At 44.1% G+C, this 57671-nt stretch carries 34 protein-coding genes (2 of these 34 cut by a window edge); 12 read left to right on the top strand and 22 right to left on the bottom strand.

Going from position 1 to position 57671, the window contains the following annotated elements; translation table 11 throughout:
• The 11 genes from EPX21_RS02380 to EPX21_RS02330 all read right to left on the bottom strand — a co-directional run.
• On the bottom strand, positions 1-2971 hold the 5' portion of the coding sequence (locus EPX21_RS02380) for a DUF4450 domain-containing protein (RefSeq protein WP_134088079.1). It extends 425 nt beyond the left edge of the window; 2971 of the gene's 3396 nt are visible here — the first part of the coding sequence; it begins with the start codon at positions 2969-2971; its stop codon lies off the left edge, out of view.
• 249 nt (positions 2972-3220) lie between these two features.
• Positions 3221-4675, bottom strand: coding sequence for a glycoside hydrolase family 28 protein (locus tag EPX21_RS02375; protein ID WP_134088078.1), 1455 nt, complete (start codon positions 4673-4675; stop codon positions 3221-3223).
• 115 nt (positions 4676-4790) lie between these two features.
• Positions 4791-5876 carry a glycoside hydrolase family protein gene (locus EPX21_RS02370; RefSeq protein ID WP_134088077.1) on the bottom strand — a complete coding sequence of 362 codons (1086 nt, stop codon included), beginning with the start codon at positions 5874-5876 and terminating at the stop codon, positions 4791-4793.
• On the bottom strand, positions 5863-7134 hold the full coding sequence (locus tag EPX21_RS02365; protein ID WP_134088076.1) for an oligogalacturonate lyase family protein: 1272 nt from the start codon (positions 7132-7134) through the stop codon (positions 5863-5865). Before EPX21_RS02365 ends, EPX21_RS02370 begins: the two co-directional genes overlap by 14 nt.
• Positions 7135-7309: 175 nt before the next feature.
• Positions 7310-8818, bottom strand: a complete 1509-nt coding sequence (locus tag EPX21_RS02360) for a RagB/SusD family nutrient uptake outer membrane protein (protein WP_240768487.1) — start codon at positions 8816-8818, stop codon at positions 7310-7312.
• Between the two features lie 53 nt (positions 8819-8871).
• Entirely contained in the window at positions 8872-12117 is a 3246-nt protein-coding gene (locus EPX21_RS02355) for a TonB-dependent receptor (protein ID WP_134088075.1), read from the bottom strand.
• Positions 12118-12586: 469 nt separating this feature from the next.
• Complete coding sequence (locus tag EPX21_RS02350; RefSeq protein WP_240768486.1) at positions 12587-15451, bottom strand: glycoside hydrolase family 2 TIM barrel-domain containing protein; 2865 nt, start codon at positions 15449-15451, stop codon at positions 12587-12589.
• Positions 15452-15547: 96 nt separating this feature from the next.
• A complete protein-coding gene (locus tag EPX21_RS02345; protein ID WP_134088074.1) occupies positions 15548-17326 on the bottom strand; it encodes an alpha-L-rhamnosidase C-terminal domain-containing protein in 1779 nt (592 codons plus the stop codon).
• A 174-nt stretch (positions 17327-17500) separates the two neighbouring features.
• Positions 17501-18847, bottom strand: coding sequence for a glycoside hydrolase family 28 protein (locus tag EPX21_RS02340; RefSeq protein WP_134088073.1), 1347 nt, complete (start codon positions 18845-18847; stop codon positions 17501-17503).
• A gap of 205 nt (positions 18848-19052) precedes the next feature.
• Positions 19053-20933: a RagB/SusD family nutrient uptake outer membrane protein gene (locus EPX21_RS02335; RefSeq protein WP_134088072.1), complete on the bottom strand. Its 1881-nt coding sequence runs from the start codon at positions 20931-20933 to the stop codon at positions 19053-19055.
• A 12-nt stretch (positions 20934-20945) separates the two neighbouring features.
• Positions 20946-24134 carry a TonB-dependent receptor gene (locus EPX21_RS02330; protein ID WP_134088071.1) on the bottom strand — a complete coding sequence of 1063 codons (3189 nt, stop codon included), beginning with the start codon at positions 24132-24134 and terminating at the stop codon, positions 20946-20948.
• A gap of 435 nt (positions 24135-24569) precedes the next feature.
• Here EPX21_RS02330 and EPX21_RS02325 point away from each other — a divergent pair, with 435 nt between their 5' ends.
• The 4 genes from EPX21_RS02325 to EPX21_RS02315 all read left to right on the top strand — a co-directional run bounded on the left by EPX21_RS02325 (position 24570) and on the right by EPX21_RS02315 (position 32575).
• Positions 24570-27386, top strand: coding sequence for a glycosyl hydrolase (locus EPX21_RS02325; RefSeq protein WP_240768485.1), 2817 nt, complete (start codon positions 24570-24572; stop codon positions 27384-27386).
• Between the two features lie 455 nt (positions 27387-27841).
• On the top strand, positions 27842-30775 hold the full coding sequence (locus EPX21_RS02320; RefSeq protein ID WP_206105983.1) for a SusC/RagA family TonB-linked outer membrane protein: 2934 nt from the start codon (positions 27842-27844) through the stop codon (positions 30773-30775).
• 150 nt (positions 30776-30925) lie between these two features.
• On the top strand, positions 30926-31075 hold the full coding sequence (locus EPX21_RS22880) for a hypothetical protein (protein ID WP_206105982.1): 150 nt from the start codon (positions 30926-30928) through the stop codon (positions 31073-31075).
• 18 nt (positions 31076-31093) lie between these two features.
• Positions 31094-32575, top strand: coding sequence for a SusD/RagB family nutrient-binding outer membrane lipoprotein (locus EPX21_RS02315; protein WP_134088070.1), 1482 nt, complete (start codon positions 31094-31096; stop codon positions 32573-32575).
• Between the two features lie 205 nt (positions 32576-32780).
• On the opposite strand, the gene EPX21_RS02310 is transcribed toward EPX21_RS02315, so the two are convergent.
• On the bottom strand, positions 32781-35075 hold the full coding sequence (locus EPX21_RS02310) for a GH92 family glycosyl hydrolase (protein WP_240768483.1): 2295 nt from the start codon (positions 35073-35075) through the stop codon (positions 32781-32783).
• Between the two features lie 372 nt (positions 35076-35447).
• Here EPX21_RS02310 and EPX21_RS02305 point away from each other — a divergent pair, with 372 nt between their 5' ends.
• Positions 35448-35660 carry a hypothetical protein gene (locus EPX21_RS02305; protein ID WP_134088068.1) on the top strand — a complete coding sequence of 71 codons (213 nt, stop codon included), beginning with the start codon at positions 35448-35450 and terminating at the stop codon, positions 35658-35660.
• A gap of 77 nt (positions 35661-35737) precedes the next feature.
• On the opposite strand, the gene EPX21_RS02300 is transcribed toward EPX21_RS02305, so the two are convergent.
• The 4 genes from EPX21_RS02300 to rhaT form a co-directional block, all read right to left on the bottom strand.
• Positions 35738-37120: an FGGY-family carbohydrate kinase gene (locus EPX21_RS02300; protein WP_134088067.1), complete on the bottom strand. Its 1383-nt coding sequence runs from the start codon at positions 37118-37120 to the stop codon at positions 35738-35740.
• A 119-nt stretch (positions 37121-37239) separates the two neighbouring features.
• Positions 37240-38514, bottom strand: coding sequence for a sugar isomerase (locus EPX21_RS02295; RefSeq protein ID WP_134088066.1), 1275 nt, complete (start codon positions 38512-38514; stop codon positions 37240-37242).
• A 90-nt stretch (positions 38515-38604) separates the two neighbouring features.
• Positions 38605-40731 carry a bifunctional aldolase/short-chain dehydrogenase gene (locus EPX21_RS02290; RefSeq protein ID WP_134088065.1) on the bottom strand — a complete coding sequence of 709 codons (2127 nt, stop codon included), beginning with the start codon at positions 40729-40731 and terminating at the stop codon, positions 38605-38607.
• A gap of 76 nt (positions 40732-40807) precedes the next feature.
• Complete coding sequence (gene rhaT, locus EPX21_RS02285) at positions 40808-41884, bottom strand: L-rhamnose/proton symporter RhaT (RefSeq protein WP_134088064.1); 1077 nt, start codon at positions 41882-41884, stop codon at positions 40808-40810.
• Between the two features lie 313 nt (positions 41885-42197).
• Here rhaT and EPX21_RS02280 point away from each other — a divergent pair, with 313 nt between their 5' ends.
• Entirely contained in the window at positions 42198-42650 is a 453-nt protein-coding gene (locus tag EPX21_RS02280; RefSeq protein ID WP_134088063.1) for a GNAT family N-acetyltransferase, read from the top strand.
• A 66-nt stretch (positions 42651-42716) separates the two neighbouring features.
• On the opposite strand, the gene EPX21_RS02275 is transcribed toward EPX21_RS02280, so the two are convergent.
• The 3 genes from EPX21_RS02275 to EPX21_RS02265 form a co-directional block, all read right to left on the bottom strand.
• Complete coding sequence (locus tag EPX21_RS02275; RefSeq protein WP_134088062.1) at positions 42717-44765, bottom strand: pitrilysin family protein; 2049 nt, start codon at positions 44763-44765, stop codon at positions 42717-42719.
• Positions 44766-44823: 58 nt separating this feature from the next.
• On the bottom strand, positions 44824-46161 hold the full coding sequence (locus EPX21_RS02270) for a pitrilysin family protein (RefSeq protein WP_206105981.1): 1338 nt from the start codon (positions 46159-46161) through the stop codon (positions 44824-44826).
• Positions 46162-46394: 233 nt separating this feature from the next.
• Positions 46395-48851 carry an outer membrane beta-barrel family protein gene (locus tag EPX21_RS02265; protein ID WP_240768482.1) on the bottom strand — a complete coding sequence of 819 codons (2457 nt, stop codon included), beginning with the start codon at positions 48849-48851 and terminating at the stop codon, positions 46395-46397.
• A gap of 462 nt (positions 48852-49313) precedes the next feature.
• On the opposite strand from EPX21_RS02265, the gene EPX21_RS02260 reads away from it, so the two are divergent.
• Positions 49314-49844, top strand: coding sequence for a hypothetical protein (locus EPX21_RS02260; protein ID WP_134088060.1), 531 nt, complete (start codon positions 49314-49316; stop codon positions 49842-49844).
• A gap of 327 nt (positions 49845-50171) precedes the next feature.
• Here the strand turns inward: EPX21_RS02260 and EPX21_RS22575 are convergent, their stop codons facing one another.
• Entirely contained in the window at positions 50172-50327 is a 156-nt protein-coding gene (locus EPX21_RS22575; RefSeq protein WP_166670662.1) for a hypothetical protein, read from the bottom strand.
• Positions 50328-50492: 165 nt separating this feature from the next.
• On the opposite strand from EPX21_RS22575, the gene EPX21_RS02250 reads away from it, so the two are divergent.
• Both EPX21_RS02250 and EPX21_RS02245 read left to right on the top strand, forming a co-directional pair.
• Entirely contained in the window at positions 50493-51023 is a 531-nt protein-coding gene (locus EPX21_RS02250; RefSeq protein ID WP_134088059.1) for a YceI family protein, read from the top strand.
• A 3-nt stretch (positions 51024-51026) separates the two neighbouring features.
• A complete protein-coding gene (locus EPX21_RS02245; RefSeq protein ID WP_134088058.1) occupies positions 51027-51581 on the top strand; it encodes an acyl-CoA thioesterase in 555 nt (184 codons plus the stop codon).
• A gap of 29 nt (positions 51582-51610) precedes the next feature.
• On the opposite strand, the gene EPX21_RS02240 is transcribed toward EPX21_RS02245, so the two are convergent.
• Both EPX21_RS02240 and EPX21_RS02235 read right to left on the bottom strand, forming a co-directional pair.
• Positions 51611-52636: an isoaspartyl peptidase/L-asparaginase family protein gene (locus EPX21_RS02240; protein WP_240768480.1), complete on the bottom strand. Its 1026-nt coding sequence runs from the start codon at positions 52634-52636 to the stop codon at positions 51611-51613.
• A gap of 222 nt (positions 52637-52858) precedes the next feature.
• Positions 52859-53386, bottom strand: coding sequence for a DinB family protein (locus EPX21_RS02235; protein WP_134088056.1), 528 nt, complete (start codon positions 53384-53386; stop codon positions 52859-52861).
• A gap of 439 nt (positions 53387-53825) precedes the next feature.
• Here EPX21_RS02235 and EPX21_RS02230 point away from each other — a divergent pair, with 439 nt between their 5' ends.
• The 3 genes in view from EPX21_RS02230 to EPX21_RS02220 are tightly spaced (at most 20 nt apart) and all read left to right on the top strand, a layout consistent with a single transcriptional unit that may run on beyond the window.
• Complete coding sequence (locus EPX21_RS02230; RefSeq protein WP_134088055.1) at positions 53826-54995, top strand: Pycsar system effector family protein; 1170 nt, start codon at positions 53826-53828, stop codon at positions 54993-54995.
• 8 nt (positions 54996-55003) lie between these two features.
• Complete coding sequence (gene ppk1, locus EPX21_RS02225; RefSeq protein WP_134088054.1) at positions 55004-57049, top strand: polyphosphate kinase 1; 2046 nt, start codon at positions 55004-55006, stop codon at positions 57047-57049.
• Positions 57050-57069: 20 nt separating this feature from the next.
• Positions 57070-57671 carry the 5' portion of an SdiA-regulated domain-containing protein gene (locus tag EPX21_RS02220; RefSeq protein ID WP_134088053.1) on the top strand. 250 nt of this gene lie beyond the right edge of the window, so only the first 602 of its 852 coding nucleotides appear in the window; it begins with the start codon at positions 57070-57072; the stop codon falls past the right edge of the window.

The following is a 57671-nucleotide window of genomic DNA, read 5'->3' as shown; positions in this document are numbered from 1 at the left end:
ATGCAAAGGTTTTCTTTGTTGGATAGTTATCCCATTGCGACGTAAGCATGATGTCATTCCCATCAGCCGACACCTTTATAGGTACGTCATTCGGCAACAGTATATGACCTTGCGCCTTCGCCAGCCGTTTAATTCCCTGATCATCTAAAACGGGCTCAATCAATGGATAGCACCAGTTACCGACACCCTGCCAAGGGAGTTGTAAGGTTGGCGCGCCCGGTCGCGGGCTCAGGTAACGTTGTTTAAACAGCTCCGTTACTTTTCCATTGAATTCTTTGCTCAGATTTAACATCTCGAATCTACCCTTTGCCTTGTCTACTTTTTCCGGAGGACTCTTACGGCGATAGGCATCTTTAATACGCACATTCACGGGCACCCACCACTGTGCATTCTCTTGCCTAAGCTTTACAAAGAACATCGACTTACCGATCCGTCTCAATGAAAACGTTCCTTTCTCATTTGAAAAATCCGCCAACACCTGTTGAGGATCATATACATCCACAATCTGCGCTTCGGAGATATGCAAATTTAGTTCTTCGCCTAAAGCGACGCTGTCTTGATAGCTTAGTTCAACAATCTCTTTATCAGCCCATTCAATTTCGATTTGGTAGCTTGCCGCCTTCGGCACCAATACCTGAAGTGTCGGTCGCTCGAGTGATTCTTCCACCCAATTCCAAGTAAGTTCCTTTCCATTCACCTTTACATGGCGCACTGCTGCTTTCCTCGCGCGCAATAACAGCTTAAGATGCATATTTCTTGGAAATCTTGGGGTAATCTCGTAGTGGTCAAGCCATCCAGAGCGCTCAAATGAAAAGCTCACATCAGGAATATCCAAATTTGCTTTGTCCCAAGCGGAGGGTAAGCCGGGCCGTATGGTTAATGTATCAGCTAATGCATCGGGTAAAATGCCGAATAGGCCCTCCGTCAATGTTCGTGCCGCGATGCCGATCGGATCAGCAAAATCGCGGTATAGCTCTCCCCTTTGCGCGTCGTAGAAAGACAATTGCTGAAAATTGCCCGGACTGGCACCTAGGTACATGCTTTCTACCAGGTTGCTCTTCCAAAGCTGGAAGGCCTCTTCCGGTTTGCCGCCCTGCCAATAAGCAAGTGCTGTTTGGAGATTTTCGGCGAGTGCCACATTGTTGATCGACCAAGTATAGGGTTGCCAATTGGTGGTAGACAACGTATAAAGTCCCTGCTCGGGCAAGCCCTGTGCCCGCACAGGGATATGCGGAATATGCTGATCGATATAATTCAAGCCCTGATATTTCTGAAATGGCGTAGCAATCCGCGTATCGAGCGCATGATAGATCGTCCACAGACCCGGTTGCTCATGTCTTAGTCCCTCACCCAGAAGATCCTTATACTCGGCATACCAGCCTTTGTCATTCATCCACAAGTGCTGATTTACCGCTTCCTTGATTTTGATTGCCTCCTGCTTATAAGGCCTTGGATCTTCACCAACAATGGTTGCGAGCTGCGCCGCCATATCAAAGCCTCGATAATTATAAGCAGAGGTATGGGTTACACCACCTCCGCTATATTGCAAGGCATCACTGGCCCAAATAGCGCAATAAGCGTCGTACAGTCCGTCGCCATCTTGATCAAAATTCCTTTTTTCCCACGCTAGATGTCTTTTAACAGCAGGCCAGCTTTCTTTTACAAAGGCGGTATCGCCCGTGTATTGGAAATGACTATACAACTGATCAAAAAACACCAGGTTCATATCATAGTGATGCGGCTTTGTATTATCGTTTGGATTTCTTGAAATATATCCACTGGAAAACACAGCCGTTCCCATCTTCTCGAGCTGCCTTGCCAAATGTCGTGAGGTATCCGGTACCACAGGCCCTGTCGCTGGCTCCAACACCTGCGAGCCAAGGTAAGCGGTAAAATGCAACTTAGCTCGATCATGCCATCCAAGGGGATTGGCCACATAAGCCCCTCTCCAGGCATTTAGACGCATGCGCCAAGCCACGGCACCGTGTAGATATGTCGGCGATTCCCAGATAGCATCTGCTGCGATTGCCAAAGCGCCACCCAAGGTATTGATATAAGGGTCGGGAGTTCTGAGCTTCACGCGCTCCGTTAAGCTTTTCCGTCTTTCTTCCGCTCGCTGAAAAATTACTTCCAATGGCGTCTGATTTTTCTCTCTTTGGATTGAAATATAAATAAGAGGTTGATCTTTTAGCACATACTTTGCGCTGAGCAGCGGGCTATCACTGGGCGAACTCGTCCATAATCCCGGCAACTCATTCAACTTACCTGCATCCAACACTTTCAAGGAAGGTTTGCCGGAAAAAGCACCAAATAATTCCTGCTTTTGTTCCTTCTTGTTTAAAAAACTCAAATGGAATGTTCTGCCGTGCACATTAAAAACATTCGTTACGCAGTTTTCGGGCAATAAATAAAAGCTCGACTCCGGATCGGCTCCGATATCACCGGCACGACTAAAATTTTGCCCACTAGCTCCTCCATAGACAGCCCATAGTTTGGTTGAACGGGTTATATTTTTTCCTTTCACACGAAGAATCAAACCTTCGCTTTCTGCTTGGGCCAAAATTTGTACCGTCAACTCCCCATCGCCCAACAGAACGTCTTTAATCCGGTAAATCATTGTTCCCGGACGATAGCGTGTTTCGATATGATCAGCATCAATAAGCCTTTTATAGTTCGTTCCATCTGTCAGTACAAACTGTAAATTGCCCCCCATGCCGGGTAAGTATAGAGCAAATTCAGGCAAGTCGCCGGCTTCCACGCGAAAAGCGGTATTGGTGCCATATAGTGCGCGATTAAATCGCCGCTTTCCCTGCACAAGGACAAAATCTTCCCCTTCGGGTTTATAATGTATAGCTCGCTCTATGCCATGCCATAGGTGCTTATTTTCATTTCGTTGCGCGTAAGATAAATTGCTTGATAAGCTTAGGCTTATCGCGGTCACTAAGAACAGCAAATGTATTTTTTTAATCATAACTAATTATTTACTTTCTTTCTCCGCGAAAGAAAGTAACAAAGAAAGCTCTCGGCTTAAAACGTTCTTTGAATGTATCTACCATTACTTAGCTTTTGCCACCCGAACCTTTTGAGGCCGATCTTTATTTATATGAAAGTTAATTCCTTCGACTATTCCATATGTGTTAACAAACAACAAAATATCAAATAAAAATTCAAACACTAATTCTATATATGGCCGCCTACACGCTAAACCAACAACCAATAACTATTCACCTCCTTTTGGAGCCTCCATCACCTTTCCGTTGATCTTCACGTCATCAAATACGAGATTCTTAACATGATCGATTTTAAAGGGCTCTTTAATTCCGTTTATGTCGCAATTAATCATTCGCAGATTTGTCACTGGTGATTCTTTATAAGCCGCGACCATTAAAGCATATTGTCCTCCCTTTTCCACCTTTAGGTTTTCCACCCAGATATTTCGAATGGTAGGAATGTGATTGCCCGGCTTCTCATAAAACATATTACACTTAACCGCAGCCTCTTTGAACGTACCTACCTTTACATTTTTCATAAAGACATTTTCGATGATCCCTCCACGACTTGAACTCGTCTTTATCCGCAATACGCGATCCAGGTTAGGGCTATCCATCTCGCAGTTAACGGCATAAATATTTCTTGCTCCTCCCGCTATTTCGCTGCCAATTACCACGCCGCCATGACCATCTTTCATAACGCAATTTTCGATAATATGATTTTCGGCCGGGCGACCGATATTGCGACCATCTTCGTCTCTCCCGGATTTGATGGCAATGCAATCATCCCCGGTATCAAAATAACAATCGCGAATCCATACATTTTTACAGGCCTCGGGATCACAACCGTCGTTATTGGGGCCATGACTAATGACTTTTACCTTTTCGATCAATACATTTTCACATAGTACCGGATTAAGATTCCACATCGGCGAATTGATTAGCTTCACATCCGCAATCCACACATTCTTACAATGGTAAGGTTGCACAAAATTAGGCCGTAAATAATGTTTATCGCCGAAGATTCGCTTTTTCGGATCAACTTCTTCATGCATCATTTCATGCAAGGCATTGCGCGCCGGGGTTTGCTTACCAAGCTCTTCCCGCCATCCGTATTTTTTAGCTCCGCACCACCACCACCAATAGTCGTTATTAGCATTTCCATCCAGTATCCCGTTACCGGTAATGGCAATATTCTCCTCGCCATAGGCGTATATAAAAGCGGCGTAGTTCATGCATTCCATACCCTCCCAACGCGTAAAAACAATGGGGTAATCCGAGCTGTCGCGGCTAAACAAAATGGTAGCGCTGTCAGCCAGATGGAGATTTACATTACTTTTTAGATAGATACCCCCTGTAAGAAATTTTCCATAAGGAACGACAACCCGTCCGCCGCCACTTTTATGACAAGCCTCAATCGCTTTTTTGAAGGCTTCGGTATTTTTTGTCTGTCCGTCACCCACTGCACCAAAATCAGTGATCAGGAAATCCCTTTTCGGAAACGTCGGCGCCTTGATTTGAAGCTTAAGCACTTTCATCTCCTGCTCGGGCTGGCTAGTGGAGGTCCATGCCCCTTGTTGTGAATAGCCTTGAACGTGCCATAGTAACATAAAAAGGCAGGGAATCGCCTTTAAAAACGAAACGTTTTTAAGAAAAAAATACGAGGTGTGTCGCTTGTTATACATTGATTAATCGTTTAGTAGAACGCATTGAATTTCGCTAACCTGAGATCTTGTTATAGTTGAATGCACCGTGGGCTTACAGGTTACAGTAATTTTCACCATAAAAAACCTGTTGTTTTCATCTCTCGCATTTAAAAATAAAAGCACTGGATGTCTGATACTTTCCGCCTTGCGAGGCTCCAAAAAGCCATGCAGGCTCATCATGTTCGAGCAAAAGCATCGGGCGCTCTAAACGTCCATACCTTTTCAGGTGTGAGGGAGCTGGCCCTTCTTGCACGTAATAGCTAAGTGGATGAAAAGCAATTTGCGGTTCTGACCAATGCAGTCCGTCGGCCGAGTCCATGATAAGTCCTACCTCATGATTGAAAACGCCCATATCGCGTGCGATCATTTTGAACCGATCTCCCTCACGCCAGACAAAAGCGTCTTCGAATTGCCGATTAGCACCCCTGTCAGAAAAATCAATTACCGGGTTATGTTCATATTTCTCATAGGGACCTGCTGGCGTATCGGCGAATGCCACTCCATATTTTCGGTTACCTCGGATTGGCCCTGTTGTCGTCTCATAGTCGCGCGTATTCCACGATTTATAGTAAATCCAATTTCTGCCATCCTTTCCGCTCACCCAAGCCGGATTGGTGGTACAATGATCATCCCAGGCACCCTCAGTTCCGGGCAGGAGAATGGGTTCGTCGGTACGTGTCCACGGACCCTGAAGAGAAGATGCCGTAGCCAAACCAATACGTTTGGTGTTCGTTTTTCCGTTTGAATTTCCCATATAGAAGAGGCAATAGGTGTCGCCTATCTTTTTGATCAAGGGATTGTGGCAGGTTGTGCCGTCCCAAAAGCCAGTCCCGCGCGGAGCTATCACCGTCCCCAATACCTCAAAAGGCTTATCTGGCGCCTCCGCCACTGCATGTGCAATTTCCGAGCCTTTAATCCATCCACTCATACCTAAGTCCGCCTTCCATCGCGAAAAGAAGACGTGTATTTTCCCATCTGCACCTGCAATAGGGCAATTGCACCAGACATAGTAACCGGGCAGTTCCAAGGCCCTGCCAATGGGCACCAACTTTTTGCAAAAATCAGATTCTTGAATACCATTTTCTAGCGATGCGCAAAATCCCTGAGATCCTTGAAAGCGTAGCGCTACCAAGGACATCGCTACCGAATGAATAAATTTCTTTCTACTAACCGCCGTCATTTCCTTCTTTTTTTATTTCCACAGCGTATACGCCCTCGAAACCCTCAAAATTGGCCCTAAAGATAATCCATTTCCCGTCTGGAGAATAATGTACATTCGGTTCCAACTTATAATTATGGTGTTTCATATTAACCAATTTTTCCGCTTCGAAGCGATCGCCCTTTGGCTTGAATAGATAGATATACTTGCCGTCCGGCGCTTTCGCAACAGCCGACGGTTCTCCACCGTCTCCGGCAAAAGTTTCATTATTTCGGGACGAGGTGTAATGGACAGACCATTCATTCCGCTCTAGTTGATATTTTATCTCTTTTCCGGTTTGCAGGTCGGTCCCGCTAACGAAGAATGTCTGTCCACGGGGCAATTGGAGGTCGTACCATATATATTTACCGTCTTTACTGAACCATTCGTGCCCCGCAATTTCCATATCCATGCTGCGTTTATGAATAAGCGTGGGGGTTTCTTTTGTTTTGACGTTAATCGTCCATATCCGATCGACCTTATGCCACGGCCCTTCGTGACAGAACATTAATAAATTTGGGTCTGTCGGAGAAAATTGAACGTGATTCAACCAAGCACTATCGGTAAACACCTTTTGCAATTGCCTCGTTTTGATGTCGATGGTAAATAATGTTCTCGGTAATCTCGCTTCGTAAATGCGATTGAAATACTGGCTCTTCTCTGGATATTGCTTCGAAATTTCCTTCTCTTTCTCTGTGGCGTAAGCGCCACCCAACAACGTAGCATCTGCGTTAATAGTAGTAATGGACGCTTTAAAATCAACGGGAAAAACAAAAATCAATTCCTTTTTACCTGTTTTCACTTCAACGCTAAACACGCTATCTTGGCACTGATAATAAACTTTTCCGGTCTTTGGATGCACGATTTCGCCTTGGATTTTTCCGGATTCTTGCGTTAACTGACGAACTTTCAAGTTTTCTAAATTAACTGCGTAAAGCTGCTTATCTTTTACATTGAGGTTATAGATTTCCTGCGCTTTATTCTTTAGTTCGCCGGCATAACTTTCTTTCTGCTGCTCATTACTTCCATAAAAGACCATCTCATTTCCTACAAAGGGATTGTTATGAAAATAGAAGCTAAGATTAATACCGGGCCTCCGCACTAAACGTATCACCCGGTGATGCGTTACATCGTCAATCCATTCATCCGGCATTTTCTTTCCACCGGTTTCGAGCAGTGGCTGCGCAGGAAGGATCGCTACCTGCAGCAAAGAAAAGAAAATCAATAAAAGCTGTTTCATATGTTAGTTTTTAGCCATTAGCTTTCAGTTCAAACAGGCTGTAAGCGATAAGCTTTAGGGTGTAAGGTTAGCTTGTGCTACTGCCTCTGCCACTAATTTTAACAAAAGTCTCGCAACCCGCAGCTCATAGCTGAAATTCTATTACTCCTTACACCTTAAGCCTTTACCTTACACCTTAATACCCCCCATTCTGCGTATATACGCCTGGTTTTGCGTCTAACTCAGCCTGTGGGATGGGATAAAGTGTATAATTCAACTGGAAGGGATCAATGCGTGACTGCACATCTTCATTTTCTATCCAACTCGTCATTACCGACTCTACCAAGCCGCTTCTTATTAAGTCGTGCCACCTTGACCCTTCTGCAGCGAATTCCTTTCTTCTTTCCTCCATTAAACCGGCGAGATCGACTTGACTGGTGGGCGCTAAACCGGCACGCGCGCGTACACGATTAACCACCTGATCCACTTCTTGCTGAGAGCCAGACGCACCATGTAGGGTGCACTCTGCGCGCAACATCAACACATCGGTGAAACGCCATACGATAAAATTGATAGGCCAATCCACGCGATTATTCGGAACGCGGGACAAGTCAATGTATTTTTTAAAGAACGAACGATGTTCCGCTGCCCCATTAAACACATAACCCGTCTGGATAGAAAAACTTTTTCGAATATCTTCGGGCTCATAAGAATTCAGCAAATCGTTTGAAACAGGCCTGATGGTCAGCCCTCCTTGATTCGGGTGCCCATTGGTATTGAACCAAGTATCGGGCGCCAATAACCAAGGAAAGGTAGCCCCCGCAACTGGGTTCTGTCCGGTAAGATATTGTACGTCGAAAACAACTTCCTCATTTTCTTCGTTGTCGTATGAAAAAATGGACGCATAGGCATTATTCCCTTCTAAAAACTGGTATTCGCCAGAGTTGATAACCTCGTCTAATAGGGACGCCGCTTCCTGCCAATCGTTGCCAGCCAAGCCCGTGCCGTTTACTCCTAAGTTAGGGCCTGAACGCGTCATATACACCAAGGCCAGGAGTGTTTGCGCTGCAGCGTTCGTAGCGCGGCCTCGGTCGACACCGGCGTATTCACTTCTCGCTGGAAGCAAAGGAATGGCCGCTTGAAGATCTGCAATAATAAAATCGTAGATCGCGGCAATGTCACTTTGCGGAACAGCCGCAGCTTCACTAGCCGTGATAACGCGATCGACGAGCGGCACTCTTCCGAACCAACGCAAGAGATCAAAATAGAAAAAAGCACGTAAGAAACGGGCTTCCCCCTGTAACCGGCCACGTAGGTTCTCGTCTGTTACTATATTTCCATTCTTCTCTAATTGCTCCAGTAACACATTGGCCCGGTTGATCCCATTGTAGTTGGCCAACCAAGCCTCCGCGACATAGGGATTCGCCGCCAAATTACGCTGAAAGCCATTGATTCCCTCCCAATCGCGCACGCCACCGTCTGATACAGCATATAGGTTGTCCGAACGCGTTTCCGACAAGTTTAGCTGACGATCGGGATACTCCCGTAAGGCCGCATATATTGCATTTGCTCCCTGGATAAAGTCGTTAGGGATTGCATAAAAAGTTTCGGTTGTGGGGTCGGAAATCGGCTGTTGATCGAGTTCCTTTTCGCAGCCGGTTAATAGTCCAAGCACCAAGAGCACTAAAAAAATCTTATTCATCATCTGTCTATTTTCTAAATGATTATCACTTTACACTGTCACCGTCAAGTCGGCCATTAAAACGTCACATTCAATCCAAAAATCAATGACTTAGGAATAGGCAAACCGCCATAATCGCCCGCCTCCGGGAATTGGGTGCTACCGCTTAAGTTGGTATTGGTTGCCTCCGGGTTAAAGCCGCCATCGTATTTATCACGGCCAAAGAAATTTTCGGCCGTAACAAATATCCGCGCTCCTTGAAACGTAGTCTTTGGAATGACCCGTCCCAGATCGTAGCCTAATGTAATATTTCGTACGCGGATGTAATCCGAGGGGTAATACCAATCAGTGTTCTTAATCCGCCCGAATGTGCCAGTGGCCTTTCCCACTTCACCCGCGCCGGGATCTTCCGGTGAACGCCAGCGATCGCGCCAGCTACCTATAACATTATCGACAATGCCAGTACCCGTTCTATTCACCGCCCTGCCGAATAAGGAGTAAATACCGCCTCCCCATTGCCCTTGAACCAACACACTCAGATCAAAGCCTTTATAACGGAAAGTGTTGGTAATACCCCAGGTATATTTCGGATTTGGCTGCCCTACAATGACCCGATCGTTCTCATTAATGATTCCATCGTCATTTGCATCAAAGTATTTGGGATCGCCCGCCGTTTGGTTTCCGTACAAAGCCGCCCCGTTGTCAATGTCGGCCTGCGATAGAATTCCTTCTTGCCTAACCACATAAATGCTGTACATTGGATCGCCCACCCGAAGAATACTATGTGAAATATCAAAAGACGAGGGTATTAAGATTTGAGACTGCCCATTTGGTAATGAGATCAATTTATTGCTATTGTGACTTAGGTTGACGGAAGTACTCCACTGAAAGGCATCGGCAACACCTGTTATATTTTGGCTGTTGACTTCGAATTCCCAACCTCTATTCCGCACACTTCCGGCATTGTCCAACGAAGAGGCGAACCCGGTAATCTGGGATATGGGTACATTCAAGAGCAGCCCTGTACTTTTACGGTCGTAATAATCAATGGTGGCCGTAATACGATTGCTAAGGAAACCGAGGTCCATCCCGACGTCAAAAGTGTTTGATTTTTCCCAAGTCAGATCGGGGTTCACAATACCATTCGGCGCCAAGCCCGTAACGAGCTGTCCGCCCAAAGAATACGCATAGTTACCGAGAACCGACAAGCTGCTATAATCGCCGATGTTGTAATTACCCGATTTACCCCAGCTGGCACGTAGCTTGAGATCGCTCAAAGTTTCTTTGATTCCCTCCATAAAGTTTTCCTGTGAGACGCGCCATCCCACCGATGCCGAGGGGAACCACCCCCATTTGGTATTCGCCCCAAAACGGGATGAGCCATCACGCCTTGCCGACACACTCATTAAGTATTTATCTTGATAGCTATATTGTAAACGGCCGAAGTAGGACAGCAACACATTCTTTGTCTCGCTTGTGCTACCAGTGACGCCAAGAGCGTAATTTAAGGTTGTAATGGTACTACTTCCGTAGCCATTCTGCGATGACATCGTTGCGTCGTCCAATTTGTCGGAGTTATAAGAAAAGCCCAAGAGCGCTGAAATATTATGATCGTTAGCGATCATCTTATTATAATTCAATGTATTTTCGTTGACCAGTGTTTGTCTGCGAAAAGTACTATAGGTTCCCGAAGTACGTTTTGTGAGATCCGACTGCCTATTAGGTAAACTACCGGTAATCGTAAAGGGGATATAACGTTTAAAAGTATTATCCACATGATCCAAGTTAAGGGTGGTTTTAAAATTCAGTCCATCAATAATCTCATACTGCCCGAACAAAGATCCAACGGTACGAAAACGTTTAGTTTCCGCCAAGGTTTGCTCTAATTTTCCTACCGGACTATTAGCGGAAGTACTCCAACGATATTGCGGGTTATCGCCGGTATTCGGGTATAAGCCAGCACTAGCTTCTTGCACAGGCGTAAAGGACACCAACTGATGTAAAATATTATCCTTTCCTTCGACGCCCGGATCATTATTGATGGAATAAGTGGGGGTCAGGTTTATTCCGAAAGTAAGTTTATCATTCGCTTTCACCTCTACGTTTGCCCGTGCGGCATAAGACGTAAAATCCTGTTCTTTCACCATCCCTTGCTGCCCATTGTAATTACCCGAAACGTAATATTTAACCGCATCGGTACCACCACTAGCTGATAACTGGTAATTCTGTACCAAGCCCTTCCGGAACGTCTCATCTTGCCAGTCGATAATGTTCAGTCCGGGATAGCCGGGTTGTAACCAGCGGTCGTCAATCATATAATTTGTATTCACTTGATCCGCCGTCAGTCCCAGTATTTGCCTTCTTTCTTCAGAGCTTTGGTCGGCCGTTCTACCCGGACCAGAGGTTACCCAGGCATAGTCAATCATTTCAATAGCCCTATCAATCCACTCCGGGCCGCTTAACATATCGAGCTTTTTACTTCGTTCGTTATACCCCACATAGGTATTCAGGTTAATGGACGGTTTTCCTGACTTTCCTTTCTTTGTGGTAATAATAACCACCCCGTTAGCTGCTCGCGAACCGTATATTGCCGCCGATGATGCATCCTTTAACACCTGAATGGATTCAATATCGTTTGGGTTGATATTGTCGAGTGGATTACCAGTGGAATAGCCGCCATTTTGGTTAGGTGTAGCGCCGGATAAGGGAAATCCATCCAATACGTACAGCGGTTCGTTTCCCGCAGATATAGAGCCCACGCCACGAACCTGTACACTCAGCCCTTGTCCTGGATTTCCTGTTGTTTGTTTGACCCTCACGCCGGCCATTTGCCCAACTAAAGCCTGATCTACGCGAACAAGCGGCCGTTCTGTCAACTTTTCGGTATTCATTGTTGTCACCGCGCCGGTTATGTTGCCCCGCTTCTGTTGTCCATATCCTACCACGACTACTTCATCTAAGCCTTGGCTATCCTGATCCAAAGTGACATTTACAACAGGGCCGGTAATAGTTACCTCTTTCGGTTTATGCCCTACGAATGAAAAGATCAAGATTTCATTTTTTGTGGCCTGGATGACAAAGTTCCCATTGGCGTCGGTACTCGTGCCGCCCTGTTTTCCCTTCACAAGTACTGATACCCCTGGCAGGGCTTGTCCGTCCTGCGCACTTACTACTTTTCCCTTTATCGTTTCCTGCGCCTGTAAGTACAGAGGAAAGGTAAACAACAACATCAGGCAAAAGAAAAGCAACCTTATCTCTCTCTCGGTTACAAGTGGGGATACCTGTTTTTTCCGTGTCCGGTTTCTTTCTGATTCTTGGTTCATATTAAACTTGGTTAAATTGTGCATTTACTTAGGAAGCCGATAAAAACTTCTTTAGTAAGCCTGTTCGTTGTGTATCTGCGTTTTTAATGTGAGTTATTTACTCGTTGGTTAGCATAAAGGCCTGTTTGGCTTTCTTCGCCAATACAATATTAAAGAGCACATGAAATGCCTGCATCCTGTAGTGTCCTGTATAAGAAATGAAATAGCCTATAAAAAGCGCTTATAGGAACAGAAAAGGCGTTTTTTAAGATCTGAAATAATCTGCGCAATCGTTTCCGAAACCTGTAAAGAAAGAGTTACAGAAGCTGTTGAGTAGGGAGTAGTTAATAGGAAGCAGGGAAATAGTTAAATAGTGATGAGTTATGAGAGATGAATTGCACAGACAAGCTTTTTTACTTTTGAATTTTTACTTTATCAAATGGTTCCCTTGTTCACTAAAGCGTAAAGCCTTACAGCCTACGCTGCTACATCAATCTGTCAACACATTTACTTTTGGCATCTCAAATTGCTTGTTTTCTCCTTTTACTTTTGGCGTTCCGAAATAGAAATAGACTTTTCTTTCGACAAGTTTTCCGTCGAGGTGGTTCAACTCACTTTGTGGCCCCAGCCTCTTTGTATCGGTAGTCATATTCAGTGCGAGCTTTGTGCCTATCGGAGGTATTGCATCTAAAAAAGAGACATTACCGACAGGCAAATCGGGGTGTGGTTTTATACCTGTCAATCCATAGAAGTCAAATAAGCGCACATAAAGGTCCTCTGACGGAAAAGACAGATAGAATTTACCCTCCACCGTATTCATTTCCATCCAAGTGACATCGGCATAATAGCCTTTGAACTCGGGAAAAATCCAAGGGAAACTCCCTGTTTGCGTATTGTTGTTCCGATTTTTCCAAACGTTATAGGTAGTGCCCTGCGGTCGATTTTTCCAAACGCGGTAAGGCCCTTTGCCTAGCCACTTAACCCCTAAAACATAATTCTCGGGATAAGAGAAGCTGACACCCGCAAACTGTTGGTCGCCGGATAAAGCATAAGCATAGTCCATTTCGAGCCATCCCGTTTTATCCATTTTCCATTTGATATATTTTAGATCGCCTTCATAACTTGCTTCCACCACTGCGGTATCTTGGCTGCTGTAATAGTTCACTGCAACAGGCCTTGCTTCGCCACTCACCAAAATCGGCCCATCTTTAAATGAAAGATCTTTGCTGTATGCATTGGCCAGCCGCGCCAGTCGCCCTGTTTGCTTATTGATTCCCACCGTTATGCCGTTCGCTGTCATTTCGATTAGACTGTCCTGCTCTTTCAGCTCAACCGTTTTACCGATCGGCTCGTCAAAACGACGAATAGCCAACTCTCTATTCGGCTTCACTTTATATACCCAGCGATAAATTTCGTTTCCTTCGGGATCAAAGGCGGTCAGGGCCAAAGCATCCTGATCAGACCAATTTACAGGTAATTTGAGGCGCAAAGTTCCTTTTTTCAATGGTGCAATATTCGGAAAGGCTCCTGTTCCGCTCGCTACCGGTATAAAACCTGCTCCTTCCTGTAAAGGCGTGTCGAAATTTAAAAGCTGCCACTCAAACGTACATCGATTCAAATTGGTAAAGTGAAAGCGGTTTTCCAAAGGGATATGACCATCAAAGTTTACAGGAAGCTTTTCGAACTGCACTTTGATTGGAGAATAAATCTCTCGAATGGCGTTGACGCTGCCCTCATGCTCACGATGGGGCCCAACTAAACCATCAGGGGCATTCACGCCGTTCACATCAATGATATTACCTTCATCAGTACGGACCAAACCTTCATCTACCAATGCCCAAAGAAAACCACCCGCTCCTTTTTTTGCATTCCAATGCAGCTCCCAGATATCCGCTAAACCAGCGGCGCCGCCACCGTCATCTTGTGCATGGAGAAATTCAGTGGGCATATAAATATTGGTATCTGCTAATATGTTTTGCGTACTATAAAAATCCTCATAATGATTGCAATCGATTCCGTTGAAGGCGTTGCCAGGCCGGTGATGAGCATGAATAACCGGTCGTTTAGACAAGTCATATTGATGAAACACGGAGTCCAGATCAAAATTGTGTCCACCCTCATTTCCATTACTCCAGAAAATAATCGAAGGATGATTCAAGTCGCGGACTACCATTTCCTTTACCAGTTTGGAGCCGACTGGCGTAGCATATGCTTTTTGCCAACCGGCTAATTCATCAAGTACATAGAGACCGAGCGAGTCACATATATCCAAAAAAGACTGATCCGGAGGGTAATGCGAACAACGGACGGCGTTCATATTCATATACTTCATCAGCTTCACATCCGCTAGATCAATATCGGCATTCACGGATCGTCCCGTTTCGGGCCACCAAACATGTCGGTTGACGCCTTTCATTTTTATTTTAGTACCGTTCAGGTAAATACCATCCTGCTTACGTATTTCAATGGTGCGAAAACCGAATTTCTGTTGCATAACGTACAGCAAAGCACCATCCCTATAAAGTGATGCTTTCAAGGTATAGCGGTTAGGCGTCTCGGCCGTCCATAAGGCAGGCTTGCTCACCTTGGTGTTAAACGATAAAATGGAATCTTTTCCGTCAAGCACACCATCTAGGGTCCCTACCCTTTTATTTTCTTTGTCGATAATTTCCCCTTTAAGTGTTAGCCCTTCCGAAGCGCCCCCGATATGGGCTTGCATATGAAAGGAGCCGTCGGCTTTGGCGTCGATGGCCACATAGTCAATAAAAGACGGAGGCACAATCTCCAAATAAACGGGACGAAAAATTCCGCCGAGAATCCAGTAGTCGGCCAACCGTTCGGCGTTGTTAACAGAGGGATCGGCAGACATTTTACTAACCGTTACCTCTAGTTGATTGTCCTTTCCGTAGCGGAGTTTGTCGCTTATATCATACCGAAAGCGATAAAAAGCCCCCTGATGGATCGGACCGGCAGATTGGCCATTTATTTTTACCTCGGCATCTGTCATTACGCCTTCAAATACAATAAAAACTTTTTTTCCCTTCCATTGGTCATTGACTGAAAAAGTATGTCGATACACCCCTTTCTCATCATGAAAGCGAAAATTTTTTCCATAGGTGACATAATCCCTACCATAATTATAATCCCCATACCCCTGTTGTTCCCAATGAGCAGGAACGGCGATTTTCCCCCATTTACCACTCTTCCGTCCACCTGAACACCAAAAGTCCCACTCCACGGTATGTTCATTATCTGTACCGGATAGATACTGAACCTGTTTTTCTATTTCCTGGGAAAAAGCAGTATACAGCCCTAAGGTCATGAAAGCAAAGAGTAAGAAGATTTTATGTGACATAGACAAGCTCCGGCATTTATTTATATGCATTGGTTATATCCGTTAAAAATAAAAGAATGGGATTAAAAGACTGTCCTGAAGCGTCCTGCTAATAGCTTATTTAATGACCTTAACGCCTTTCGGTGCTTTTACCGTTGATTCGATCGTCCCATTAGCCCGCTTACTATGCCTAATTGCCACCAGCCCATAAGGTGTAGGAAAAGCACCTTCTACCCATTGCAAATCCCCCAAATGTGGCTCGATTTTAATAACCTTACAACCAGCTTCCAAAATCTTCACACCAAGTATATGTTCACTCATCCAAGCGGTAGGTCCGGATGCCCAACCATGACACAGGCTATGCCGAAACCCGGGATAGCAATAGGCTCCGAAATCACCGTGTATATCCTTTTTACCTGGTACCGGTACCTCGTCAATACGAGTGGCATTCTTTGTCCAATCCAAATTAAAATCCTCCCAAAAGGTGGTAGCCCCCATATCCAACATACCGCCCCAATATTGGCGAATGATATCGATGGCTTGTTGAAATTGTCCGGCTTTAGCTTGCGCCTGTAACATATAATAACCATAGAAGGTAGAGAAATCTTTAGCTCCACCAACTGAAACCACTTCATTACAGGCTTTTTCCGGATCAATAAGCCCGGCAATTGCCATTAAGGAGGCTGCTTGCTTCAAATGGTGATGATCTTTTACATATTTATTCATGCGCACCAAACAAGCTTCCGCTTTCTTTGCTGCAGCCGGTTGCTTTAAAATTTCACATAATCTGATGGCATCTTGCATCGCCCAAACGATGAGCGCTCTGTATCCAGCCTCTACCCCTTCCTTATTGGGAGTCGACGGCCAGTCTAAAAAGCGTTCTGCGGCCAACTCTTCCTTACCGTTAGCATCAACTTTACTGTCAATTAAATCAATCAAACCCATAATATAGGTTTGGTGCTTCCTCAGAAAATCAATATTGCCGCTGTATCTATACCAATCGCGTTGAATAATCAGGTACCACAAAGAGTAAGCGCTCATCCCGTTCATCCATTGGGGTAAGGGATATTGTTGGCAAGCCAAATCCAGTGTTTTTGGTACCACATCATTGTCACCGAACACTCGAGCAATGGTAGATACTTCCGGATGCATATCACCGAGCCATATCAAACGATCCCGTTTAATACCATCCCACAAATATTCCTGCATGTTCAGGTGTACGGTATAAGCCCCGGTCAACCAGATTTTATTTAGGCGGTCGTCATTACTTTTAAATGACCCTAAATAAGGTATATCACGGTATCGCAAAATTGCTCTTGCCTCTTTAACATGGATGGTTGTATTTTTCTGTAAAAGATCGATACGAACAAAGCGGAATCCGGTATTGCCAATTTCAATTAATCCGTCTCTGGGTATTTCCATCGTAATATCGCGTTTTGCGTGGTCGTCCGTAGCATATCCGACACCCCATTCGTAATTTCGGGTTTGACTATTGCACTCTCCTACCGATTCGCCAAAGCGAATGCGTACCAAAGATGGTTCGCGACGTGTAGAGCCTCCCAATACAAGCTGTAAACCACCGTGTATTTCCTTCCCATAATCTAATAAGATGGATGCCGTTTCATTTTCGGTACTCACCATTTCACACATATTTTTTTTACCGAGTTCGGTCTGGCTATTACCGGGCTTTAATAGCTCTTCTTCGCGACTTACCAAGGTACCGTCTCCCGCATATTTCCATAGCACGCGTTGCGGTGATATAAATACACGCGCTAACTCGTCTTTCTGCGCATCTTCTTTGTCTATTGAATCAAATACAGGCGGTAGCTGTGCATATAAGACATGAGAGACACAAGTCCATAAACATAATTGGATCGCGACAGGGAATGATTTCATACTGGTTACTTTGGCTCTAATTGGTTTTGCTGTATATGACTTAAAACAAACATACACATATTATTTATTCGATCGCAACCTGCGCCGTCCTGACTCAGGGGTTTCGCTTTAAAAAAAGGAACGTTTTCTTTAGTCACTTTTTTCCTCAAAAAGTGACTAAAGAAAACGTTCCTTTTATTTCACCACTTTTTTATCATTTACAATGATATTTTTCAATTGTAAATCTTTGATGAAATCAAATGTAACATTCGCTTTGTTTGGTGTCGAAATATTTAAGTTTTCCAATGTAAAATCGGAAAGCGTGTACTGCGCAGAAGGTTTAATATGTAGAAAACGATCACAGCTTACCTGACAGTTGCGCATGGTCAAATAGCTCACGGAAGATTTCGGTTCGGGTTGTCCTTTTAAGTCAAAAAACTGTGTCCATGCATCTATGGAAAGAAAATTGCGTGCGGTTCCGCTAACATCCTCTACCAATATATTCTTATGCTTTTGCGGTGTGTCGGGGCGCATTTTCAATCGGAGCACGTACGAGGTGTTCTTTACCACGCAACGCCTCATAATAATATTGTCACTATAAACCGATTCGCTACCCAATGTAAGAGACGGACAGTTTTCAATCGTATTGTCTTCAATGATGATATTACGGTTAGCTCCATTATTGGGATCTTTGTCGGCCATTGGCCCTTTACCACCTTTTAAACAGATGCCATCATCATTCACTGATATATAGCAGTTTTTTATTAGCACATTCTGACATACATCCAAGTCGATGCCATCCGAACTTGGCGCCCGGACCTCACTTCCGTTGTTTGAACCTGCAAGGATGCGCACACCAAGAATCTTCAGGTTTTCACATTTATAATAATGTGAAGTCCAGAATGGCGAGTTAAGCAACTGCACGCCTGACACCTCCACGTTTTTACTATTCGATATGTACAATAGCCTTGGACGCTGTTCGTCCATATTCGTACATTTAGGATTCCATTCGCGACGAAGCCAGAATGCTTTCCAGTAGCGCAATCCATTACCGTTAATCGTCCCCTTTCCCGAAATGGTAAAACCATTCAGTCCATCGGCATTGATAAAGGCAGCGAAATATTTCAGCGACTGTCCCTCAATACGGGTAGTCAGCACCTTGAAATCCGAAATATCATCGCTGCATTTAAGCGTTGCTCCTTCGCTTAGATACAAATGTGTTTTGGGCTTAAAAAATAGCGATCCGCTGAGGAAAACGCCTTTCGGAACAACAATAACACCTCCGCCGTTTTCAGATGCTTTGTCTATAATTGCCTGGATCGCTTTAGTTTGTACAATTGTGCTATCAGCCTTTACCCCCTGATCGGTGATAATATATTTCATTCCCAATGCATTACTTCTAATCGTACTGGTGTCGGCGAACCAAGCAGGAATGGTTGTTCCATCGGGGAAATTTTGTGCATAGGCATTCCCTACATTTTTGAAGACAGGGAGATAGAAGAGTAACACGACAACGAAAATGGTGGCTTTTTTGTATTGCATTTTTTCTAATTTCTATAAATTGGTTCTTGGTTATATATAATTGATATTCGTTCAAATGAAAGGATTTCCTCTATTAAAGGCAACCTGTACCGTCCTGTATGATACAAATTTTGTATAACAGAACATGACAGTAATCCGCTTTAAAAACGAAGCTGCCTATGACAGCTTCGTTAAACCAACATAAACCAAAACAATTTTCTTCCTGTTACCATCCTGGGTTCTGCATCGCCTGTTTTTCTTCCGAAGTGAGGGAAGCATCGTTCCGTTGCACTGCATCCAGAAAACTCTGTGGAATGGGGCGGAGCAAATGCTTTTCGCGTACGTTTGGTGCCGCTTCGAGATTAAATTGTTGGTTCCGCTCCACTAAGGTCATGGTGCGCGATAAGTCCTCCCATCGATGGAACTCTCCGAGTAACTCACGCGCGCGCTCATTTAATATGAAATGAACAAAGCACTGAGCCATTGAGTTGGCCGTTGGCGGATACATTTCGGCAGTAGCCTGTGGCGTTCCCGGTGTAAAGGCGGCTTCCGTAACTAGCATATCATTTTTTGTAGAGCTTATGGTGCCGGCCGCCACGTCTTCTGCGCGATAGTACACAGGTGTTCGATCTTCCCCTTCGTTAAATCCTGCCCGCTGCCGCAATATATTGATGTATCTTAGCGCTGAGCCATAATCACCTTTACGTCCGTATGCTTCGGCTACAATCAAATACGTTTCGCCTATGCGGGCTATAATACCATCGCGCGTACCCAATTGACTGGAGACCGTTGTTCTAAATGGATCAATATATTTTGACAAGGATAAGTATTGACTGATTGTCCAGTTGGATTTAATCTCTCCATTATCTTGATAATAACGAACAAAGAGCGTAGGTGCCGACCTATTGATTGTCTCCGCAGTAAAACGCGTATCATTTCTGTCATTAACGATATAAACGACGGCGGTATCGCCGACATTAAATTTAGGCTGACCTACCAGATCCGAGCTGGGAGCGTTATCTCCGGCCCACACCGGAAGCGTATTCGCGTTATTCGCGATATAAGAAAATTTGAAACTCTTGTAAAAGCGCGAATCGATCTTTCTGTTAAAAACATCGAGTGCATAATCGGTCGGTCTTAGCCGTTGAAACTCCCGTCCGTTTGCTATATCCCTCACCATGCCCGGCAGTGTTTGATAAATCGAGAGAAAATAAAGGTGTGTTTGATTGCCATATCGTCCGGCCAAAGCATCTTGATTATCAAACTGCGCTGCCAAAATGATTTCCGGATTGGTCTCATTCGCATCGTTCACCGTGGTGTACCGGAATAAGTCGGCATAATCAGTAGCCAATTTGTTTGGCGAATTATTGATGACTTGTTCCCCGTAGTAGATAGCACTGTCCAAATCGGTAGGCTTACTAAAAGAGGCATTTAGCTCACTTGCACGGTATAAATAAGCTTTGGCTAAACAATGCTGTGCGGCGGCCCTGGTAATTCGGCCCACTTGTGCAGCGGTAGTAGGTAACAGATCGACGGCCGCCCTGAGATCACTAATCACCTGTCCGTAAACTTGTTCTGCCGAAGCCCTGACAAAATCAGTTTGTAGGCTTTCGGAAGGCTCTAATTTCAAAGGCACTCCTCCAAACTGCTTTACCAACTTAAAATAATCAAAAGCACGCATAAAATAACATTCTCCTAATCGGGTGTTTTTCTGCTCGCCATCTGAATATACGTCGGGAATATTTTTAATCCCTGTATTAGCTGTATTGATATTGGCATACATATTATCCCAAATATTAGCGAATTCGCCAACGGTTGGATCCAACACACTGGAATAGGTATTAAAATGCACTTTGTCCAAGCCGCCGCCGTTTGTAAATTCATCTACCCCGTAATTGGTGGTCGTATAAGCCCATTCGTAATTGAAGTGAAACCGTAAACCATCATACATACCTACAACCAGACTTTCTAAACCTTCTACGGTTTGGTAGTGCTGGTTCGTTAAGGTTGCGACAACCTCTTCCTCCAAAAACTTGGAACAGGAAGTGGGTAAAAGGGCGCTTGTCAACAGCAAGCCTGTATATATTTTTTTATTAAGTGATTTCATAATAAGCACTGATTAGAAAGTTACATTAAGTCCTATGACAAAACTTCTAGATGAAATTGACGAATTGATATCCGGATCTATAAAGCCGTTTCTAGTATGAATATAAGGATTGATCATTTGGCCATATATCTTTAAGTTACTCATATGAAGCGTTTTCAACATATCGGGAGCAAAATTATACCCCAAGGATACATTTCTCAGCTTAATAAAAGAACCGTCTTGGTAGTTCATGGCAGAATAATGTATAGGCTGTCCACCATTGCCAAAGTCCGCTCGCGGATAGGCATTGGTAGCGTTCTCGGGCGTCCAATAATCCACTTTTCTGGAGGCGTAGCGCCCTTGCATATCAACTGCCCCGCCCTCTATCAGGAATCCCCATCTAGCGTAGAAGAAGAAAGATAATTCCCAGTTTTTATAATTTAATGTATTGGTAATACCGGCAGTCCATCGAGGAAACTGATTACCTAATACCTTCCTATCGTTGTTATTGTCAATTATATAGTCTCCGTTCAAATCGGCTACACGGATGTCACCGGCTTTATAGGTTGCGCCATTTGCGTTAAATCGATCCATCTCCTCAGCATCGGCTAACTGCCAGATCCCCACCTTTTCGTAATCGTAGTAAACGAACAAGGGCTGACCGATAAAGAAACTAGAAGCAGGAAGATCAGATTGCCCATCCAATAGCTCGACAATCTCATCCTTATTGGTGGCGATATTAAAATCCGTTAACCATTTAAAATTAGGCCGATCGATGTTCATGGTAGACAAAGTCAATTCAACGCCTCTGTTTTTTGTTTTGCCCACATTATAATACATCGTTGTAAATCCGTTTACGGTAGGTATAGGACGGTTCATCAATAAATCGCTGGTTTTCGACATATAAAAATCCAGTGAACCGTTTAATCTATTTTTAAACAGGCCAAAATCAACGGCTGCATTCCATTGGGTAGTTCGCTCCCATTTCAAGTCGCGGTTCGCCATAGTGCCGGGGTCTGAAGCCTTGGGATCCGATGGAATGTATCCCATCTCCACTTGATTACCGAACACAATAGGCATTTCGATCAGGCCGCCCATTGTTGTGTAGGGATCAATTGCCGAATTTCCGGTCGTACCAAGTCCGACTCGAAATTTCAATTGATCAATCCATGCTGCATTTTGGATAAAAGGCTCCTGTTCCATTCTCCATGCGAGCGCCGCTGCTGGAAACGACTGCCATTTATTTCCAGGCGCCAACACAGAGGCTCCGTCCCAGCGATTGGAGGCTGTCAAAATATATTTATCCGCGAAGGTATAATTGACGCGGGCCATATAAGACATCAAGGTGTTTTTTGAATAACCGGAACTCCATCCCTGCAGTTCGCCCCTGGATGTAGACGATAAATTATACCATAACTGGCTGTTATAGGGTAAATCGATTGCGCTCATATCCGAATTTTCTGAGCGGTTGGCCGTCATACTATGCAATAAAGTTAGGTCTATATTGTGCTTTTCGGCGAAGGTTTTATTATAATACAATAAATTGTCCCAGGTCCAGGCTATGTTCTGCGTTTGGTTCAGTCGTGCATAATTTGTTGAGGTGGCGGCACCACCGCCCCTTAGAATAGATCGGGCATCCTGAAACTGACCGTTCCTGAAATTCCTGAAATCCGGCCCGTAGTTCATGCGGTACTTCAATCCGTCGAACAATTTAAGTTCGGCGTAGAAGCTTCCCAGGGCACGTAGAGCAGTTCGTTCGTTTATAACATATTCATGTTCCAAAATAGGATTTACAATATTGATATCTCCGCCCGGTAGATAAATGTAATTTCCCTGATCGTCATAGGGAACGGCATAAGGCAACATACCTTGGGCAGCACCATAAATTGCGTTGGCCGCACGGCTTCCGGAACCCGTGTAACCGTAATTCTGAACGGACCAGGTTCCGTTAATCGAAGCGCCCAATGTAAACCAATTTGTTGGACGGAGCTCCAGCCCAACCCGGCCGCTATAGCGTTTATAATCCTGCCCTTTATTCGTCCCTTTCTGATTGAGATAGCCGCCGGTGAAGTTGGCCGTCATTTTTTCCGATCCCATTGATACGCCTAATGTGTGATCCGTGGTAAAGCCGGTTTGGCTAACATAGTCGGTCCAATTAGTCGTGGGAATTTGGCTTGCATCATACATTGGCACCTCGTCAACGCCCCATCTTGCTTTTTCCTCTGCCGTGGTAGGTCGCGTTTGTGCAATCAAATTGTCTTTATCTACCCAAGTATAGCCCTTTGCTATATTTTCCCATGCATAAGGATCAACACCTAAGATACGTCTATCTTGAACTGGATTGGGGTAAGGTGTGGTATAACCGGTTTCCGAATTGGTGGTTGAAACAGAGCGGTAAGCGTTGCGCCGGTATTCGGCATACTCGCCTGCATTGAACATGGTGTTCAGATCATTAATACGTTCAAAAGTATTGATGAGGTTGTAATTGATTTGTGCAGTTCCCTGCTTCCCCTTTTTTGTCGTGATCATGATGACGCCATTAGCGGCCCTTGAGCCGTAAACGGCCGTTGCTGAGGCATCCTTCAACACATCAATCGTCTCGATATCGTGTGGATTAATGGCATCGATTCCACCTGCGGAAAGCGGGACACCGTCAACCACATACAAAGGATTATTGGTTGCCAACAACGACCGGTTACCGCGGACGCGGATACTTCCCATTTCACCAGGGCGAGCATTGGCCGTTACATCGACGCCGGCGATTCTTCCTTGCATCGCCTGTAAGGGGTTTTGTACGGGAAGCTGCTCAATTTGTTTACTTCCGATGCTGGCGACTGCTCCTGTAAGGTTTTCCCTTTTTACGACGTTATACCCTACAACGGCTACTTCATCCAGCTGCTGCAAGTTGCTCGTCAGCGTCACCCGGACAACAGCACTGTTGATTATCTGCTCCACTTCCTCGTAACCGACGTACCTAAATATTAGTGTCTGTCCGCGTGCAGCTTCTATCATAAAATTCCCGTTACCATCTGTTTGCGTTTGGGCATTGCTTCCCTTCAGGAAAACACTTACCCCAGCCAGCGGCTCACCACTCGAAGCATCCTTTACCTGCCCCGAAATTTGTGCGTTTTGCTGCGCAATGCTCGCCGAAGTAAGCAGCATCAAAAAAATGCCAAACAACGTCATTAGCAAAGCACTAGGTTGCGATAGGTTTTTCTTCATTGTTGATTAATTAGTGAATAATTGGTATTGGCTAGTCTCGTTAATGTTAGCGAAACATTTATGCTACGAAAGAACAATATTACGAAGGATGGCGCAACCTGCTCTATCCTGCCTCTTTTGCCAATGGGCGCGGAAAAGAGACTCCCATTAGTCCCCGAAACGTTTTAGCTATTCCGAAGCTTTCAGCTGTTAAAATCTACGCAAACGATTCCGGTATATCAGCCGTGCAGCGTCCATAACAGTGCAGGATGCGAATAAGCACTGAAAGCGCTTATTTTGGGCAATACCAATGCAAACCGATTGTACAATATGATCTTATCCGACTGGATGGTGTGCTATTAATTATAAGTCCTCATGATGTCCAAACTGTTTTTAACTACGTGGAGAAAAGCAATGTTGCTGCCCCTTTTGACAATAGGCTTATTAAGCTTTCGTATGGAAAACTCCGTAAAAGAAAGAGAAAGCGGACAGATTCATTGGCCTGAGATTAAGCAAGAGATGAAACCGTGGACCCGCTGGTGGTGGTTTGGCAATGCGGTAACGGAAGCCGATTTAACAGCCGCCTTGGAAACCTATAAAAAAGCCGGGTTAGGGGGCGTGGAAATAACGCCTATATACGGCGTCCGCGGGACGGAAGATCAATTTATAAGCTTTCTCTCACCTGCATGGATGGACAAGTTGACTTATACCTTAGGGGAAGCCAAAAGACTAGGCTTAGGGGTCGATCTCGCCAATGCTTCCGGCTGGCCCTTCGGTGGCCCGTGGGTAGGCGACAGCATCGCCTGTAAAAACATGGTTTCCAAAACTTTTCGCGTCGCTGGCGGTCAACGTATCCAAGAGTCGATAAAGTACATACAGACCCCGCTTGTTCGTGTAGCCGGCGACAAAAAAATATCGATTACGGAAATAAAAGCACCCATATCCGCCAATAAGAACCTACAGGAATACGCCTTCGATCAAGTACGCCATGAGAAAGAGCTTCCGCTTATTCTTGTAACTGCAAATAACGTGAGACCCAACGGCTTTGGGGAAGTGATTGATTTGACCAATAAGGTAGTAAACGGGAAACTGGATTGGGTAGCACCGGAAGGTGAATGGATGGTCTGCGCACTTTTCGAAGGAGATCATGGTAAGATGGTAGAGCGAGCCGGCCCCGGAGGTGAAGGTAATGTGATCGACCATTTTTCTGCCGAAGCACTTAATGCCTATCTGCGGCAATTTGATCAGGCCTTTAAAGGAAGGGATCTGAGTTACCTTCGCTATTTCTTTAACGACTCTTATGAAGTGGACGATGCACAAGGTGAAGCGAACTGGACTCCCGCCTTCTTTATCGCATTCGAAAAACTCCGCGGCTATGATCTGAAAAACCATATTCCCGCCCTCTTGGGGCTCGACTCAGCGGAAAAGAACGCCCGCGTCTTATACGATTATCGAATAACGATCAGTGACCTGTTGTTGGAGGAATACACAAAGAATTGGCAAACTTGGGCGGCAAAACACGGTAAAGGAATCCGGAACCAAGCACATGGCTCGCCTGCCAATGTGCTCGACCTGTATGCGGCGAGTGACGTTCCGGAAATTGAAGGTACAGAAATAGTAAATCTCAAAAGTGCTCCATCGGCAGGCCACGTTACGGGGAAAAACTTAATTTCCTCTGAATCGGCCACTTGGTTGAATGAGCATTTTGAATCGAATCTTGGTGACGTCAAAACCGCCGTTGATAACTTATGGCTTGCGGGTGTCAACCACGTATTTTACCACGGTACCGCTTATTCGCCGCAAGCCGCCAAATGGCCCGGTTGGCTATTCTATGCAGCCGTTCATTTCACTCCTACGAACAGCCTTTGGGAAGATTTTGGCGCCTTCAATCAATATATTACAAGAGGACAGGCTTTCCTACAAGCTGGGAAGCCCTCGAATGATGTCTTACTTTATTTCGGTATATCGGACCTGTGGTCTGAACCTAGCAAAGGCATGCTCCATCATTTTCATTCCAATCGGTTTTTCGATGAACTATCGATGAAAGCCTGCGGAAATTATCTCAGCGATCATGGCTATAGCTGGGACGCCATCAGCGACAAACAATTGTCGAATGTGCGTTATCAAAATGCAACACTCCTTAGCGGCGGCAATAGCTATAAAACGATTGTGGTTCCAGAAACGCGCTACATGCCTATTGAAACTTTCGAAAAATTAATGAGCCTTGCGGATGCGGGTGCAACCGTCCTATTTTATAAAAGCCTGCCTTCAGATGTGCCAGGCCTCACCAACCTGGAAGAAGTCAGAAGACGGATGGCTTTACGGAAGGAAAAACTTTCCTTCACAAATGGCAAGAGCGGTCAATCAGCAAAGTGTGGAAAAGGGCAGATCGTCTTAACTGATGACTTGTCTGCGCTAAAAAATTATGCTGATGTCCAACCTGAAAACATGTACACATCAGGCCTGCGCTGCATTCGACGATTAAAAGAAGACGGCAACTACTATTATTTTGTTAACAATCCGTCGACAACATCATTTGAAGGCTGGGTAAAAATAAATGCGGAATACAGCTCTGCGGCATTATATAACTTGATGACGGGGACGGACGGCTATGCGAAAACACGCGTAGAAAAAGGAGAGACGGAACTATTTTTGCAGTTAAAACCACAAGAATCGTTGGTAGTTGAAACCTTTAAGGGCCAATATAAAGGCAAGCTTTATCCCTATTATGACATTGCCGGTGATCCCGTCGCCTTCACCGGCGATTGGCAGCTCCAATTTATAAAAGGCGGTCCGACCCTGCCGCCCACTATACAAACCCGCGAATTGCAATCGTGGACGAATTATGGAGAAAGCTATAGCCGCTTTTCAGGCACTGCTACCTATAAAACGCAAATCCCTTCGCTTCCAATAAAAGCCGACGCCTGGCGCTTGGATCTGGGCGAAGTACATGAAAGTGCTTCCATATATTTAAACGGTAAATACCTGACGACCTTATTCAGTAGCCCTTATAGTGCAGAAATCCCGGGCGAGCTGCTAAAAGGTAAAGATGAGCTCGAGATAAAGGTATCAAACCTGATGGCCAATCGAATCATCGATCTCGATAAAAAAGGCATACAATGGCGCATTTTCTATAACACAAATTTCAATGCTAGAAAAAAAGTCAATGTAGGAGCCGATGGCAAATTTACCGCTAAAAATTGGAAGGCCAAAGCATCGGGTCTGCTGGAATCTCCCACTTTAACGCCTCTCCTCAGGATACAGAACTATTAAGGCTTGTTTTGGATTATCATTTCATGATAGTTCTTCCTACTGAACGTTCCACAACCCCGGAAAAGCGCTAACGATATAAGCTAGCCTCGGCACTTGCACTTTTATTCAAAGGTGCAAAGCGTTTCTTCTGCTAAAACCAATTAGCATCAACTTTTCATGTCACAAAAAAGACAACCTTCATGCAATATTTTGACAAATAAAGCATAGAACAGCATATTAGCATCCCGCAAACAGCCCAACCAAGCACGTAGCCTCCGTAAAGCAGCAAATAACGCAGCTATTACGCAACATTATCCATGTTTTTGCAATAAAAATTAAAATAAGATTAAAAAAAGGTTAAAAACAAATTAGTACAGGTTAAAATACGGGCAACTACGGAGGGAGTAGAAGAATAAATTTGAAAATCCTTTTTTCAACAAAAAAGACCAACCCAATTCAACAAAAAACTAAACACCATGAAAAGAAAAACCATTACACTTTTGGTTTCTAGCTTTTTCTTATCTACCAGTCTCTACGCACAAACGGTATTGCGTGGAATCGTGGTAGACAAAGACAAAAAGCCAATCCCCGGGGTTTCCGTCACCCTTGGAAACGGCAAAGGCACATCAACAGGGCCAGATGGAGAATTTTCCATTACCTACGATGAGCCAGGCCAGTTAAAAATATTCGCAATCGGATATGAAAAAAAGCAGCTTTCCATTTCGGAGCAAACCAATTTGGAAATTGTGTTGAATGATGACGAACAAGCGCTAGACGAAGTTGTTGTCACCGCCTTAGGTATCTCGCGTGAAAGAAAATCTTTGGGATACGCCTTGCAGGAGGTTAAATCCGAAGAGCTCACCAAGGCCGGTCAACTGAGCGTAACCGGATCCCTTTCCGGCAAAGTAGCGGGTGTGCAAATCAATCAGTTTGGAGGAACGGTCGGTGCCTCGTCCCGTATTTCCATACGAGGAAACTCATCTTTGAACCCCGACCAGCAACCCTTAATCGTTGTGGACGGTGTTCCAATTTCCAATGACACCCAACGGTCTGGCGATAATACCTACTCCGGCGTCGACTATGGTTCAGGATTAAATGACATTAACCCGCAAGATATTGAGACGATTACCGTATTGAAGGGTGGATCTGCAGCGCTTTACGGCATGCGCGCCGGCAATGGGGTTATCCTCATTACAACTAAATCCGGAAAAAACGCGAAAAATGGGGTTAGCATCGCTTATGATGGGAACTTCACCATTGATAGGGCTTCCACCTTCCCTAAGATCCAGAACCTGTACGGGCAGGGCTACAATGGTGACGAATACCATTACGGATTAAACGGAGAGGGTTTAAGTTATCAAGACTACGCTGCTCAAAACTCTTTCACTTATGTCGACGGCACCGGCAGCGGCGGAGGCATTTATGATGGTTACGACGAATCTTGGGGCCCTCGTTTGGATGCGGGACTCAAATTGGCTCAATTTGACAGCCCTGTTATTGATGGCGTTAGACAGCCCACCGACTGGGTTTCACATCCAAATAATGTTAAGGATTTCTTCCAAACCGGTTATTCTATGAACCATAACGTTTCCTTATTGTCACGCACAGAGAAATCGACTACACGGGTTTCTTTATCATACAGGGATCAAAAAGGAACGGTGCCAAACACTGATCAACGCCGATATGGGATACAGCTGAACAATAACATGCAAATCAGCGACAAGATTTCATACGATGTAATGTCGAACTATTCGCGTACAGAAAGCGACAATATACTAAGCCAAGGCTACGACGGCAATAATCCAATGAACGGTTTTATATGGTTTGGACGTCAAGTGAACACACAGAGCTTAAAAAATAATTGGGATCAACGAGACGCTGCAGGCAACTACACTTATTATAATTGGAACACCAATTATCACGTTAATCCCTTTTTTAATGTCTATGAAAATACCAATAGCTATCAAAGAGACCGCTTTTTCGGAAAAAGTTCTATTTATTACCAACCACTGGAATTCCTGAAGTTCGAGGGACGAGCCGGCTTTGACTATTATGGATCAAAAGCATTCGAAAAAAACTACTTCAACAGCGCTTTTCCTTATGGCGGATTCAGAGACTCCAAAACGGACAATACGGAGCTAAATCTTGACTTCATCGCTTCTTTTAATAAGCGTTTTAACGACTTCAGCTTATCGGCTATTGCAGGCGCTAATTACCGTGATGTACAATGGTCTAGGTCTATGCAAGGAGCGGATGCCTTGACCGTGTTGGGAATTTATACTATTGCTAATAAGTCGGGCGATGCTATAACAGAGATGGATCATAGTCATATTAGGTCGAACTCGGCCTATGCATCGGCTTCGATGGGATGGAAAGATCAGTTGTACCTCGATGCAAGTGCGCGTAATGACTGGAGTTCAACCATTCGTGACGACTTCTTTTATCCCTCTGTCAGTCTAAGCTGGTTGCCAACCACCACCTTTACCAATTTAACCGGAACGGCGCTTTCTTATTGGAAACTGCGTGCCGGCTGGGCTGAAATTGGTGCGGGTACAACGGCATACAGAAACAGAGCTTACTATTATGCACAACCTCAATCTTTTAACGGAGTAGCTCAGATGTATAAAAGTATGACTTATCCCAATGAAGGGTTAAGACCTGAAAATACCAGGACATGGGAAGTAGGTACCGAACTCGGTTTTTTGAACGACCGTTTACACGCCGATTTCACATATTATCATAAGACTACTACAGACCAAATCCTAAGCGTAACCACTTCAAATGTTGTCGGTTTTAGTTCCATGATTCTGAACGCCGGTCAAATAGAAAACAAGGGTATTGAAATACAACTGTATGGAGACGTCATTAAGCGGGAAAACGGTTTGAATTGGCGAAGCACAGTGAACTTTGCAAAAAACCAAAGCAAGATCATTGAACTATATCCTGCGTTAGATTTAAACAGTTATCAAATAGGATGGACTTGGGGCATTGCTAATATGGCAAGAGCTGGCGAACCTTGGGGCACATTAGTTGGTACCGGATATGATCGTGTCGAGGAAGGTCCCATGCAGGGTGCAATTAAAATCAAGTCGAATGGTTTAATTCAAACCAAGGCAAGTCAAGATTTAGGTAATGTTAACCCAGACTTCTTACTTAGCTGGCGTAATGATTTTACGATTAAGGACTTTTCTTTCGGTTTTCTTTTAGACATGCGTAAAGGCGGCGATATCTGGTCGCAAACCATGAGCCATAGCTACGTCGCAGGAACGGCCTCGATTACTGCGGAGAATGGTGTACGGGAGCGCGCTATTGTAGCCGGTGTAGACGTCATGCCAGAAGAACGCTTCGCGATGCAAGCGGCAGATGGCTCTTGGGTACAGAACACCATCTCCACAAATGCACAAAGTTAGTATGAGAGTGGCGGTGTAGATCAAACGTATGTCTTTGACGGATCGTTCCTTAAGCTACGGGAAGCATCCATCACCTATACGGTACCACAAAAATACTTACAAAGAATAAAAGGTATCTCAAGAGCAAATATCTCTTTAGTCGGGTCTAATTTGGCCTTACTCTGGGTAGATAAGTCGAACACCATGCGTCTCGATCCCGAAACCGGTGGTGTATCCAGCGACAGTCGAGGCGTGGGCTTTGAACAAGCTTCGGTTCCCACTTCACGCAGTTTTGGATTGAAGTTAGGTATCACATTTTAACAGGAGAACATAAAAATCATGAAAATATTAAACAGATTTATGGCAATATCCACCTTCGCCGTGCTTGGCCTATTAAGTGGATGTACAAAATCTTTCGAAGAGATCAATACAGATCCAGACGCTCTTTCGGAAGTCCCTGCAACGAATATGTTGGCAAACGTTATACGGAATACGGGTGAACAATTCGGAGGTGATGTGGATGGATATGGTACGTTTGCCGGTTATATTGTTAAGATCCAATACTTGGACTATATGGCGGGACTTACTCCTACTAACAACACCTATGGCAACCGATGGGCAGCCTGCTATTATAACAACACCCAACTAAAGGATCTTTTATCAAAAACTGAAGAATCCGCCGATGCCTATAAGAACATTCGGTTAGTAGCCCGCTTATGGCAATGTTATATGTGGCAATACTTGACTGATGGCTGGCGTGACGTACCCTACTCGGAAGCCCTCAAGGGCCCAGAAAGTGAAGGAAATATCCTAAAAGCAAAATACGACAAACAAGAAGACATCTATCCAGCAGTAATGGCTAGCTTAAAAGCAATTGCAGACGAAATGACCGGTGGCTTTGGTACAGATGAGATTGGCGATGGCGATTTTATTTATGGGGGCGACATGCAAAAGTGGCAACGCTTCTGCAATTCGCTACGACTACGGATGGCCATACATATCTCTTCCGTATCGCCGGAGTTAGCAAGAACAACTATTGAAGAAATTTGTACTAATCCCGATAAATATCCGGTAATAGATGCAAATGCCCACAACTGCTACTTAACTTGGCCAGGCGCGGCGCCTTATTATGAGCCTTGGTATAACAACGGTTATGTCGGCAAACGAGTGGACAACTTTGGCATGGCTGACATCTTTATTGATCATTTAAAAGAGATGGAAGATCCGCGTATCGGTAGTGTAGCCAATGTGGCATCAGACGGCGAGTACCGCGGCTATCAAAACGGTGCGGCGAGCGCTCCACCGATATTGACGAGTATTTCATTTATTGGCGACCGCTATATGAATAATGCCGCAGGCTTCACACCCTTCTTTAAATCATGCGAAAGCTATTACATAATCGCAGAAGCTGCGATGCTTGGTTACAATGTAGGCATCAGTGCGCAGGATGCGTACGAAAAAGCAGTACGCCTATCCATGGAAGATAATGGCATAAGCCAGGCTGCTACCGACGCTTACCTTGCCGGCAAGGGCAAATGGGATAATACCACAGAACGGATTTGGTGGGACGAGTGGGTCGCACAATTTAAAAACAACTTTGAAGCGTGGACCTTATACCGTAGAACGGGTATTCCTTCTACGAATTATCCGTCCTTAAATTCAATATATGGAGACGCACACAACGATCAGCCCTTCCGTCTTCCTTATCCAAACAACGAGTATCTTTATAATAAAGAGAATCTCGATGCGGCATTAACCAACGTATCGGATTATGTTTGGGGACAGCAAATGTGGTGGGATACGCGAACAGGCGTTAACTAATCGAAATAGCTAGTCTATCATTATAAAAGACAATGATGTTCAAAGGGGGGACTAAAAACTCTTAAACAGCCGTCATTTCGACTGGAGCGAAGCAAAATGGAGAAATCTATATCACCGAAAATCGATATGTTAGATCTCTCGGCTATACTGCGTTCCACTCGAGATGACGTAAGATTAGACCTTTTTAGCCCCCCTCTTTTTAGGTCTACCGCTCCGCAAGTCCTTTTACCTGTTCTTGTTCATTAGCTCCCCACGCTGTAGGTTCTTTTGCAAGGTAAAATTCAAGCTGTCCACCCCTCATGATCTCTTCGTAACGGATATAATTTCTCCCAAGATCTCGTCCATTTAATCTAACCGACCGGATATAGGGATGGTCTTCCGGGTCTTTATCACAAGTTACTATCCACTTTTTACCGTCAGGCAGCAACATTTCATACTCCTTATAAAAAGGACTTGTCAATAGATAACTACCTGAGATCGGATCCACCGGGTAAAAACCAAGCGAAGCAAAAACATACCAAGCCGACATTTGTCCGGCATCGTCATTGCCACTAAGTCCACCCGGACCATCGCTATACTCTTCTTCCAACAGTTGTCGCACGCGCGCCTGCGTTTTCCACGGTGAACGCGTATAGTTGTATAGGAAGGGTATCTGATGTCCGGGCTCATTACCGTGCCAATAGCCCCCACCCAAGAACAAACGATCAAGACATTGCTCCAACTTCACTTGTCCTCCCATTACTTTCGCCAAACCGGGGATATCTTGCGGCACATAGAAAGTATATTGGTGGGCAGTCCCTTCGGTGATATAGGGTTCCCTTTTTCCGGGATTAAAAGGCTCATACCAGGTTCCGTCGGCAAATCGCCCTCGCATCATACCCACCTCTTTATCAAAAACATTCCGATAATTTTTTGCCCGTATGAGCAGTTGCTCATAATCGGTCTCTTTTCCCAAGTATTGTGCAAACATGGCCAAAGCATAGTCATCATAAGCATATTCCAGTGTTCTACTTACTTGTTCTTTTTTATGAAAAGCAACGGGCACACTGTCTTCCATAGGTATATAGTTAAAGTGAAGATAGGATGATAAGGCACGTCTGCCCTTTCCTTGGTGATAGGCAAGTGAATCGGCCACAACAAATGCGTTCTTCCGCATGAGCGCATAGGCTTTTTCCGCTTCGGTCTGCCGGATTCCTTTTAGGTAAGCAGAAACGATGAGCGACACCGCATGATCGCCGATCATGGCTGCTGTATAGTTATTCCAGCAGGGAAAAATGGGTAACCAGCCGCCTTGTTCACCCTTTATCAGCAGCGAAGCAACCATATTGTCTACCAGTTGTGGCTCCACAATCTCTAATAGGGGCATCTGTGCACGATAAATATCCCACATGGAGAAATCGTCGTAATAAGCGCCATTTCTGATTCTTTCGTATTCATTATCGTGGGCAAACTTGGGATAGCGTCCATCGACGTCGTTAAACAAGCGTGGGTGTTGCATAGCATGATACATTGCCGTGTAAAAAATCCGTTTGCGGCCTTCATCGTTGTCGCGAATACGAATCTTCTCCAAACTTTCCTCCCACAAATCTGTCGATCTCTGTTTAACACGCTCAAATGCACAAGAGGGTATTTCCCGTCGCAAATTTTGTTCGGCACCTTGGGCACCGGTAAAGGAGGTTCCCATTTTCAGACAGAGGGTCTCGCCTTTTTTCAAGAAAAAGCCCATATAGACACCGCTTGTTTCGCCTCCCTTTACGCTAACTTTTCCGTCCGGCGTTCCCTTATTAAAACTTCCCTTCCTTTGCGGCACTTTCTCCGCATTAAAAAACAGGTGCCCATCGAAACCCGCATATTCGCCGGAACCCTGATAAATGCGATAAACCGGATTCTTTCCAACGATTTCATTATTTTCAGTAATGTGAAGCTGCCCTTGTTCTTCGTCGCTATTCGCGTTTACCAATACATAGACGCTGTCGCTCTTTAAAGCGGTAATACGCATAATACCGCATCTCGAACTCGCGGTCAATTCCACCCTTAGCTTATAGTGGTCTAATATGACCTGGTAGTAAGCCGGGCTACTTTGTTCGCTATTGTGTGAAAAAGGGCTTTCAGCTTGCTGCAGCGCTTTCTGTAAAGAACCACTAACCGGCATGATACTAAAACTGCCATAATCTTGGGTACAAGACCCACTCAGCCAATGGCTGGCCCGAAAGCCATTTATCAAGGAATCACTGTAATAGTAGGGAGCAACACATTTTTGCTCCTTTTTTCGCGTTTGTGGTGTCCATTGCGTCATAGCAAAAGGCGTTCCCACCGCAGGAACTGTATTGGCGTATTGCTCCGAGTTCGCTTCGCTGTGCTTTTTTGCAGCACTTGTTGTACTGGCTGCCGTTCCGGCAAGGGGCTGGACATAATTAATGAATCCGTTCTGTTGAGCTTCACAGGGGCTAAAAAACATTAAACCGAGTAAGAGACCGCATGTAGCTAAAAAATACTTCATAATTTTTGATATGAGACATTGGCTTATTCGCTTAGCGAGCAATTTACCACTTATCATAGAAATTCATATACAATTGATAAACTATTAGGTACAACTTTAGCGCCTATAACCGTTTACATCAATAGGCGCTACAACGACTATTATGTTTATTGAGTATAGGCTATCAATTAAGTCATCCTTTTCCTAACAGGAAATATACTTAACGGAAATAGTTAGGGAAGCTAGCACCGAACAAGGCCCGTTGTCGTATTGACTGCAAGCGAATAAACAGCCCTACACAAACTTTCGCGTTAATTGACCAACATTTTATAAACCAAGTATTTACAAAGTAAAACCTATAATTTAGGCCTATAATTAAAACCAGCAATGCTTATGGAAACTGTCTATACGCACTTAGAGGGTTTCGTGTACCCAGCCCATAAAATAAAAAGATACATAAGCAATCTGGAGCTGTTCACCCTGCTACTGACTGACGGTACCATTGTGCATTATATTGCCGATGACGCCGAAGCGTTTAAGCGTTGGCTGGTTAGCAATAAGATACCGGATGCTGGTGCATTGGAAAAGATGGATGCAGAAATGTAATTAAGCATGGTGTTCGTTCTATACGATCAAAAAATTGGAAACACAAGCCGAGCGTTGATTACTGTTTGCCAAGAATGCTAAGAGGCCACCTTTTTTACCGGTGCGTAATATTTCAGCTCGATAATATCATTTGGAAAAGGCAGGCTATTCCATGCGCGATGAATCGCTAAGGCTGTGCCTATGGCCGTTGCTTGGGCCATGGAGGCAGCAAACACCTCCACTTGAGGAAACGCTTCGGCCAACAGGTTCATGTAGATTACATTTTTCCCGAAGCCTCCATCTACAAAAAGCCGTTTGACCGTGGAAGTACCGATTGCCAATTCTGTCGAAATCTTCTGCGCGTTAACCAAGTCGAGCATCAACTGGTGGTACGCCTCGGTCTCGGAGTTAAACTGAGTCAAGTCCCTTTTACTGAATACGGCTAAACTTTCCTGCGGACTTAAATTAAAATCCGATCTTGTTGGTTCCCTCAATTTCTCCACCAAAACAGCGTCATATGCAACGGTCTTAAATTTAGCGGTAGACACATTGAAATGAGCCGCTATTCGCTTCGTTTGCTGCTCATGTTCATAACCGGCAAATAAACGGGAAGCTTTGACTGGCTTACCTTGGTAATGGATATAGGACAGGCAATCTGATTTTAGATCGTAAATCGTTAAGGGTGCTTCATTAAATGGATTTAAACTGATACACCAGGTGCCGGTGGAAAGAAGCACAAAGGGCTTGGTAAAACTTACTAAATAGGGAATTAAAGCGGCCGAGCTGTCATGAAACCCGGCTCCCACGGCGTAATTGTTCCCAGGAAAAGAAGCTGGAAAAACCGAATCGGCCGGCACAATGGGGGCCAACTTTTCCAAGATCTTTTCTTGCTTTACCCAGTCGTGATAATCATTCTTTTGAAAGTCCCACAAACCGGTATGGCAGCCAATACTGGTCATATCACTATACACTTTACCGGACACTAAAAAGCTCATGTATTGCGGCAAATGCAAGGCTCTATATACTTGATTAAACACCGCTGGCTTTTCATGTTTCAATCGATAGAGTTGCATACCGGAATTCAAGCTTCCTAATACGGGAGAAGCTGTTTGTAAAGCAACCTGCTCTTCCCCTCCGTATTCAGTATAGAACTTCTCTTTCAAGGCCTCCGGGTAAGGCTTTAAATAGTTATAAAGAGGCGTTAACGGTTTACCACTTTCGTCGATGTATACAAAACTAGCGCCATAGGTCGAAAAATTAATCGCTTTTATTTCAAATTCATCCCTTCTAAACACTTCATGCAAAGAGTCGAAAACAGATAGACGAAGGCTGGCAAGATTTTCGCAGGGATCCCCATCCTCGTCTACCCTTTCTGTAAATCTAGCCGACCGCTCGAATACGATTCGATAATGCTCATCAAATAGAAATAGCTTTTTATTCGTCTTTCCTACATCAAATATGGCTATAACCGGTATCTTCATCGTTGGTTGTACGTTATTGGTTTACATTATAGGTCCAAGGCTTAGGGCGGAAGGCATAAGGCAACGGATTCTGATAATCCAACCTTACAGCTTTTACCTCAAACCTTAGGTCTTCAAAACTATAATCCCGTAGCGACTGTTTTTGAACCTCTTTCTTTGATTAATTCTTGGCGAACACGCAGCGAGCGATATAGTTCGATCGGGTTTAACGCGCCTCCTGCACGTAGGCGGGCTTCCGCCACGAGCGGCCTAACATCTGTCCGGAAAGCCGCCTGCAATATCTCTTGCGCCTTTGTTACGTCATTTTCTTCTTGTGCGGCAGCCAGTGCCTTTCTATCGATTAATAGTGCTTGTGCATAAGCCAGCATGATTGCTTCAACGGATTGTAACAAGTCTTCCAGCGGGTCTTTAACGTTATGCGAAGCATCAATCATCCAACCTAAATCGGTCGTGTGGTTCATTTGCCTTGCGTCCATGCCTTCAATCAGCTCATTAAAAATTAAGAATAATTGATACGGTTTGATGCTGCCTGCCGTTAAGTCGTCATCCCCATATTTGGAATCATTGAAATGGAATCCGCCCAACTTACCTTCCATAAGCAAAAGGGAGACAATCTGTTCAATGTTAGCATTAGGCAAATGGTGCCCCAGGTCCACCAAGGTATAGGCTTGTGGCCCGAGCTTATTGGCATATAACAAGGACTGCCCCCAATCTCCGACCGTTGTTGAATAAAAATTCGGTTCAAAAGCTTTGTACTCCACAAACATCTTCCAGTCGGACGGTAAGGCTGCATATACTTCTTGCAAACTTTCCAATGTACGTTGAAAAGCTTTACGAAAGTTCAGCTGCCCAGGAAAACAGGATCCATCGGATAGCCAAACTGTAAGCGACTTTGAACCTAGTTCTACTCCATGCTGAATCACCTCAATATTGTGCTGAACAGCTTGTTTACGCACAGCAGCTTCCACATGTTGCATCGATCCGAATTTATAGCTATGTGTCTGATCAGGCTGGTCTTGGAAGGTATTCGAATTCATCGCATCAAAACTGAGACCATATTGCGCTGCTAATGTTTTGATTGCCTGATAGTCCTGCGGCACATCCCACGGAATATGTAAAGAAATAGCACCACTCGACCTGTTCAAAGCATGTAACAGACCGACATCCTCTATTTTCTCCTCTAAACTTCTCGGTTCACCTCCTCCAGGGAAGCGCCCGAAACGAGTACCCCCTGAACCCAAGGCCCAACTCGGGATAGCAATTTGGAAGTCCACGAGCTTCTGCATTACTTCTTGATAATCAGCTATTTCTTCAACAAGGCTTTCCAACTTTCGCACATGCTTTGTATTTGCTTGTTGATTATACTCTTCTATTTTATATTTCTCTATATTCATAATTTATACGCATTATTGGTTATCTGCTGTTATGCGTGAATTTACTAAATAGCATTCAATATTCAGCTAATTACTATTAAGCAAAATCAGCTACCTCACAAAGGCCATCGCTACCCCACCATCAACATTCAGCACATTACCGGTAGATTTATTAAGCAAGCCGCCAACAAAAACGAAGCAAGCGTTCGCAATATCTTCGGGTAAAATAATCTCATTAAGCAGGGTACGTTTTGCGTAATAGGCAGGCAATTCTTCTACTTTCACACCATAGGCTTTTGCCCTTCCTTCGGCCCAAGCACCTTCCCATATTTTACTATCTGAAATTACTGCATCCGGATTGACGACGTTCACCCGGATTTTATCGCCTCCAAGTTCAGCCGCATTCAGCCTGCTTAAATGCAATTGCGCCGCCTTGGCCGAACCATATCCGGCGTTGTTTGGCCCCGATACCAAGGCATTCTTACTGACAATATTAATAACGTCCCCTCCTATCGCTTGCTTTCTTAAAACAGCGACACCCTGTTGCGTTACTTTAAACTGGCCTTTGACCAGCACATCGTAAAGCAAGTTCCAATCTCTTTCGGTATGATCTTGTAGGGGTTTCGATATCGAGAGCCCGGCACAGTTAACAACAATATCGATGCCGCCAAAAGCCAAACTTCCTGCATCATAGGCTGCAGCAATCTCCGCATCGCTGGTTACATCGAGTTTAGCTGTTATATAGGCATCTTTTCCAAAGCGATTTTTAAATTCGTCATCCGCCTTTCTCAGTCGTTCTTCATCATTGTCGTTTATAACCACTACAGCGCCTTCTTCTGCAAACTTAACGGCGATAGCCTTTCCGATTCCCCCCGCACTACCGGTAACGAGCGCGATTTTGCCTGATAAGGCCTTTGGCTTAGGCATCCGTTGCAACTTCGCCTCTTCTAACAGCCAATATTCAATATTAAAAGCCTCTTGACGCGGCAAAGAGGTATATGTTGATATCGCCTCTGCGCCTTTCATGACGTTAATGGCGTTAATGTAAAACTCAGCCGCCACCCTAGCGGTTTGTTTGTCTTTTGAAAAGGAAAATAAACCTACCCCTGGGAAAAGAATGATCACCGGATTTTTGTCCCTGATAGCAGGACTATTGGGATGCTTACAGCTTTCATAGTAATCCGTGTACATCGCCCTATATGCTTCGAACGACGGTCTAAGCCGTGCTTTTAACTGCTCTACATCGCTGAGATCCTCTTCGGGGGATAATTCCAAAACCAAGGGACTGATTTTGGTTCGTAAGAAATGGTCCGGGCAGCTCGTACCCATCGGCGCCAATCGCTCCAAATCATTGGAGTTTATAAATTCGAGGACGCGTTCGTCATCAGTAAAATGGCCAATCATCGGACGTTCTGAAGAACAAAAACCCCTCAATACCGGTGCGAGTGCTGCGGCCTGCTTTTTCCGAAGCTCGGATGATAGGCTTTCAATTTTTTGTCCTCCGAAAACAGGCCCTTTCTTCCCGTAATGCTGCGCTAAGTAATCAGCACAAGTTTCGATAACTTCTAACGTATTGATGTAACTTTCATAAGCGGTATCGCCCCAGGTGAAGAGTCCGTGGGAGCCCAGCATAATACCTCGAATGCCGGGGTTTTCATCCAGACACTGCTTAAGCTTCAACCCTAAATCAAACCCGGGCCGTTGCCAGTCCACCCAGCCGATAGTCCCGTTGAACAGTTCCTGTGTAATACGCTTACCATCTTTGGCTGCTGCGATGGCGATGGCCGCATCGGGATGTAGGTGATCAATGTGCTTAAATGGTAAAAAGCCGTGCAACGGCGTATCGATAGAAGGCGCTTTAGAAGCCAAATCATAAATACTGTGATTGAAAAGCTCCACCATCTCGTCCTCTTGCCCAATCCCGCGATACACCTTTTTTAGGTTGCGCAGTCGCTCTACGTAGAGCGCTGCCAAGCCACTTCTTTTCAGCGTACCTAAGTCTCCCCCCGAGCCTTTCACCCACATTACCTCTACCTCCTCGCCGGTCAAAGGGTCTGTCGCCATGGCCTTACACGACGTATTTCCACCACCGTAGTTGGTGAGTCGTAAATCGGCACCTAAAAGATTCGAACGATAGATCAATAAGCCTACTTCGTCACCTGCGAGTTTTGCGGCCTCTTGGTCATCCCATAGATAGCTAACATGCTTAAATGATTTTCTTTTTTCTACTTCAGACATATTCTTATTATTTTTTACTCCGATTTTTAAGGCGCTGTGGCCATTAATTTATACGAAACATGATTTTGGCAATACATTATCCCATTTCTTTGGCGAAGCCCACCACGAGAACAGAAAAAATGATAACCAGGATACCCGCGACGATCGTCGCATAGGTTTTCTTGCTAACGCCTTTCCACTCTTTCAATACCACCCCCCACACATTCGCCAATAGGATAATAAAGGCCATATGCAGGATCCACGAGCTGGCGCCATTTCCTAGTTTGCTTTCACCCATTCCGTAAAAGAAAAACTGAAGATACCAGGTAGTTCCAGCTAAAGCACATAACAGGTAGTTTTTCAGCAAGGGTGTTTTTGCGTCCGCATAATCCCCAAATGTTTTGTTGCGCAGATTTAAAATAAAGCACCAGATAAAATTCGTCGTAAGCCCGCCCCAAAGTACCACCACATAGGTTACATTATTTTGAAACAGGAATTCACCCTGACCAGGGTGCGTGGCCTTCCAGAACTCATTCGCAACCATCGCCATGGGCTTGCCCGCTTCTAACCCGAAATTAAAGCACGCGCTTAGCACGCCTGAAACGATGGCCACCAATAAACCCAAACTTAAATTGAACTCTTTGTTTCCGCTAGCGTCGCTATGGCCACCGAGATCGCGCTCTTTTCTAACACCCGCTAGACCGCACAAATAGATGCCGACAATGCAAATAACAAGACCTAGCAAGGTGTACAAACCCCATGCACTCGCAAAAAACATGCTAATAGTGTCTTTGCCATCCTGTGGAAAGAGCTCATAATAGATGGAAGGTAGCATTGAACCAATAACCATGCTTAGGCCTAACATAATGCTACTGCCCAATGACACGCCCAAATATCGAACCCCTAAGCCGTAAGTTAAGCCGCCGATTCCCCACAGAACGCCAAATAAATAAGTATACCCGAGTGTGGAGACTGCAGTTTGACTGATAATCTGCCCGAAATCCGGAATGGTCAACCAAGCCGCCAATGGAGGTACAATTAACCATGAGAATAAGCCCCCGACGATCCAAAAGCTCTCCCAAGCCCAGCCATTCACCTTTTTGTAAGGTATATAAAAACTACTCGAAGCGAAACCGCCGATAAAATGAAAAACTACACCTAATAATGCTTGCATAGTATACTAAGGTTCTTGTTGGTTATCATGTGCTGCAAGATAAAGCATCCACTGCATGAAACTGTCATGCCCTGTTATGCAAAGCAGCACGGCGCGACACATTAAAATTCAATTAATTATTTATTATATGACAGAAATCGCAGAATTTTATAGTAGGTTTGTATTAAATTATGAGAACGCAAACCATACTACTTTTTAATGGCTCCATTAGTAAAGAAGAAAGATGGTTAATAATTCATTAGATCATGAAGCTGTTATCTTTCAAGCAAAGTTGCATTTGCTATAGGTGGCGCTTTTATCAGAGATAAGAAAAATGAAAATAAGACAAGCCAATTTGGAAGACTTGGAACCGCTGGCTGCAGTATTTGCTGAGTATCGAACAACTGCCGGATTGGGTTATAACCTGGAAGATGGGAGGGAGTTTTTAAGAGATCGTCTGACAAAAAAGGACTGTATCATTTTTATCGCCATTATAGACGATAGCATTACCGGCTTTACCTTGCTGTTCCCATTTTTTACGCCAGCCGGAATTAAGGAAATATGGTTATTGAACGACATTTACATTGTCGACGAATACAGGCATCAGGGAGTAGCACAATCGCTATTAAGCGAAGCGGTTTTCTTTAGCAAGAAGACCAATAAAAGCAAAGTATATTTGGCAACAAAGGTTGACAATATCAACTCGCAGACATTGTTTGAGAAGTTCGGCTTTAGGAAGACCGACTATATCAACTACGAATTCATTACCGAAAACAATAATCATTAACAATGTACTGAATAACAAATAAAAAAGGTGTTATTGGAAGCCTCAATAACACCTTTTTATCTTATACTATTGAAAGTCTGCCTCGTTAAAAGCGGGATTGATCACCTGTTCAACCGCCACCATTTTTAGTGGCACAGGAATATTTGGACTCTTAATCGTACTGACTGCCGGCAGTTTAATTCCGTTATAATCTTTATACTCATTAATTTCCGCTTCGCCGTCACTTGCACTTTCCGACTTCAGTTTCAGCCCACTGGCCACGCTGTAATAGTTCACCGATTTCGTACCGTCGGCACTTGTGACAATTACTTTATAGGCGTCTTCATCATTAGCCTTCACCATGCCGTCCAACGACAACTTTGTTCCATTCTTGGCGTAATTTAGTTCCGGAAAAATCTCAAGCGCGTTCTTTAACGACTTGAACATCTCCGCTGGTACTTCTTGTTCTTGCCCCTGGTTGATCATGGTAGCCTTGTCTTGGTAAATAATAAATTTAGACATCACCTGAGGCCCCATCTTCATCGACTGTACCGCGATAGGCTTGGTTTGATCGACCAAAAGTTCTGCCGTAATCTTCATCCCCTGAATTTCTGCTTCCTGAACACTTTTCAGCGTTTTAACGTCCGCCAGCTTTTCCTTGCCACCAATGGCATCCAAATACTTATCCACTACCTTTTCTGCTGTTAAGCTACTATCTTGTACACTGGTTTTCACTTCTGGTTCACCTGTGTTTGTATAATATTTCACCGCACCAAACTGTGCCACTTGATCTTTGAAAGCGTCGGTATTCCCTACAACCACAATATAGGCATTAGCGGGCTTGATGTATTTAGGCGCCAGCGTATTCAGCTGCTCGACTGTAACTGCATTCAGATTTTGAAGATAGTTTTTATAATAATCTTTTGGAAGATCATACAACTCTGTATTGATAGCAAAACGCGCTATCGTGGCGGGCTGCTCGAGAGAACGTCCAAAGCTACCACTTAATATCGCTTTTGAATCGGCCACTTCTTGCTCGGTGATCGTCTTTTTGTCAATCCTTTTTAGCTCCTCCAAAAACTCATAGATAGCGCTATCGGTTACTTCGGTTCGTACGCTTGCACTCGCACTGAAATTCCCTACGATCTTATCGGGCGACAATGATGAATAAGCCCCATATGTGTATCCTTTGCGCTCTCTCAAATTGGTAAACAATCGACCCGCCGAGCCGCCGCCCAAAATATTGTTCAATAACTGAGCAGGAATCGCATCCGCATCGTTATGCTTTAAAGCAAGCGGGTACGTTATGTTTACTACCGACTGCACACTTGTTGGACGATTGACTAGTATCACCTCATTTCCCTGCGGTGCGGCAGGAATCGGCCATGTAGACTTTTCCACTTCTCCTTGCTGCCAATCACCAAAATATTGTTTTGTTAAGCGTTCAGCTTCTTGCTTGGTGATATCGCCAACAATCGCTAAGTAGCCGATATTCGGCTTGAAGTACGTATTATAATACTGTTTGATGTCTGCTACCTGGACATTTGAAACCGTCTTCTCGGTTGCAAACTCTCCGTAGGGATGATCTTTCCCATACAATACAACATTAGAAACCTTTCCTGAAATTTCATCGGGACTGTCTTTTGAGCTGGCAATACCGGATATCGCTTGTTTCTTAAGCTTGTCCAGTTCCGACTGCGGAAAAGACGGGTTTAATAATATATCTGCAAACAAGGTCAACAACTTATCCTGATACTTCGTTAACGAACTCGCATTAGCGGAAGTAGATCCGAACGAGATACGTCCCCCAATCATATCAATTTCCTCATCGATTTGATCCTTGGTACGGCTTTTGGTTCCTCCCATTAACATATCTCCTACCAGGCTGGTGAGGCCGGCTTTGTCTCCTTCCAACAAAGGAGAACGATCTAACATCAATGAGTAAGTGACACGGGGGAGTTTATGGTTTTCGACCACAAAGACTTTTAGGCCGTTGGGCAATGTAAATGTTTCGGCATCGCCTATATTAATCTGAGGGGCGGGACCCGGCTCAGGATATTTTGTACGATCAACCTGCGCATGAGAAAGGCCAATCGATAGAAAACATATCAGCGTATATATACAAATTCTTTTCATAACTATTTTTTTGAAAGCTACTCGCTATCGAAGCTTATTTTTTTATTGATAAACAAACCTATTTTGTTTCAGCCTTTTTAGGCAGGTAATGTAAAACAACTCTGCCATTTTTGTTTAGGTATTCCTGGGCAACCCGTTGTAAATCTTGCTTTGTTACCTTATTATAATTAGCAAGCTCTTTGTTTACATCGTTTGCATCGCCATAATAGACTTTTGCTTCCGCCAAACTTTCCGCAATACCGGCCACTGAAGCATGGCGGCTAACCACCGCATTTTCAGTCTGTGCTTTTAACTTGGCAAAATCCTTGTCGGTTATACCCGCAGTCCGAACTTTCTCAATCTGTTCATCAATAGCGATCTCAAGTGAATCGGCGCTCACGCCCATATTGGCAATACCTAAAAACAAAAAGAGGCCGCCATCTTCCAGGTCTAAGGGCAAGGCCATAATCTGCACAGCCTTCTGCTGTTTATCTACCACTTCTTTGGTAAGCAACGAGCTCTTTCCACCTGCCAGATAGGTCGACAGCATATTAAGTGCATAGCTGTCGGGGCTGTCTTTTCGAGGCAAATTATACGCCTCCACGACGGCAGGCAATTGGATGTTATCATAGACAATGTCCCTGATTTCCTCGTTGCGTTTTGGTTCTACTATGGAAGGTCTTACAATTTCTTTTTCGCCCTTCGGAATTTCGGCAAAGTACTTGCGCACCCACTTTTCCGTCTGGTCGTAGTCGATATCACCCGCGATAGACAAGACCGCGTTATTCGGAACATAATAGGTCTTATAGAAGTCCATAAATTCCTGTAGGGATGCCGCATTCAGGTGTTCCATCGATCCTATCGGCGCCCATTGATAGGGATGCTTGTGGTAAGCGCGTTTCAGTACTTCCGTCAATATGGAGCCATAGGGTTGATTATCCATCCGCTGACGCTTTTCCTCTTTGACGACTTCCCGCTGTGTTTCCACGCCTACCGAATCAATTTTGGCATGTAACATACGCTCGCTTTCCATATATAAGGCGGTTTCCAAATAATTGGACGGCACCACCTCGTGGTAATACGTTTGGTCGTTCGACGTATAAGCGTTCAACGTCCCTCCAATGCCTTGTATTTTTTTCATGAATTCTCCCCTACCGATGTGTTCGCTACCTTCAAAAAGCAAATGCTCAAAGAAATGGGCAAAGCCTGTTCGATCCGGCTTTTCATTTTTTGACCCGACGTGGTACAATACCGAAACAGCTGCAATCGGTGTGGTTTTATCCTGATGCATAATGACATTCAATCCGTTGTCCAGCTTGAATTCTTTGAATTGGATTTTCTCTTGGGCATTCAGCATACCGGCAAAGCCAAGCATGCCAAGTAATAAACCGCCCTTCACTAGTTTTATTTTATTCATATGTGTCGATTGTTGCGATGCTATGGAAGCGCTCTTGGTTTAGTAAATATTCATATTTGACAGGCTTGCCCCTTCTTTGTTACATATAACGGCGAAAATATTTAATTATAGTTTGATATGGGCGACATTCTTCCGTGGCCCGCCACGCCTTTATTACTTAAAATATAAGCAATAATAAGTAAAAAAGCCGAGTCAAAAAACTTGCCTCGGCTTTCACTATGCGATTAAAATGATTATTGCAGCTGCTGTCCCTGTCCGCTTTCACCAGCTTTCTGGTCATCATTTTGGATGCCTCTCTCTTTTCGCGGCTTCGCGTTGTAATTCATTTTACCAAACTTCCAACTGAAAGTTAGCCCGAATGAGCGGAACGGCACGGCGAAGTTCGACTCTTGCTGATAACTAGCAGTTTGAATCTTCGATCTAAAATTCTTCTTTTCGTTAAACGGATCGATAATATTTAATCCAATGCTGGCCTGTTTGTTGAAAATCTCCTTTTTCATGCCAATGCTCCACATATTGAAAGCTGGATTGTACCCTTGAAACGTACGCCTTGGAGCATTGAGTATAAGGAAGGTTTCAGCGATGAATCCGCCTTTTAGATTTACCGTACCACTTAAAAAAGCTTGGTACATCCAATAAACATTATCCGCTTGGGACGTCAAGCTATTATCAACATTCTGCAGATTGATATCGTAGGTATACAAGTTAAGATTTCCTCTTAAGGTTAAGATCTTAATTGGATTTACCGAAGCGAACAAATTTGTACCTAAGGAGTTATTCCGGCCGATATTCTCAAAACTCTGCAAGACGACGGGTTGATCGTCTGTACCGATGTTTGTATATATCGACTCAATCACATCATTGGTACGTCTATAATAAAGTGACGCGTTCAAAATGGTACTTTTGATCATTGTTGAATACCCAAATTCTATATTATGCGACAATTCCGGATCCAACTCTGGATTGCCCTGCCGTTGATTCACAGGGTCTGCTTCGTTTCTAAAAGGATTTAAGTAGAATAAGCTTGGTCTTTGAATACGCTGATTGTAACTAAGCTTGATACTGGACATCTGCCCAAGCTTTTTTGACAATACCACGCTTGGCAGCAAATTGTGGTAGTTGTTTTCGAAAGCAGGAAACTCCGCTACCGCATCGCCGTCTAAAAGCGTGTACTCGTACCGGGCACCCGCCTTCAGTTCATAGTCTTTAGCGAACGGCACACTAATTGTAAAATAGCCAGCGCCAACATTTTGCTTATAACCAAAATCATATGACCGCTGCATATGGTTAATGTAGGAACCATCCTGTAACATGGTATCTACAGTCACGGCTGATGAAATATCCCGCAGGATAGCCTTTGCACCAACTTCCAGCACCGCCTTCTTGAAAGGATGCGTATAGTCTACCTGAAAAGTGAGCTCATCATTTACGCCGTTATTATAACCGAGCTCGTTTGGTCTGAAACCCGTTTGCCGGTATAAAGTGTTATAATCTGTATTATTGTTATTTCTGGAGTACTGACCTGCAAAAGTAAGTTCTTGCCCTTTCTTTGCAAATTTATGCGTATAGTCCGCACTCCAATCGAAACCATGAAACTTGATTTCATTTTCGGAGTTACTGAGAATCTGGTTAAGGCCGTTATAAATGGAAGTCATATCGCCATCCGTCTCCATTCGGAACTTATTGTAGTTGAATGAAGAGGTTACCAGATTGTTATCATCGATGTCATAATCGACGCTAACACTTCCTCTTCCTCCGCCACGCTTTGTGGTGCTGGCACTATTCTGAGAAATCAAAGGCTGATCGGTCAAAGACCGCTGGTCGAACATTACATCGGTTGTTACCGGCCATCCCCACATCGTACCTAAGTTGGCCGTTACCCCCAGCTTTCCCTTACGCATATTCACGTTCCCGTTAAAGTTGTTCTGCCGTGTCCCAATACCCCCGGAAATGGAGCCGTTTATACCGACCACATCTTTCTTTTTAGTAATGATGTTGATAATTCCCGAGGTACCTTCCGCATCGTATTTCGCCGACGGGCTGGTAATGACTTCAACGTTTTTGATTTGGTCGGCCGGTATCATACGTAAGGCATCGGCTACATTATTTGTCATGGCTCCTGATGGCTTTCCATTAATAAAAATACGGACGTTTTGGTCTCCCCGCAACGATACATTGCCATCCATATCGACCGAAAGGAGCGGCACTTTTCTTAGCACATCGGCAGCATTCCCTCCTGCTACCGTTACATCCTGCTCTGCATTATATACAAGTCTATCCACCTTATTTTCTACCACAGGAATTTGACCGGTAATTTCCACCGCCTGGAGTTCGGTGGCAGATGGCTTTAATAAGATGTTGGCCATATCAAGGGAGCTGGCCTGTTCGGTGATCTTAACCGGATCGATTGTTTTTGCGCTGTATCCCATGGCGCTTACAATCAGTTTATAGCTGCCAACCGGTATTTTTTCTAGACTGAATGTACCGCCTTCATTGGCCAGTGCGCCGGTAACCGACTGCGAAGAGCCACTTTTTAAAAGTGTCACAGTAGCAAAGTCGATCGGTTTATTCGTTAAAGAATCTATCACCTGCCCCTTTATCCTTCCTTGCAAATTTACTTGTTGCGCGAACGCGGCATAAACGAAAAGCTGCATCAAAATATATACAAAAAACTGCTTGCTTCTACTCATCTGATCTATTTTTTGAACATTAGTCGTTTCCCGACGACAAATGTTACAACAACTACTGTAGATTTAACATTCAACGGAGTAACTTATCCGTTACTAAAACACCCCCTTTATCAGATCAAATCTTTAGTGTAATTTATAACAAACTAAGAACTACCCAGATATATCAGAACACTTAAATCAAGAAACAAATAAGAGGCTTCCCCGTAGTTTTGAAACTTTTTTTATTATATTATTGGCACGATATGTGTTAAATACAGAGCAGGTTTAGGTTGATTTGAAACTTAGGTTTCGGCCCCACTCCCCAAGTGGGGCTTTTTTTTTCTAAAAATGTTTATTCAAAAGCCATCAAGAACCTTCACAATATTTTCCATTTCCTTTGGTAACCTGCAGCCGGATTACGAAGATTATATTTTAAACCTTTTTCGCTGTACGCATTCCAAATAAGATGTAAAATGAACGACTATGAAAACAGCCAAATTTATTACATTATGTTTTGTCCTTTTAAGTATTTTGAGCTATTCTGATGCAATGGCACAGCATCGCGACGCTCCCAGACGTGCGCAGGAACGTCAACACAGAAATGACCATCACGATGCGTATCGCAATAGGGCTAGAGACCATGGGAACCGTTATAAAAAGAATCCTAAATACGCCAAGAAGCAAATAAAATATCATCAAAAGCATTATAGCCACTGCTATCCGAAATGGGCGAGTGCCCATCGCTATCGAGCGAAGCACCATGTTTATTTTAGGGACTACTGTACGTTTTACGATCCACATCGCGGAGGATATGTATATTGGTCTAGCAACCGGTGGGTTTTCTCGCGAAGCGTCCCGGCTTTCTTAGCTCACGTTGATTTGGGAAGAGCGCGTATACAACTGATGGCGAATGTCCCGCTGGACAGACATCCTGAGTATTACTATAAGGAGTATGTTCATGCCTATCCTCGAAGCACGAATATCCAAATCAACCTTTCTTTGCCGCCTCTTTAAAGAGCAGCAACACGTCCTAAAACCTTAACTTAGGTTTTAGACGGCTCTTGGGATAGTAAGCGCAATAGAGCCTCTTTTGAAAAGGCCGTTTTTGCTAACAGGTTCAGATCCAATAATTTGCCAAAAAGCTCATTTTTGCCCTGCTGTAGCTGCAGTACTTTTTCTTCTATCGTTCCCTTGCAAATCAACCCTACGGCGATGACGTTCTCCCGCTGACCGATTCGATAGACGCGATCAATTGCCTGATCTTCTACTGAAGGGTTCCACCAGCGATCGATGAGGGGTAATACATAATCCGCCTCTGTGAGGCTTAAACCGACTGCATGCTTATACTAAAATAGCCGAGAACTGCTCCTCCGTAAAGTTTTCAATGACATAAGCCGCTTCTCCCAAATCGATTATTTTATCAAAAAAAAGGCATTTTATAACATTCTTATGAATATAGGTCACACAATATTCCCTATCTTGAGCAAAGCTATTCATAAGCAGGATAGGATTTGCAACAAAAGTGAGGATTATAAGTGGATGTCCATAACAATCTCATTTTTTGGACTACATCTAGGCCTTTCACGAGCGTGCCAAGAAATATCCGCAGCGTAGCATTTTATGTTCACTTTTTTAATAAATTATTTTTTGCAGTTGACGCATATGACAAAATGGGAAATCGACACCAAACATTCAGAAATCCATTTCAAAGTAAAACACATGCTTATTTCTACGGTGACCGGCCTATTTACCACATTTGAGGGAACGGTCGATACCGAAAAGCCGGACAGTTTCGCGCATGCCTCGGTTTACTTAACCATCGATACCAACAGCGTGTACACAAACGAAGCCTATCGCGATGATCACCTTAAGTCGTCCTCCTTCTTTGACGTCGCCCAATACCCGCATATCACCTTCAGGTCCACGAGCTTAGAGCCGAAAGATAAGGATGGCGAATTTATATTAAAAGGCATGCTCACAATCAAAGATGTTACGAACGAAATAACATTATTGGCAGTTTTCGGAGGCATGGCGGAAGAGAAGAATACAACCAAAGCTGGCTTTCAAGTGTCTGGAACCCTAAATAGAAGGCATTTTGGACTCAGCTACAACCCTTTAATGGAAGCTGGCGGCATGGTTCTGTCGGAGGAAATAGCGCTCATAGCGGATGTCGAACTAATTAAACGATCTTAATTTATGAATAATTTTAAAAAGGTTGCTGAATCTCAAACAGTCATGACTGAGCTCATGATTCCGTCGTATTCAAACTTTGGCGGAAAAATACATGGCGGGGTTATTTTATCACTCATGGACAAAGTGGCCTATGTATGTGCCGCCAAGCATGCTGAAACCTATTGCGTTACCGCTTCCATTGATTTGGTTGACTTTCGAGCATCTGTAGAAGTGGGTGAAATTATTTCATTGCTCGCCTCGGTAAATTATGTGGGCAATTCGTCACTTGTTGTAGGTATTAAGGTGCTAGCAGAAAATGTAAAAACACATGCCATTAAACACACAAATTCCAGTTATTTTTCGATGGTTGCTTTAGATGAGCAAACAAATAAGCCCGTTCAGGTGCCCGGGCTTATCTTAGAAAATGAGATCGAAATACAGCGCTTTATTACGGCAATGCATCGGAAAGAATTGAATCGCTATTATAAGCAAGAAGGTGAACGTTTAAAATCAGATTTTAAAAATCAGGATTTTATCGAAGTCTTGAAAAAAGAGCGATGTATGCTAAAGCAGCCGTAGTAGCTTTGCATTTTTTTTGAACCGGCTAGTTAATCTTTATAAATTTCTACCTCCACTACACCTTCTTCGGTTACAGCGCCCCGATACATGCCTGAGGTATTGAAAGGCATCGCCATGTTTCCTTCTTTGTCCAATGCGATTAAGCCGCCATTACCACCACCTTTTGCCACCTTGGCAAGGCTCGTTTCAGCAGCTTCCTTCACGCTCAGGTTTTTATATTCCATAAGCGCAGCTATGTCGTAGGCCACTACGTTTCGGATATAAAATTCTCCCCACCCCGTACAGGAAACTGCTACCGACTCATTATTGGCATAGGTGCCCGCACCGATAATTGGAGCGTCGCCGATCCTTCCAAACTTTTTATTGGTCATGCCGCCCGTTGATGTACCTGCTGCCAGATTACCTTGATCATCCAAGGCTACGCACCCTACCGTACCGAACTTATAATCCTGAATGCCTCCGCCGAGTCGCTCAGTAGCATGATTTACCTGCTTCTTCGCATCTTGTTGGCGCGCTCTTTGGAGACCGTCCCAACGCTCCTTTGTATAAAAATAAGAAGGATCCACTATTGCCAAACCTACTTCCTTAGCAAACGCTTCTGCACCTTCTCTGGCGAGCAACACGTGTTCCGACTTTTCCATTACGGCACGCGCCGCACTGATGGGATTCCGCAAAGTAGTAACCCCTGCCACCGCACCTGCACTTAGTGTCTTTCCGTCCATGACAGCAGCATCTAACTCATTTTTCCCGTCGTGCGTAAAAACCGCCCCCTTCCCTGCATTGAACAAAGGGGAGTCTTCCAGCACCCTTACAGTCTTCTCCACGGCATCCAATGCGCTACCGTGCTGTTTTATAACATCATAACCGACTTGCAGGGCTTCCTTTAATTTATCCCTATAGGCTTGCTCCTGCTCTGCAGTCATACGCCCGCGCTCGATAGTCCCTGCGCCGCCATGTATAACCAAAACATATTTCTCCGCTTTGTTCTGCGCTTGAACGACGTTGATTAGGACAGCAAACAATAAAATAGATCTTAAGAATAGTTTAACTTTCACTTCATTTATACGATTTAGTCGCGTAAATATATACATTTTTATTACCAACAAAGGCATTTCTCCGGAATCGACCAAAAAATAACCCAATTACCGGAAACCGCACATCAAAAATGAAGAAAACCATTAAAATCTCATGCATTTGGAGAAATAAAGAAACAAAAACCACCACGTCTACTCGCTTCGCATCGCCGTCTTACCAAAAACACCACCCCGCCCGTCTTATTATTGGCCCATTATATTGTAGAAGTTATAGTCCGTCATGGGAGCATCGATAAATCCCAATTGTCGGCCAATGCTAACAATCTGTCCTCGGTGGTAGGTGTTGTGATTCACACACTGTATTATGTATTCGGACGCTGAAAACTCACAGGTAAACCAAGGACTATCAACCAAAATCACTTCCTGTAATTGACTTCCTTCCAGCGCATTCACATAATCTGTAATCTGGGCTGATTGCTCCACCAAACGCGACATAGTTTCATCAAGGGGAATCAAACCCGCTTCGCCTCTGAAACCGCCCTTTTTACTGATTACAGAAAACCAATAGTCTTGCACCTTCCGCATATGATCCAAGGTTAAGTAAATACTCGAAAAACTGGAAGGCACCTCTTTTTCTAACAATTCTTCCGGTTTTGTTTTTAACCAGTTAATCAGTTTCATATTGGTCCATAAATTGTAATCAACGTAATTTCTCACCAAGGTGGTAAAGGCTGCCGACTCGCTTTTGAAGCCTATTTTTTCTTGCATCATAATTGATAAATTTTAATAAACCAAAGAAAAAAACGGCGGCTGACAACAGTATGTCACTGCACCATTTTTTTTATGACAAGTTGTTACCTTCGGAATCCCTTCAGATAGATGGAATGTTAAAAGCAGATTTCATAAACAGTTGCAGAAAGTATGCGGACAAGCCCAACAGATACGAAAGGAGTATGTGGTGTTTTCAGACCGAGCTTACCGAAAAGGTCGAATCGACATTTTGGAAACGTTTTTGTCCAAGAGATTGGTTTACCACAGTCCTTCCTTTTTATCCCCATACGAAAAGAACGCCCGGAAAAACTTTGCAACAGAACTAGCCGGCTTAAGCCGCACTGACATTTAAGCCAATGACACATTAAAATCGCTTTGACATGCGTTGTATTATACTCGCAATTTGACTAAGTTTGTTCATAAATGCCAAAAAAATTAGATGGATTACCAGGCTATTACCCAAGAGGCGGAAAATTGGATCAAGGATTACATCCATGCGCGGAACAACACGGCCTTATGTTTCCATGATATGAAGCACACCCTTCAAGTAGTGGATGCCACCAAGAAAATAGGAGCGTATTACCAACTATCGGAGCGAGACAATTTTATTGTCGGAATTGCTGCTTACTTTCACGATGTGGGCTATTACACCGGGCCACCCGATAAGCATGAGGTACGGAGTGCCGAGATCGCCGAACGCTTTTTACGGGAAAGGCAGGTGGAAGATGCCCTTGTGGACGCCGTTAAGAACTGTATTATTGCCACGCGAATGCCACAAAATCCACAAAACTTGCTGGAGAAGATTCTTTGCGACGCCGATCTATACCATTTCGGAAGTGATGGTTTTAACGAACGAAACAAGTTGATGCGAAAAGAAGCAGAACGTTGCCGGGGTAAAGCGATTGACAAAGAGGCGTGGCGTAAAGGCACGATTGATTTAATGGAAAAACACCGCTATCATACCGAATATGCTAACCTTTTCTTGAATGACAAAAAACGGAAGAATTTGGACTCCTTAACAAAAGCCGACCGTACTTCAATTATGGAAGACGATAAAAAGAATAAAAAAGAGAAAGACAAACGCCCTGATCGAGGAATTGAGACGATGTTTCGGGTTACTTCTACCAATAATCAACGGTTGAGCGATATGGCAGATAACAAAAGCAACATCCTCATTACCGTAAATTCGATTATTCTATCGGTCATTATTGCATTGCTGCTGCGAAAACTGGACAGCAATGAACACCTTGTATTACCTACGTTTGTCCTCTTAGCAGTGAGCTTGTCGACCATGGTAACAGCTATTTTGGCGACCCGTCCTTATATCCCTAACGGCGTTTTTTCAGCGGAAGATATGAAGGAGCAAAAGGTAAACTTACTCTTTTTCGGCAATTTTTATAAGATGGGCCTGCAGGAATACGACGAGGGCATGCGCACCGTGATGGAAGACCGCAACTTTTTATACGGCACTTTAATTAAAGACGTTTATTCACAAGGAGTTGTACTCGGCAGAAAATACCGCTTGCTTAGAATTGCCTATAATATCTTTATGTACGGCTTAATCGCCTCCGTGCTTTCTTTCATCGTAACGATATTAATTTTTCAATAACGGTCGCCATGCTAAAAAAAAGGAAGAAGCTGTTAAATAGCCGGGATCTAAGCTGGCTCTCTTTCAATGGAAGAGTATTAGAGGAGGCCGCCAAAGAAGATGTTCCTTTGCTCGAACGTTTAAAGTTTCTCGCGATCTATTCATCGAATCTAGATGAGTTCTATCGGGTACGAATACCCGTCCTGATGGCACTGAAGCAGCTAAAAAAGCAAGACGCCGTTCCCAATAAGCTTATCAAAAAAGGCCTTTTAAAGAAAACAAAAAAAATAATCGAAAGCCAACAGGCTTATTTCGGCACTATTTTAAAGGACGCGATCATTCCTGCCTTAAACAATCAAAATATCCGTTTAATCTATAACGAAGCAATACCGGAAATTATTAAGGAAGAAACAAACCGTTTCTTCTTCGACACCATCGCCGCTTTTATCGAAATTCATTATCCAGAGCGAACCGATTTCTTTCCAAAGAACAATCAGCTTTATTTGGCTGCCGGATTTGCCGACCATGACAATACGCTGGCACTGGTAAACATTCCATCCGATGAAGTGCCCCGGTTTTTTCGGGTTACCGTGGAAGACATTGACTATATCGTACTGATCGATGATATTATCCGGGCGCATCTTCCTTATATTTTTACGAATACGCCGACATGTATATTCTCCTTTAAAGTGACGCGGGATGCTGAGCTCGATTTACAAGACGAGTTCAGTGGAGATCTTGCAAACGAGATAGAGAAACTGTTGAACTTGCGCGATTATGGAATGGCAACCCGGCTCCTCTACCAACCGGGCGTTCCTAAATTGGTTCTAAACCGATTGATAGCATGCCTGCAACTCGAACACGCCAACCATATTGAAGGAGGCGTGTACCACAACCTACGGGATTTTTTTAGTTTCCCTATCAAGAATCCGCAACTTGAATATACAAAATTGCCCGTTAAAGAAATTTGCTACAGACAGCGCAACTTATTTGAGGAGATAAAACAGCGGGACTTACTGCTTCACACACCTTATAATTCGTACAATACGATCCTACGTTTTTTTAACGAAGCGGTCTTAAATCCGGCGGTAGAAGAAATTTATATCACCTTATATAGAGTCGCTACAAACTCGCAAATTGTGCATGCCCTTATAAGTGCCGCAAAGAACGGGAAAAAAGTAACCGTTTTTGTCGAATTGAAAGCGCGATTTGACGAGGCCAACAACATTAAATGGGCGAAACGGATGGAAAGTGCCGGCGTAAAAATTATATACAGCGATCCGAAACTTAAAGTGCATGCAAAGGTTTCATTAATAAAGCTACGGTCAGAAAACGAACACAGCTTATTAGCCTTGCTTTCAACCGGCAATTTCAATGAAAATACCGCTAAAACTTATACGGATCACTCCTTACTCACGGCGTCTCCGGCTATAACAAAAGAGACCGCTCAGCTTTTCGATTACTTGAGCGGCCCAAATTTTGGCAAAGAATGCCCGTCGCTGCTGTTTCACCACTTACTCGTTGCCAGATTTAACTTACACGCCGTCTTCATCGACCGTATTGATAACGAAATTAGACAGGCGCTAAACGGAGAAGCCGCTGGTATTATCCTAAAAGTAAATAATTTAGAGGAGGAAACACTCATTTACAAACTATATGAAGCCAGCCAAGCAGGCGTTAAGATCGACTTAATTGTAAGAGGCATCTGCAGAATCCGCCCCGGACTGCCCGGAGTGAGCGAAAACATCCGGGTGCTCCGCATCGTAGACCGTTATCTAGAACATGGTCGGATCTTCATTTTCCATAATGGCGGTAACGAACAGCTGTTTCTCGGCTCGGCCGATTGGATGGATCGAAACATCTATAGGCGTATAGAAGTTTGTTTCCCAATTTATGATGAACTATTAAAAGATCAAATTAAAGACATAATAGCTTTGCAGCTAGAAGACAATACCGCCGCCGTTCAATTGGACCAAGACGGAAACAATATCGCCCTGGCCGGCGAAACAATACGATCGCAAGAAAAAATACAAGAGCTTATTAACGCTTCGTCCAGCGATCTCGTCAATAGCTAGGATAAAAATTAAGATTACCAATGAGAGCTTTATTTACCGCATATATCGCAATGATGGCCTGTGGGGCCTGCGCCCAAAAAAAAGAGGCATCGTTCACCTCGCCAGCAAATTACCATTTGGACAGACCTGAACGAATTGAACTGCCTGCCGAATTAAAAGAGGTATCCGGTATAACCTTTTTAAACGGTGATCCGAACACCTTATTTGCACAGCAAGACGAGGATGGACATCTTTACTATTTACGCCCGGGCGATAAATCTGCCAACTATATAAAATTTGCTGAACAGGGGGATTATGAGGACCTGACTATTAACAATAAGCACTTCGTTTTACTCAGAAGCGATGGTTCCTTTTTTTCTTTTCCTCTTCAACAACCTGATCGTGCCGATACCAGGGCGGTAATGTCTGAAAAGATTCTCCCTAAAGGAGAGTACGAAAGCTTGGCGACTTCAACCGCAGATAACCGTTTGTATGTTTTATGTAAGCAATGCAATGTTGACAAAAAAACATCCCAGACGACTGGTTATGTAATTAAACTGGAAGCAAACGGCAAACTTACACGAACAGAAAGCTTTGTTATTGACAATAAAGAGATTAGCAAACACACAAAGCTAAAGGGCAA

Origin of the sequence: Olivibacter sp. XZL3 (assembly GCF_004368405.1) — a bacterium.
Lineage (GTDB): Bacteria > Bacteroidota > Bacteroidia > Sphingobacteriales > Sphingobacteriaceae > Olivibacter.
Note: the sequence above shows the minus strand (reverse complement) of the source record. Positions and strands in the feature narration are given on the sequence as shown.

Bases quoted from the DNA above. Each gene is read 5' to 3' on its own strand.
- EPX21_RS02375 (WP_134088078.1), bottom strand. From the start codon at position 4,675: ATGTATAACAAGCGACACACCTCGTATTTTTTTCTTAAAAACGTTTCG.
- EPX21_RS02370 (WP_134088077.1), bottom strand. From the start codon at position 5,876: ATGACGGCGGTTAGTAGAAAGAAATTTATTCATTCGGTAGCGATGTCC.
- EPX21_RS02365 (WP_134088076.1), bottom strand. From the start codon at position 7,134: ATGAAACAGCTTTTATTGATTTTCTTTTCTTTGCTGCAGGTAGCGATC.
- EPX21_RS02360 (WP_240768487.1), bottom strand. From the start codon at position 8,818: ATGATGAATAAGATTTTTTTAGTGCTCTTGGTGCTTGGACTATTAACC.
- EPX21_RS02355 (WP_134088075.1), bottom strand. From the start codon at position 12,117: ATGAACCAAGAATCAGAAAGAAACCGGACACGGAAAAAACAGGTATCC.
- EPX21_RS02350 (WP_240768486.1), bottom strand. From the start codon at position 15,451: ATGTCACATAAAATCTTCTTACTCTTTGCTTTCATGACCTTAGGGCTG.
- EPX21_RS02345 (WP_134088074.1), bottom strand. From the start codon at position 17,326: ATGAAATCATTCCCTGTCGCGATCCAATTATGTTTATGGACTTGTGTC.
- EPX21_RS02340 (WP_134088073.1), bottom strand. From the start codon at position 18,847: ATGCAATACAAAAAAGCCACCATTTTCGTTGTCGTGTTACTCTTCTAT.
- EPX21_RS02335 (WP_134088072.1), bottom strand. From the start codon at position 20,933: ATGAAATCACTTAATAAAAAAATATATACAGGCTTGCTGTTGACAAGC.
- EPX21_RS02330 (WP_134088071.1), bottom strand. From the start codon at position 24,134: ATGAAGAAAAACCTATCGCAACCTAGTGCTTTGCTAATGACGTTGTTT.
- EPX21_RS02325 (WP_240768485.1), top strand. From the start codon at position 24,570: ATGGAAAACTCCGTAAAAGAAAGAGAAAGCGGACAGATTCATTGGCCT.
- EPX21_RS02320 (WP_206105983.1), top strand. From the start codon at position 27,842: ATGAAAAGAAAAACCATTACACTTTTGGTTTCTAGCTTTTTCTTATCT.
- EPX21_RS02315 (WP_134088070.1), top strand. From the start codon at position 31,094: ATGAAAATATTAAACAGATTTATGGCAATATCCACCTTCGCCGTGCTT.
- EPX21_RS02310 (WP_240768483.1), bottom strand. From the start codon at position 35,075: ATGAAGTATTTTTTAGCTACATGCGGTCTCTTACTCGGTTTAATGTTT.
- EPX21_RS02305 (WP_134088068.1), top strand. From the start codon at position 35,448: ATGGAAACTGTCTATACGCACTTAGAGGGTTTCGTGTACCCAGCCCAT.
- EPX21_RS02300 (WP_134088067.1), bottom strand. From the start codon at position 37,120: ATGAAGATACCGGTTATAGCCATATTTGATGTAGGAAAGACGAATAAA.
- EPX21_RS02295 (WP_134088066.1), bottom strand. From the start codon at position 38,514: ATGAATATAGAGAAATATAAAATAGAAGAGTATAATCAACAAGCAAAT.
- EPX21_RS02290 (WP_134088065.1), bottom strand. From the start codon at position 40,731: ATGTCTGAAGTAGAAAAAAGAAAATCATTTAAGCATGTTAGCTATCTA.
- rhaT (WP_134088064.1), bottom strand. From the start codon at position 41,884: ATGCAAGCATTATTAGGTGTAGTTTTTCATTTTATCGGCGGTTTCGCT.
- EPX21_RS02280 (WP_134088063.1), top strand. From the start codon at position 42,198: ATGAAAATAAGACAAGCCAATTTGGAAGACTTGGAACCGCTGGCTGCA.
- EPX21_RS02275 (WP_134088062.1), bottom strand. From the start codon at position 44,765: ATGAAAAGAATTTGTATATATACGCTGATATGTTTTCTATCGATTGGC.
- EPX21_RS02270 (WP_206105981.1), bottom strand. From the start codon at position 46,161: ATGAATAAAATAAAACTAGTGAAGGGCGGTTTATTACTTGGCATGCTT.
- EPX21_RS02265 (WP_240768482.1), bottom strand. From the start codon at position 48,851: ATGAGTAGAAGCAAGCAGTTTTTTGTATATATTTTGATGCAGCTTTTC.
- EPX21_RS02260 (WP_134088060.1), top strand. From the start codon at position 49,314: ATGAAAACAGCCAAATTTATTACATTATGTTTTGTCCTTTTAAGTATT.
- EPX21_RS22575 (WP_166670662.1), bottom strand. From the start codon at position 50,327: ATGAATAGCTTTGCTCAAGATAGGGAATATTGTGTGACCTATATTCAT.
- EPX21_RS02250 (WP_134088059.1), top strand. From the start codon at position 50,493: ATGACAAAATGGGAAATCGACACCAAACATTCAGAAATCCATTTCAAA.
- EPX21_RS02245 (WP_134088058.1), top strand. From the start codon at position 51,027: ATGAATAATTTTAAAAAGGTTGCTGAATCTCAAACAGTCATGACTGAG.
- EPX21_RS02235 (WP_134088056.1), bottom strand. From the start codon at position 53,386: ATGATGCAAGAAAAAATAGGCTTCAAAAGCGAGTCGGCAGCCTTTACC.
- EPX21_RS02230 (WP_134088055.1), top strand. From the start codon at position 53,826: ATGGATTACCAGGCTATTACCCAAGAGGCGGAAAATTGGATCAAGGAT.
- ppk1 (WP_134088054.1), top strand. From the start codon at position 55,004: ATGCTAAAAAAAAGGAAGAAGCTGTTAAATAGCCGGGATCTAAGCTGG.